Raw genomic sequence first — 56056 nt, 5'->3', positions numbered from 1 at the left:
GCGTTCCGCCGCCGCGATCGGAACTTCGGCACGACGAGCCCGCGTACGCTCTGCTCATGATCGTTCCTCGGGTGGCCGTCGGCACCGACGTGCACGCGTTCGCGGCCGGGAGGCCCTGCTGGGTGGCGGGCCTGCACTGGCCGGAACAGGACGGCCTGGCCGGTCACTCCGACGCCGACGTGGCCGCGCACGCCGCCTGCAACGCGCTGCTCTCCGCCGCCGGTCTCGGTGACCTGGGCGCGAACTTCGGCGTCGACCAGCCCGAGTGGGCGGGTGCCTCCGGGGTGGCGCTGCTGACCGAGAGTGCGCGTCGGGTCCGCGCGGCGGGCTTCCGGATCGGCAACGTGTCGGTGCAGGTGGTCGGCAACCGGCCCAAGATCGGGCCGCGCCGGGAGGAGGCGCAACGGGTGCTCTCCGACGCGGTCGGCGCACCCGTGACGATCTCCGCGGCCACCACGGACGGCCTGGGCTTCACCGGGCGCGGGGAAGGCCTGGCCGGCATCGCGGTCGCCCTGGTCTACGAGGCGCCCGCGGACTGACGCGGTGACCGGCCACGCCGGCCACCGCGCACCCCCGGATCAGTCCACGTCGGTGCAGAGGTTGTGGGTCGTCCCGTGGAGCATCGTGATGGTCTTGTCGTAGGTGGGGGAGAACTCCACCCGGAACTGGCCGTCGACGATCCACAACCGTGCGGCGCCGCGCCGGGCACGTCCTGCCGGAGTGCCTGACACCCGTCGGCATCCGGTGCACCGGCCGGATACGCTCGCCGGGATGCCGAGTGACGCCGCCCCCGACCAGTCCGCCGCCGACGGCTACCTGCAACGCGCGCACCTCCTCGCCGAGCTGGGCCGCTACGACGAGGGGATTGCCGAGCTGGCCGCGCTGATCGCGGCCCAGCCCGCGCACCTGCCCGCGTTGACGATGCTGGCCCGGATGCACCTCGCCGCGGACCGGCCGGCCGAGGCGCTCGCCGCGACCGGGACGCCCGCTGCCGGGGCCGCCGTGGCCGAGCGGGCCGCAGCGGCCGTACCGGTGCTCGTGGCGCGCGGGTTCGCGCTGCTGGACCTGGAACGCTGGCCGGCCGCCGCGGCCACCGCGGAGCAGATCCTGGCGGCGGGAGCCACCGACGCGTACGCGCAGCGCAGCGCCGCGGCCATCCTCTCCGCCTCCCGCAACGGGCAGGCGGCGCTGGACGCGGCGTGGCGGGGCGTCGAGCTGAGCCCGGACGAGCCGGAGGCGCACCTGGTGCTCGGCCTGGTCGCGGTCCGGCTGGGGTTGTTCGACCTGGCGGAGCGCGCCTACCGGGAGGCGCTGCGGCTGGACCCCGAACTGGCCGAGGCGGGTCGGGACGTGGGCGTGGCCCGGTTGGAGCGGCGCCGCTACGCCGAGACGCTGGAACACCTGACCGCGGTGGCCGACCTGCCCACGGCCCGGGTCGACCCGGCCCGGGCGGTGGACGCCGGGCTGCGCCGGCTGGTGCTGTCCGTCGCCGGCTGGTCGTTGTTCGCCGCCGTGCTGGCCGCCGTCCTGGCGCCGGCCGCGTCGGGTGCGTCGCGGCTGCTCGCGGCGCTGGCGGCGGTCGGTGTGGTGGTGCTCGCCTGGCGGCCGGCGTCGCGACTTGTCGGTCCGCGTGACGGCCGGCCCGGCCTGTTGACCCCGGCGGCGTACGCGGCGGGCGCCGCACCGGTGCTGCTCCTGGTGTACGCGCTGGTCGGCAGCCCGTGGCCGCTGGCCGGTGCGGTCTCCGCCGCGGTGGTGGCCGGATTCACCGGCCTCACTCGTCGTTGAGTGGGTAGGAAGACGGGCACCACCGTCTGCTTCAGGAAGCGGGAATCCGTGTTCACCGTCAATGCCTACGCGGCCACGTCCGCGACCGGACCACTCGTCCCGACCACGATCGAGCGGCGGGACCTCGGACCGGACGACGTCGCGATCGACATCAGGTTCTGCGGCATCTGCCACTCCGACATCCACACCGCACGCAGCGAGTGGGGTCCGACGAGATATCCGCTCGTGGTCGGCCATGAGATCACCGGCGTGGTGCGGGAGGTCGGTTCCGCGGTGACGAAGTTCGCCGTCGGTGACCGGGTCGGCGTCGGTTGCATGGTCGACTCCTGCCGGGAGTGCGACAACTGCCGCAACGGCCTGGAGCAGTACTGCCTGAAGGGCAACGTCGGTACGTACGGCGGGGTGGGCCGGGACGGCGAACCCACCCAGGGCGGTTACGCGCAGGCCATTGTGGTCGCCGAGGACTTCGTGCTGCGCATCCCCGACGGCATCGAGTTGGATGCCGCCGCGCCGCTGCTCTGCGCGGGCGTCACCACCTACTCGCCGCTGCGGCACTGGAACGCCAGGCCGGGCCGCCGGGTGGCCGTGGTCGGCATGGGCGGCCTGGGGCACATGGCGGTGAAGCTGGCCCACGCCATGGGCGCCGAGGTGACGGTGCTGTCCCAGTCGTTGAAGAAGCGGGAGGACGGGCTGCGGCTCGGCGCCGACCACTACCACGCCACCTCGGACGAGGACACGTTCACCACGTTGGCCGGCTCGTTCGACCTGATCATCAACACGGTCAGCGCCACCGTGGACGTAAACGCGTACCTGGGATTGCTGGCCGTGGACGGCACGCTTGTCAACGTGGGGGCGCCGGAGGAGCCGCTGTCGGTGCGCGCGTTCTCGCTGATCCCGGCCCGGCGGTCGCTGGCCGGCTCGGTGATCGGTGGCATCGCCGAGACCCAGGAGATGCTCGACTTCTGCGCCGAGCACGGGCTGGGCGCCGAGGTCGAGGTGGTGCCCGCCGAGAAGATCAACGAGGCGTACGAGCGGGTGCTCGCCTCCGACGTGCGCTACCGCTTCGTCATCGACGCCTCGACGTTCTGACCGCCGCGGAAGGGGTCGCGTCCGTGCCGGCGCGGCCCCTTCCGGCGTACGTCAGGGCTTGCGCGCCCAGGTCCAGGCGTAGCCGTCGTCCTCGCACGCGGTGGCCGCGTCGCAGAGGTCAAGCGGGCGGAACGTGTCCACCATGACCGCCAGCTCGTCGAAGAACTCCGCCCCGATCGACCGTTCGGCCGCGCCGGGCTGGGGGCCGTGGGTGAAGCCGGACGGGTGCAGCGAGATCGAGCCCTGCTCGATGCCGGAGCCGCGCCGCGCCTCGTAGCTGCCGCCGGTGTAGAACAGCATCTCGTCGGAGTCGACGTTGTGGTGGTTGTACGGCACCGGGATGGCTGCCGGGTGGTAGTCCACCTTGCGCGGCACGAACGAGCAGATCACGAAGTTCGGGCCCTGGAACGTCTGGTGCACCGGCGGCGGCTGGTGGATGCGGCCGGTGATCGGCTCGAAGTCGTGGATGGAGAACGCCCAGGGGTACATGTGTCCGTCCCAGCCCACGACGTCGAACGGGTGGTTGGCGTAGACGTACTTCGTCCAACCGCGCCGGTGCCGGACCAGCACCTCCACCTCCTCGCCGTCGACGAGCAGCGGGGTGTCGGGTCCGCGGACGTCACGCTCGCAGTAGGGGGAGTGCTCCAGGAACTGTCCGCGTACGGAGAGGTAGCGCTTGGGCGGGCCGATGTGCCCGGTGGCCTCGACGGCGAGCAGCCGGGTCGGTTCGTCGCCGGTGGGCACGAGCCGGTGGATGGTCGAGGTGGGGATGACGACGTAGTCGCCGGCCACCGCGTCGAGCGCACCGAACGGCGACTCGACCCGCAGTGAGCCGGCTTCCAGGTAGAGGCAGTGGTCGCCGGTGGCGTCGCGGAACAGCGGTGACGGCCGGTCGGCCAGCACGTACGCGATCCGCACGTCGTCGTTTGCGAGCAGGTACTGCCGGCCGAGGACCGGGTCCGCGCCGGTGCCGTCGAGTTTGTGTGTGCGCAGGTGGCGCGGCTTGAGTGGCAGGTTCGGCACGCGGGTGGCGGCGGGTGGGGCGTACTCCTGCGCGGCGAGGATCGCGGTCGGCGCGTGCCGGTGGTAGAGCAGCGACGAGTCGGAGGAGAAGCCCTCCTGACCGACCAGTTCCTCGGCGTAGAGCGTGCCGTCGGGTTGCCGGAACTGGGTGTGGCGCTTGCGGGGCACGTCGCCGACGCGGCGGTAGTACGGCATCTCGCCTCCCGATATGTCGCGTTCTCCGGCCGATCGCGTCCGATAATCGGACGCTGTTGTCCGTTCCTCGTAGCGTCCCGTACATTCTTGTCTCGTGTCAACGCAGGTTCCCCGCCTCCTCGACGGCCTGGTGGACGACGCCGCGGTCTTCCCGCCCGGCAACGCCGCGCTGCCCGACGCGGTGACCGCGCACCGCCGGCACCGCGACACCTGGTACGCCAACCTGGTCGGCCCGCTGCTGCTGCCCGCCTCGGAGATCCAGCGCGGCTCGCTGCGCGGCCTGACCGACCCGGCCGAGGGCTACGTCGTCGGGCTGATCGGCGACACCGGAATCGACCAGCTGCCGGCCGCGCGGGAACTGCTCGCCGCCGACGGGGTGACCGTGCGACAGATCGAGGCGCCGGTCGCCAAGCGTGGCCAGGACCCGCAACCCGGGCTCACCGAGCTGCTCACGCTCGCCGACCGGCTCGGCGGCGTCCTCCTCTACGCCGAGATCCCGCTGACCTTCGGGCTGATGGGCGCGCTGGACGCGCTCGCGCAGGCGCGGGCCGGCGGACTCCCGGTGGCGGCCAAGTTCCGCACCGGCGGGCTCGCCGCCGAACTGTTCCCGACCCCTGCCGAGCTGGCCGCGGTGATCTGCGCCTGCCGGGACCGGGAACTGCCGTTCAAGCTCACCGCCGGCCTGCACCAGGCGATCCGGCACCGCGACCCGGAGACCGGCTTCACCCACCACGGTTTCGTCAACGTGCTGGGCGCGACGCTGGCCGCGGTCGGGGGCGCCGAGGTCGGCGGGGTGGCCGAACTGCTCGCCGCCACCGACCCGGTACGCGTCATCGAGCTGACCCGGGCGCACCGCGACGCCGAGCGTCCGCTCTGGGTCGGGTACGGCTCGTGCAGCATCTCCGAACCACTTACCGATCTGATCCGGCTGGGGCTGGTGAACGGAGGCTACGAGGCATGAGCGAACGCACCGAGCGGAGCGAGGGCCGTGAGGGCATGCCCGGTCGGCACGGCATGAGCGAACGCACCGAGCGGAGCGAGGGCCGTGAGGGCATGCCCGGTCGGCACCTCATGAGCTGGGTTCCAGGTGTGGCGGGGTCGCCGTACGGGGTGACGAACCTGCCGTACGGCGTGTTCCGGCACGGTGACCACGAGCCGCGCATCGGCGTCCGCATCGGCGAGGCGGTGCTGGACCTGGCCGCCGCCGAGGCGGCCGGTCTGGTACTGGCCGGCGGCGCGTTGGGCGAGCCCGCCCTGAACGCCTTCATGGCGCTCGGCCGCCCGCAGTGGACGGCCGTCCGGCAGCGGATCACCGAACTGCTCACCGACCCGGCGCACCGGGCGGCGGTCGAGCCGCTGCTGGTGCCGCTGCGCGAGGTGGAGATGGCGCTTCCGTTCGAGGTGGCCGACTACGTCGACTTCTACTCCTCCGAGCACCACGCCTCGAACGTCGGGCAGATCTTCCGCCCCGGCCAGCCGCCGCTGCTGCCGAACTGGAAGCACGTGCCGATCGGCTACCACGGCCGGGCCGGCACGGTGGTGGTCTCCGGCACGCCCGTGGTCCGCCCCACCGGGCAGCGGGCCAGCGCGCAGGGCCCCACCACCGGTGCCTCGGTACGCCTGGACATCGAGGCCGAGGTGGGCTTCGTGGTCGGGGTGCCGAGCCGGCTCGGCGAGCGGGTGCCGGTGACGGACTTCGCCGACCACGTCTTCGGCGTGGTGCTTGTCAACGACTGGTCGGCCCGGGACATCCAGGCCTGGGAGTACCAGCCGCTCGGGCCGTTCCTCGGCAAGTCGTTCGCCACCTCGGTCTCGGCCTGGATCACCCCGCTGGAGGCGCTCGCCGACGCGTTCGTCCCCGCCCCCCACCAGGACCCGCCGGTGCAGGGCTACCTGCACGACACGCCGCACCTGGGATTGGACCTGAGGCTGTCCGTGCGGTGGAACGGCGAGCGGGTGGCCGAGCCACCGTTCGCCACCATGTACTGGACGCCCGCGCAGCAACTCGCCCATCTCACCGTCAACGGCGCGTCGCTGCGCACCGGCGACCTGTACGCCTCCGGCACCGTCTCCGGCCCGGACCGTGGCCAGGTCGGCTCGTTCCTGGAGCTCACCTGGGGCGGGTCCGAGCCGGTGAAGTTCCCGGACGGCAGCGAGCGGACCTTCCTGGAGGACGGCGACACCGTGACGATCACCGCCACCGCGCCCGGCCCGGACGGCACCACCGTCGCGCTGGGCGAGGTCACCGGAACGGTCCTGCCGGCCCGCTGACCCCGACCTCCCCGACCGGCCCCCGTCGCACCCGATGTGCGACGGTGGCCGGTTCGTTGGTTCGTTGACCGCTCCGGATCGCGTGTCGCCCGAACGGGTGGACGCCCGCGGGAGCAAGACGAACAGGAAGGACCGGGCATGACCGAGCTGACCGGCGCCGTCTGGCGTACCAGCAGCCGCTCCAACGACCAGGGCCTGTGCGTGCAGGTGGCCACGAACGTGGTCGCCGCGCACGGAGTGGTGGGCGTACGCGACTCGAAGGACCCGGGCGGTCCCGCGCTCGCGGTGAGCCCGCCGGGCTGGTCGGCGTTCGTCGGCGCGGTGCGCGGGGGCGCCCTGCGGGGCTGAACCCGGCCGAATCCGGTGCCCGGGCGCACGGGGCTGCCGGGTGGAAATGTCGCCGCGGGGCTCCCCCTCGACCGTTACGGCCCGTACGGTGGACGCCACGGGAGGTGCCTATGTCCACGGTGACGGTTTCCGCATTCGTCGAAGCGCGGGACGCGGACCTGTGGCGGCTGCTCACCGACCTGCCGACCCGTGCCGAGTGGCTCACCGCGGTCGGCACGATCGAGGTGCTCACCCGGGGCGACGTCGGTCCGGGCACCACCTGGCGGGAGACCCGGGGCCGACCCGACGGCGGGACGGCCGTGGAGGAGTTCGAGGTCGTCGAAGCGGTCCGGCCGGGCCGCCTGGTGCTCGCCTCCCGCGGGGCCGGCGTGGACTACCGGATCACCTGGACGCTGCGCACCGTCGAGCGGCGGCGGCGCGGCTGCACCGAGGTCACCGTCGAGCAGAAGGCGATGCCGACCCGGCCGTACGGCCGGGTCCTGGCGCTGATCCTCGGCGGCCTGGCCGCCCGGGCGGTGGAGGGCGCGCTCCGGCGTGACCTGGCCGACCTGGCCCGGGCCGCCGGCCCGGCCCCTTCCGCCGAGGCCGCCTGAGCCGAGCCGGCCGCTCGCCGCACCCGACGCCGGTCCGGCCGGTAGGGTGCCGGGGCGGAGGTGGCGGATGGCGAAGGCCGCGATGCGGCAGGTGGTGGCGGCCGCGAGGCGGCGCCCCCTGGTGGCGCTGGTGGCGGTGCTCGCCGTCGTGGCGTCGGTCGTCGTGGTCGTCCGGGTGCTGAAGCCGGCCGACGTCGACACCGTCGCCCGGGATCCGTACCCGGCGGCGCCCGCGCCGACCGCCGGGGTGATCGCGCGGCTGCCGGTCGCGCCGCTTGTCGTCGACGGCCGGCTCCGCGTCTACGCCGGCACCCGACAGGTGTACGCGGACCAGCCGGTCACCGGCCGGCACCGGGTCACCCCGTTCTGGTCCTACCGGCGCTGGCCGGCGAAGCTGGTCGGGGTGCTGGCCCAGGACACCACGGTGGTCAGCCGCTGGTCCGACGGGAAGCTCGTGGCGTTGGACGCGCGTACCGGCCGGGTGACATGGCAGGCCGACGGCCCGGAACCGGGCGCGGTGCAGCAGCCCCGCCGCACCTACGCCACCACCGTCTGGGACCCCGCGGGCCTGCACGTCGCCCGCACCGCCGACGGTCGCACCGTGCTGCTCGCCGCCGGGCCGGCCGGGATCGGCGGGTACGCCCTCACCGACGGTCGCCGGCTGTGGCGGGCCGAGGTACGTCGGGACTGTCGGGCCGACGTGGGCACGACGGCCAGCGGCGAACTCGTCGGGGTGGACCGCTGCGACGGGACGGCGGCGATCGAGCTACGGAACGCGGCGACCGGTGCGGTACGCACCCGCTGGCGTCCGCCGGACGCACCCGCCCAGCTCACGGTCACCCCGGTCGGCTGCCGGTACGGGCACTCCGGATGCCGGGGCCTGCGTACCGCCGGACCGGGCGGTGAGGGCAGCCGGGGCTGGCTGGTGGCCGACCCGGGCGATCCGACGGCCGCCTCCGGCCTGGACGGGCCGGACACGGCGCTTGACGGCGAGCGGGTGGTGGACACCTCCGGTGGGGTGGTGACCGGCCGCTCACCGCGCAGCGGCGAGGAGCTGTGGCGTCGGTCCGACCTCCACCCGGCCCGGGTGCTCGCCACCGAGCCGGGCCGGGTGCACCTGCTGACCGACAGGCGGGAGCTGGTCACCGTCGACCCGATCACCGGCGCCACCCGGTCCCGTTTCGTGCTGGACCTCGGCCGCGACGGCATCGGGTGGCTTCCGGGCCGGGCGTTCGCGGTCGACGGCTACGTGACGGTGGAGCGGCTGCGGGAGGACGCCCGCCCGGCCGACGACGACCAGGGCTACTTCCTGATGGCCGAGCCGGTGCTGCTCGCCGCCACCTGAGCGGGGCGGCGGGCAGCGGTCGGACCGGCGGGGTCGGAGGACCCGGTCAGGCCAGCGCCGCCTCGGCGGCGGCCAGGAACGCGTCGTTCTCCGTCGGGGTGCCGATGGTGACGCGCACACCGTCGCCGGGGAACGGCCGGACGATCACGCCACGCGCCTCGCAGGCCCGGCCGAAGCCGACCGCCCGCTCACCCAGCGGCAGCCAGACGAAGTTGGCCTGGCTCTCCGGCACGTCCGGGACGAACTTGCGCAGCGCCTCGGTGACCCGATCCCGCTCGGCCACCACCAGCGCGCAGCGCCGGCGCACCTCGTCGGCCTGCGCCAGCGCGGCCAGCGCGCCGGCCTGGGCCGCCGTGCTCGTGGAGAACGGGGTGACCACCTTGCGTACCGCGGCGGCCACGGTCGGCTCCGCGACGAGCCAGCCGATCCGCAGGCCGGCCAGGCCCCACGCCTTGGACAGGGTGCGCAGCACCGCCACGTTCGGCCGGTCCAGGTAGGTGAGGCCGTCCGGCACTTCCGGGTCCGTGACGAACTCCCGGTACGCCTCGTCGATCACCACAAGCACGTCGTCCGGTACGGCGTCGAGGAAGCGGTCCAGCTCGGCCCGGCGCACCGACGTGCCGGTCGGGTTGTTCGGGTTGCAGACGAGGATCATCCGGGTCCGGTCGGTCACCGCCGCCGCCATGGCGTCCAGGTCGTGCCCGTGGCCGGCGTCGTTCGGCACCCGCACGCTCGTCGCGCCGCTGGTCGCCGCGATGATCGGGTACGCCTCGAAGGAGCGCCACGAGTAGAGCAACTCGTCACCGGGCAGGCAGGTGGCGCGGACCAGGTGCTCGGCCAGCGCCACCGAGCCGCAGCCGGTGGCGATCCGGTCAGCGTCCACGCCGTAGCGCTCGGCGAGGGCCTGACGCAGCGCCACCACGCCCATGTCCGGGTAGCGGTGCGAGCCGGCGACCGCCTCGGCGACCGCCTCCACCACGCCGGGCAGCGGGCCGTACGGGACCTCGTTGCTGGCCAGCTTGATCGCCTCGGACAGCCCCAACTCGCGGGCCAGGTCGGCCGGGCTGCGGCCGGGCACGTAGTTGGGCAGCGCGTCCAGGTCGGCGCGGGTGAGCCGCAACGGCGGCTGGTGACGTCCGGTGTCGGTCATGAGGTGTCTCCCGGGGGGTCGGCGGGGTCGCGCGGGGTGGTACGGGGGTCGGACCGGTTGCGGGGCAGCTGGACCACCACCGTCTGCGCCCGCTTGTCGTGCAGCGCCTGGCGCAGCGGCTGGTCGAACAGGGGCGATACCGCGTCGACGAGTTGCAGCAGCAGGCCCAGCCCGCAGCAGTACCAGAGCAGCGTGGGCAGGCCGAGCGTGCTCCAGCGCCGGGTGGCCCGGCCGAAGCCGAGCGGCTGGTCCGCCTCCACCGGCACCGCGCGGACGCCCATCAGCCGCTTGCCGAAGGTCTGCCCGCGCGCCGCCATCGACGGCACCTCGTACGCGTACCAGAGCGCCGTGGCGAGCAGCAGGATCGCGAGTTGGAGGCCGCCGGCCTGCTGGTCGATCTGGGGCAGTCCCTCGGTGGAGGTGTCCCCGTTCATCGCCCGGCGCATCGACTCCCGCAGGTAGGGCCAGACCGCCTCGACGTAGCGCCACACGAACCAGCCGTTGACCACGGCGTTGAGCAGGAACACCACACCGAAGTCGATCAGCCGGGCGGCGAGGCGCGCCCCGTACGAGGCGAGCGGCAGCCCGTGCGGCTCCGGCGTCGGCGGGCGGCCCGGCCAGTGCGGGTACGGCCAGCCCGGCGGGGGGCCCTGCTGCGCCGACCCGACCTTGCCCTGTCGCCCGGGTTCCGCCGGCCACGGTCCACCCGGCCCGGCTTGTCCGGGCTGTCCGGGCCACGGGCCGCCGTGTCCGGGCGCGCCCGGCTGACCGGGTCTGTCCGGTGACGAGCTGGGGGCGGCCACGTCCGGGGTGCCGCCCGTGGCGGTCCCGGGTGTCGCGACGGCCGGCGCCGGCTCGGGCTCGGCCGGCGGAGGGCCGTCGGGTGGCGTGACGTCGACCGGGATCGGCGCACCGATCCAACCCTCGCCGTCCCACCAGCGGCGGGTCTGGGGGTCAGCGGGGTCGACGTACCAGCCGGGCTGCACACTCACCGACTCGTCCTCGCCCTCGTCCTCGACTGCGGGGCTCGCAGGCCCGGCTCACTCCTCGCGCTCACGGTGCCTACCTCAAGTTCCCGCTGCGGGGCTCGCAGGCCCGGCTCACTCCTCGCGCTCACGGTGCAACCTTAACGACGACGGTTCCGGCGAACTTGTCGTGTAGGCACTGCTGCCAGGGCTTGTCCCAGAGCTGCCAGAAACCGTCCAGGTAGCTGAGGAACGGCACGAACGACCCGGCGGCGAACTCGACGAGCCAGCGCTTGCCCATCATGCCCCGGGTCAACGGCGCGCCCGGCTGCGTCGGGACGACCCGCAGCTTCATCGCCTTCTTGCCGAGCGTCTGCCCCGTCCGGCGGGCGTACTCCACGTGGTAGAGCCAGTAGAAGGCCAACAGCAGCAGCAGGATCCCCGCCTCGGCGGCGAGCAGCGGCAGGAACACGTCCGTCCAGAGCTGATCCGGGTCGGGGCCGTACGGACCGGACTGCTCCAGCGTGTCGAAGACCTGGAGGAAGACCAGGAAGAACATCGGCACGAAGAGCACCATGGTGAACGCCATGGCGACGGCGGTGTCGATCAGGTAGGCCAGCAGTCGGTCGCCGAAGCTCGCCAACGGTCGGCCGTCGGGTGCCACCGGGGGTGGGGCGTACCCCGGGCCGTACCCGGCCGGGGGGTAGCCGGGTGCGGCGGCGAACGTCGGTGGGGTGTGCTGCATGGGTGGCCCGCCGGGCGGCGAGAAGCCGCCGCCCGCGGGCTGGTGCCCGGCAGGCGGCGGCGTCGTGTGCAAGGGAGGTTGGGTCACGCCGACAGTGTTACAGGTTGCCGCGCTTCTCCTGCTCACGCTCGATCGCCTCGAACAGGGCCTTGAAGTTGCCCTTGCCGAAACCGAGCGAGCCGTGGCGCTCGATCAACTCGAAGAAGACCGTGGGACGGTCCTGCACCGGCTTGGTGAAGATCTGGAGCAGGTAGCCGTCCTCGTCCCGGTCCACCAGGATCTTGCGGGACTTCAGCTCCTCGATCGGCACCCGGACGTTGCCGATGCGGGCACGCAGCTCCGGGTCCTCGTAGTAGGAGTCGGGCGTGTCCAGGAAGTCCACGCCGGCCGCCCGCATGGCGTCCACGCTGGCCAGGATGTCGTTGGTGGCCACCGCGATGTGCTGGGCGCCGGGGCCCTGGTAGAACTCCAGGTACTCGTCGATCTGCGACTTCTTGCGGGCCACGGCCGGCTCGTTGAGCGGGAACTTCACCTTGCGGGTGCCGTTGGCGACCACCTTGCTCATCAACGCCGAGTAGTCGGTGGCGATGTCGTCGCCGATGAACTCGGCCATGTTGGAGAAGCCCATCACCCGCTTGTAGAACTCGACCCACTCGTCCATCCGGCCCAGCTCCACGTTGCCGACCACGTGGTCGACGGCCTGGAAGAAGCGCTTCGGCTGGAGGCCGGCGGCGATCATCGGCTGCCGGTCCACGATCGGGCCGCGGGCCACGAAACCGGGCAGGAACGGGCCGGTGTAGCGGGACCTGTCGACCAGGCTGTGCCGGGTGTCGCCGTACGCGGCGATGGACGCCATGCGCACGGTGCCGTGCTCGTCGCTGACGTCGTGCGGCTCGACCAGACCGGTGGCGCCCTGCGCGACGGCGTGCGCGTACGCCGCGTCCACGTCCGGGACCTCCAGCGCGATGTCGGAGACGCCGTCGCTGTGCTTCGCCACGTGCTGCGCGCCGTCGGCGTCCGGGCGTACCGCGCCGGTCAGCAGGAACCGGGCCGACCCGCTGGTCAGCACGTACTGGGCGTGGTCCCGGTAGCCCTGCTCCGGCCCCCGGTACGCCACGCAGGTCATGCCGAACGCGGTGGAGTAGTAGTGCGCGGCCTGCTTCGCGTTGCCCACCAGGAAGTGGACGTGGTCGAGGCCCCGGACCGGGAACGGGTCGCGGCTGATGTCGTGGTCGACGGCGCCGACGAGCGCGTCGACGTCGACGCCTTCCTCGGTGGACTGGGGTCGGTCGATCGCCTGGGTCATGGTGGCCTCCCTCGCGTACCGGCCGGCCTTGCGGGCCGCCGTGGATGTGCTGTTCCGGCGAGGATCCACGGGCGGCCGGTAGTTGGGCAACAGTTGGCCTTATTCCTGGTCAGGTTGTGCATTCGGTACGGTTGGGCACCATGAACACTGGTCAGGATGTACAGCTCGACGACCTGGACGCCCGCTTGATCGAACTGCTCGCCGAGGAGCCCCGGATCGGGGTGCTGGAGTGCTCCCGGCGCCTCGGCGTGGCCCGGGGCACGATCCAGGCGCGGCTCGACAAACTCGTCGACCGGGGTGTGGTGACCGGCTTCGGGCCGGACGTCACCCCCGCCGCGATCGGGTTCGGGGTGACCAGCTTCGTCACGCTGGAGATCAGCCAGCGGCACGGACACGACCAGGTCACCGCGCACCTGGCCGCCATCCCCGAGGTGCTGGAGGCGCATACCATCACCGGCTCCAGCGACCTGCTCTGCCGGATCGTGGCCCGCTCCAACACCGACCTGCAACGGGTCATCGACCAGATCGTCGCCTCGGAGGCCATCCGACGGGCCTCCACCATCATCGCGCTGGCCGAGCAGATCCCCTACCGCACGTTGCCGCTGGTCCGCTCCGCCGCCCGGCGGTGAGGGGAGGCCCCGCCGCGTCGGTGCCGGGCAAGAAGCGCCGCGACACGCGCCGCGCGGGACCCGCGGTGCGGTGATCGTCGCTACCGTGTGCGGTGTGAAGGGCCTAGGCGTACGCGGCTGGTTGCTGCTCGGGCTCGTCACCGTGGTCGTGCTCGCCGCCACCGGGGTCTGGAACCCCTTCCCCGCCCTCTGGGACTGGGTCGACCGGAGCAAGCCGATCTCCGAGCCGGACGTGGTCTGGCAGCAGCGCGTCGGCGGCACCCCGCGCAGCGTCACCATCGCCGGCGACACCGTGATCGTCGAGCAGCGGACCCGGATCGAGGCGCGCCGACTCACCGACGGCACCCAGCTCTGGGAGCGCAAGGCCGACTGGTCGGCGGTCGCCGGCTCCGGCCGGACTTCGGTCGTCGCCGTGGGCAAGCTGCTCGACAAGGGATACGAGGTGCTCGACCCGGTCAGCGGCGTGACCCGTCGCCGCGACGACCGGGCGGTCGCCGTCTGGACGTACCGGAACCTGCTGCTCGACGCGTACTGTGTGCGGGCGACCGACTGCACGTTGCGGGCCTGGGACCCGCGCGGCACCGCGCCGCTGTGGAGCGCGTTCCTGCCCGGCGTGCACAGCGGCGTGCTCGCCGACAACCCGGAACTGCTCGGCACGCGGCGGCTCGACGCGAACCGCATCGACGACGGGGTGGCCGGGCCGGAGCCGGTCCCGCCGCTGCTGGGCTTCCCGGTCGACGGCCGGGTGCACGTGGTGGACACCGCCACCGGCCGGGTGTTGCAGAACGTGGAGCCGGGCCGCGACGAGCGGCTGGCGGTGGTCGGCGGTCGGCTGCTGCGGATCGCGGCCACCTCCCAGGACGGGAACTGCTACTTCGTCATCACCGCGGTGGACCCGGCGACCGGGCAGCAGGTGTGGCGGCGCTCCGGAATCAACCTGCGCACCGCCGACAGCGCCGGCTGCGCGCAGCGGGAGGACCCGCAGGGCGCCCGCAACGTCCTCATCGGCGTCGCCCCGGACGGGCGCGAGGCGGTCCTCGACGGCTACGACGGGCGATCGCTCCAGGTCGGCGCGGCCGGCGAGAAACTGCTCGCCGTGGACGACCGCTACGCGGTGGTGCGCAGCGCCGACAAGGGTTCGCTGCTGGGCCGGGAGCTGTCGGCCGACCGGACCCGGTGGACCCGGCCGGCGGGCGGGCGCAGCGGCGCGGCGCTCACCCCGTACGCGACCGTGATCACCGAGGAGAAGCCGTCCCGGCTGATCGCCGTCGACCCGCGCGACGGCCGGGTGCTGGCCGAGCTGCGTACCCCCGCGAACGCGCTCGCGGTCGGCCCGAACGGCATGATCATCGGTGAGGGGCGGGAGATCGGGTACGTCCGTTGGGGCGCCGGTTCGGCCGGCGTACCGCCGCCGGCGGGCGGGGACGGCGGGCCGGTGCCGGACCCCGGCGACACCTGGCGACCGCCGAGTGACCAGGGCAGTTGCGGGCCCAAGCGGGAACTCTGCGTCAACGGGTCGTGACCACAGGTGACATAGGCCTCCCGCGGCACCGGCGGGTGTCGACGATCGACGGCTCTGCCCTAGGCTTTTCGGTCATGAGCAGTGCCGCCGCCTTCTCGTACGCACCCCTGCTGCCGACCGGCCCCGACCAGACGGAATACCGCCTGGTCACCGACGAGGGCGTGGACGTCGTCAACGGCCCCGGGGGCCGCCGGTTCCTGACCGTGGACCCGGCCGCGCTGACCGCGTTGACCGCCGAGGCGATGCACGACATCGCCCACTTCCTGCGCCCGGCGCACCTGGCCCAGCTCCGGGCGATCATCGACGACCCGGCGGCCTCGCCGAACGACCGGTTCGTCGCGCTCGACCTGCTGCGCAACGCCAACATCGCGGCCGGGGGTGTGCTGCCGATGTGTCAGGACACCGGCACCGCGATCGTGATGGGCAAGCGCGGCCGGCACGTGCTCACCGACGGCACCGACGCGGAGGCGGTCTCGCTGGGCGTCTTCCAGGCGTACACCCGGCTCAACCTGCGCTACTCGCAGCTCGCCCCGCTGACCATGTGGGAGGAGCGGAACACCGGCAGCAACCTGCCCGCCCAGGTGGAGATCTACGCCGAGGACCCGGACGGCCACCCCGACGCGTACAAGTTCCTCTTCATGGCCAAGGGCGGCGGTTCGGCCAACAAGTCCTACCTCTACCAGGAGACCAAGGCGCTGCTGAACCCGACGCGGATGATGCAGTTCCTGGAGGAGAAGCTGCGGCTCATCGGCACCGCGGCCTGCCCGCCGTACCACCTGGCCGTCGTCATCGGCGGCACCTCCGCCGAGTACGCGCTGAAGACCGCCAAGTACGCCTCGGCGAAATACCTGGACGCGTTGCCCGTCCAGGGTTCGATGAGCGCGCACGGTTTCCGTGACCTGGAACTGGAGGCCCAGGTGCTGGAGTTGACCCGGAACTTCGGCATCGGCGCGCAGTTCGGCGGGCGCTACTTCTGCCACGACGTCCGGGTGGTCCGGTTGCCCCGGCACGGCGCGTCCTGCCCGGTGGCGATCGCGGTGTCCTGCTCGGCGGACCGGCAGGCCGTTGCCAAGATCACCCCGTCGGGTGTCTGGCTGGAGCGGCTGGAAACCGACCCGGCGCGGTTCCTGCCCGACGTCACCGACGACACGCTGGACGCCGAGGAGGCCGTCCGGGTCGACCTGAACCGCCCGATGGCCGAGATCCGTGCCGAGTTGTCGAGATACCCGGTGAAGACCCGGCTGTCGCTCACCGGCCCGCTTGTCGTCGCGCGGGACATCGCCCACGCGAAGATCGCCGAGCGGCTGGACGCGGGCGAGCCGATGCCGCAGTACCTGCGCGACCACGCGGTCTACTACGCGGGCCCGGCGAAGACCCCCGAGGGGTACGCCTCCGGGTCGTTCGGTCCCACCACCGCCGGCCGGATGGACGCCTATGTGGAGAAGTTCCAGGCGGCCGGCGGCTCGATGGTGATGCTGGCCAAGGGCAACCGGTCCGCCCAGGTCACCCGCTCCTGCCAGGCCCACGGCGGCTTCTACCTCGGCTCGATCGGCGGCCCGGCGGCCCGCCTGGCGCAGGACTGCATCAAGCACGTCGAGGTGCTCGAATACGCCGAGCTGGGCATGGAGGCGGTCTGGCGGATCGAGGTGGAGGACTTCCCGGCCTTCGTCGTCGTCGACGACAAGGGCAACGACTTCTTCGCCGAGGTCACCAAGCCGGTGCTCACCGTCGGCCGGCGCTGACCACGGACGTGTGCGAAGGGCGCCCGGGGAGTTCCCCGGGCGCCCTTCGACATTCGCGCCGGGCGTCGAATCTCGGCACGCCGGTCGGCCTCGTGGCCGGGTGGCGTGCCGCCCCCTTTACTGTCGGCGCCGGCAAGCGGATCCAGTGTGGATGCCGGTGCTGTCGATCCACTATCGGATCGCTATTGCCTGGATGCGACTTCCCGTGACTGTCGGGCTACGCTGCTGGGCGGACGCACATGGCGGCGGGAGCATGAATGCGGTTCGAGATCCTCGGGCCCTTGCGGGTGGGTGACGGCGACACCGTCGTCAGCGCGGGTCGGGACCGGATCGTGCTCGCCGTGCTGCTGCTGCGCCCCGGCCGGGTGGTGCCGACCGAGGAGTTGGTCGACGCGGTCTGGGAGGAACGGCCCCCGGCCACCGCCCGGGCCCAGCTCCAGATCTGCGTGTCCCGCCTGCGGCAGCGCCTGGTCCAGATCGGGATGTCGGCGATGACCATCGTCACCGACCCGGCCGGGTACGGCATCCGGGTCGCACCGGACGACCTTGACGCCGAGGTCTTCACCCGCCAGGTCGAGCAGGCCCGTGCGGCGGCTGCCACATCCCGGACGGTCGACGCGTGCGCGCACTACCGGGCCGCCCTGGCACTGTGGCGTGGCCCGGCGCTGGCCGGCATCCCCGCCCGCAGCGTGCGACGGCGGGCGCAGACCCTCGACGAGCAGCGACTCGCCGTCCTGGAGGAGTGCGTCGACCTCGAGCTGCGGCTGCACCGGGCGGCCGACCTGGTCGACGAGCTGACCGAGACGGTCGAACAGCATCCGCTGCGGGAACGGCTGCGCGGACAGTTGATGCTGGCCCTGTCGGCGGTCGGCCGGCAGGCGGACGCGTTGGCCGTCTACCGGGAGGGTCGGCGGATCTACGCCGAGGAGCTGGGCATCGAACCCGGCCCGGCCCTGCAGGAGCTGCACCAACGGGTGCTCGCCGGTGACCTGGCGCGCAGCGGCCCGGAGGGCGCGGCCGCCGCCCCGGTCCGGGCGCTGCCCCGGGCGATCAGCGACTTCGTCGGGCGGCAGCAGACCGTTGCCCGGCTGCTCAAGGAGATCGAGGAAGGTGCCCGGGTCCATCTCATCGACGGCATGGCGGGCAGCGGCAAGACCACACTCGCCATCCAGGTGGCGGCCGTGGTCGCCGACCGGTTCCCCGATGCGCAGCTCTTCGTCGACCTGCACGGGCGCGGTGAACGCGCCCCGGTGGGCACCGGCACCGGGGTGGCCATGCTGCTGCGGCAGCTCGGTGTGCCGGCGGAGCGGATCCCGACCGACCTGGCGGACCGGCTGGCGATGTGGCGGTCGGAGCTGGCCGACCGGCGGGCGGTGGTGGTGCTCGACAACGCCGCTGATCCGGCGAAGGTCGCGGCGTTGCTGCCGAACGGCCGGAACTGCCTGGTGCTGATCACCAGCCGGCGTCGACTCATCGGGGTGGACGAGGCCCGGCCGTCCTCGCTGCCGGTGCTCGACGCCGACGAGGCGGTCGAGCTGTTGGCCCGGGTGGCCGGCCCGGAACGGGTCGCCGCCGAGCCCGAGGCGACCGCGGAGGTGGCCCGCCGCTGCGGGTACCTTCCGCTCGCCCTGCGGCTGGCCGGGGCCCGCCTCGCACACCGTCCCCGGTGGCGGATGGCGGACCTGGCGCAGCGGCTGGCCGGGGCGGTGGACCCGCTCGCCGAACTGGCCGCCGGGGAGCGCTCGGTGGCCGGGGCGTTCGCGCCGTCGTACGACCAGGTGTCGCCGACCGCCCAGCGGGTCTTCCGGCGGCTGGGTCTGCACCCGGACACCGTCGTCGACAACCGGGTGCCCGCCGCGCTGGCGGACCTGGGGCTGTCGGCGGCCCGGGACGCGCTCGACGAGCTTGTCGACGAGCACCTCATGGAGGAGGTCAAGCCGGGCCGTTACCGGCTGCACGAACTGATCCAGGCGTACGCGCGGATGCTCAGCACGGGAGGCGAGCCGGCCGAGGAGCGGCGCGCGGCGATCGCCCGCCTTCTCGACCATCACCTCCAGGTGGCCGCGGCCATCTCGGACTCGGTGGAGCGGAGTGCGCTGCTGGAGCAGTTGGACCTGCGGAAGCCGTTGCGCCCGGACCTGGTCGACGCCACCGTCGGGTTCGGGGTGCCGTGGTTGGAGGAGAACCGGTCGACGCTCGCCGCGTTGGTCCAGCTGGCGGAGGCGGAGGGGTTCCTGCGGCAGAGCTGGCAGTTGGCACGGGTGGGTTGGCTCACCAACTTCTACGGCGGCCACCTGGACGACCTGATCGAGACGCATCAGGTCGGCCTGCGTGCCGCCGAGCGGATGGGTGACGACACCGCGGTCGCATTGATGCTCCGCTACCTGGCCTCCGCGAACTATCGACGGGCGCGGTTCGCCGACGCCATCCGGTTGACGGAGAAGGCCGTCGAGATCTACCGGCGGCTGGAGCGGCCGACGGAGCTGCGTCACGCGCTCGGCAACCTCGGCACCCTCTATGCGGTGAACGGACAGCACACGCAGGCCATCGAGATGCTCACGGCGCTGTCCCGCGGGACGCGCGACCTGACGTCGCTCGTATACACGCTGAACAATCTCACGGCATCCATGATGTGGAGCGGGCGGTACGAGGAGGCCCTGCGCACGTGCCGCAACAATCTCGGGCTCGCCCGGCAGGCGGGTGACCTGCGTCAGCTCGGCAGCGCCGTGGGGCATCTCGGCATGGTGCGGCACCGGCGTGGCGAGCACGCGCCGGCCCGGCGGCTGCTGGCCGCCGGGCTGAGGTTGAAGCGCGAGATCGGCAATCGCTTCGGCGAGGGTGAGCTGCTCAACGAGTTGGGCATGATGGAGTGTGCGGAGGGCCGGCCGGAGGCGGCGGCCGAGCGGCACCGGGAAGCCCTCGTCGCCATGAACGACGCCGAGGACCTGATCGGCCAGTGCCACTCCCGGAACCTGCTGGCCCGGGCGGTGCTGGAGCAGGGCGACGTGACAGGCGCGCTGGATCTGTTCCGCGGCGTGCTCGCCGACGCCACCCGGCTCAGCGCCCGCTATGAGCAGGCCCAGGCGCTGGACGGCCTGGCCCGCTGCCTGCGGCACACCGACCTCGCGCAGGCCCGCCGGTACGCCAGCCGCGCGGTGACGCTGTTCCACCAAGTCGAGTCGCCGAACGAGCGGGAGAGCGCGGCGCTGCTGGCCGAGCTGGGCTGAGGGCCGCGCCACTTTCGCTGCGCACCGGCGGGCCGCGCGGCAGGATGGTATGCGTGACGACTCCAGAGGCGACCGGCTACCGGATCGAACGTGACTCGATGGGCGAGGTGGAGGTGCCCGCCGAGGCGCTGTGGCGGGCGCAGACCCAGCGGGCGGTGCAGAACTTCCCGATCTCCGGGCGCGGGCTCGAACCGGCCCAGATCAGGGCCTTGGCGCAGATCAAGGGGGCGGCGGCCCTGGTCAACGGCGAGTTGGGGGTGATCGACGCCGATGTGGCGGAGGCGATCGCCACCGCGGCCGCGCACGTCGCCGGGGGCGGCTACGACGACCAGTTCCCGGTGGACGTGTTCCAGACCGGCTCGGGCACCTCGTCCAACATGAACGCGAACGAGGTGGTCGCCACCCTGGCCAGCCGCGAGTTGGGTCGGGACGTGCACCCGAACGATCACGTCAACGCGTCCCAGTCCAGCAACGACGTCTTCCCGACCTCGATCCACCTGGCTGCGACGCAGTTCGTGGTGGAGGATCTGATCCCGTCGCTGAAGCGGCTCGCGGGCGCGCTGGAGGAGAAGGCGACCGAGTTCGAGACGGTGGTCAAGGCCGGACGCACCCACCTGATGGACGCCACCCCGGTCACCCTGGGGCAGGAGTTCGGCGGCTACGCCGCGCAGGTGCGCTACGGCGTCGAGCGGCTGGAGTCGGCCCTGCCGCGACTGGCCGAGCTGCCGCTCGGCGGCACCGCGGTGGGCACGGGCATCAACACTCCGCTCGGCTTCGCCGACAAGGTGATCGGAAGGCTGCGGGAGTCGACCGGCCTGCCGTTGACCGAGGCGCGCAACCACTTCGAGGCGCAGGGCGCCCGGGACGCGTTGGTGGAGACGTCCGGCCAGCTCCGTACCATCGCGGTCGGTCTCTACAAGATCGCCAACGACGTACGCTGGATGGGTTCCGGCCCTCGGGCCGGCCTGCGGGAGCTGCGCATCCCCGATCTCCAGCCCGGCTCGTCGATCATGCCGGGCAAGGTGAACCCGGTGGTCGCCGAGGCGATGCGGCAGGTCTGCGCCCAGGTGGTCGGCAACGATGCGGCGGTGGCTTTCGCCGGGTCGCAGGGCGACTTCGAGCTGAACGTCATGCTCCCGGTGATGGGCCGCAACCTGCTGGAGTCGATCAAGCTGATCGCCGCATCCAGTCGGCTGTTCGCCGAGCGGCTGGTGGCCGGCCTGGTGGCGGACGCCGAGGTCTGCCTGGCGTACGCGGAGGGCTCGCCGTCGATCGTCACCCCGCTCAACCGTCACCTCGGGTACGACGAGGCCGCGTCGATCGCCAAGGAGGCGCTGGCCAAGCAGGTGTCCATTCGCGAGGTGGTGCTGTCCCGGGGGCACGTCGAGTCGGGCAAGCTCACCGAGACCCAGTTGGACGAGGCGCTGGACCTGCTCCGGATGACACACCCCTGAGCCGGGGCCGGGCCGGCCCGGTGGGGATGAGGTCACTGTCGAGCTGAGTCGTCGGTGATGTCACCCGGGTCGCTGTGGGCCTGTCGGTACGTGCGTCTGACGGATTCGTCGCCGCGCCGGTAAATGCCTCGACCCGGTCACCGGGGCGCGGGATGATCCTGCCGTGCGTGACGACGACGGTGGGCCGCTGCTGGAGACCGCGAGGCTGAGCCTGCGCCGGTTCACCGTGGACGACGTGGACCGGCTGGTCGAGCTGGACGCGGACCCGGAGGTCATGCGGTTCCTGACCAACGGCGTACCGACCCCGCGCGCGACGATCCGGGACGAGGTGCTGCCCCGGCTGCTGGCCGACTACGACCGTCACCCGGGTCTGGGTCGCTGGGCGGCGTGCGACAGGTTCACCGGGGAGTTCCTGGGCTGGCTCGGCCTCGACCCGTCCGACGGCGGCGCCGAGGCGGAGCTGGGTTACCGGCTGCGCCGCGCCGCGTGGGGGCACGGGCTCGCCACTGAGGGCGCGCGGGCACTGGTGCGGCACGCGTTCGACACGGTCGGCGTCCGCCGCGTGTGGGCGCAGACGATGACGGTCAACGACCGTTCCCGCGCGGTCATGGCCCGCGCCGGTCTGCACTACGTGCACACCTTCCACCCGGTCTTCGACGACCCGATCCCGGGTACGGAACACGGCGAGGTGGAGTACGAGCTGCGCCGCGACGACTGGTCGGCAACCGCTCAGGAGCGGGCGGCCGCGGCCCTGCGGGCCCGGTAGGCGCTCACCGCGGCCCGGTTGCCGCAGCCGGCGTCGCAGAACCGGCGGGAGCGGTTCCGGGACAGGTCGACCAGCACGTTGTCGCAGTCCGGGTGACCGCAGTGTCGCAGCCGGCTCAGCTCGTCCATCCGGATCAGGTCGGCGACGCCCATCGCCGCCTCGACAGCCATCCGGGTCGCCAGTGGTGCATCCCGCGGCACGGCGTGCACGTGGTAGGGCTCGTCGTCGTGCCGGACGAGTTGGGGCAGGGCGTGCGACTCGCGGAGCAGCCCGTTGACGATCGCCACCACCTCGTCGGTGTCGCCGTGCCAGATGCGGCGCAGGCGGGGCCGCAGCGCGCGGACCTGGTGCAGCTCGGCGTCGGTGTGTTCGTGCCGGCCGCTCCAGCCGTGGGTGACGAAGAACATGTCGAGGGCGGCAACGTCGGGCATCCCCTCCCGGCCCGGGGCGGTCGTGTTCACAAGCGCCGCCGTGGCGATGAGCGCGCATTCGGTGTCATGGGCAAAAAGCAATTTGACTCCTGTCGGCGACGACGCCTAGCGTCATGAGCATAACGCCACTACGCCCATTACCAGGAGCTGTCGATGCGTGAACGGTCCGGTGTCGGGCTCGGTCTGGCGCTACTGTCCGCGATCACCTTCGCGACCTCCGGCACGTTCGCCCGCCCTCTGATCAGCGGCGAATGGTCCCCGGTCGCCGTGGTCGTCGCCCGGGTCGGCATCGCCGCGCTGGCGCTCGCCGTGCCCGCCCTGCTGGCGCTGCGCGGACGGTGGGCGGCGCTGCGGCGAAACACCTCCACGGTGGTGCTGTTCGGGCTGCTCGGCGTGGCCACGGCGCAGGCATGCTTCTTCAACGCGGTCAGCCGCCTGCCGGTCGGCGTGGCGCTGCTGCTGGAATACCTCGGCATCGTGCTGGTGGTCGGGTGGATGTGGCTGTTCCACGGACAGCGCCCGCGGCTGCTGACCGTGGCCGGCTCGGTCACCGCGCTGTGCGGGCTGGTGTTCGTCCTGGACCTCACCGGCACCAGCCGCCTCGACCCGGTGGGCGTGCTGTGGGGGCTCGGCGCCGGCGTCGGGCTGGCCGGCTACTTCGTCATCGCCGGCCGACTCGACCCCGGCCTGCCCTCGGTAGTGCTGGCCAGCGGGGGGATGGCCGTCGGGGCGGTGACCCTGCTCCTGCTCGGCGCCGTCGGGGTGCTGCCACTGGCCGCCGGCACCGCAGACGTCACCTTCGCCGGCCACCGGATGAGCTGGCTGGTGCCGATCGCCGGGCTGTCACTGATCGCCGCCGTCGTCGCCTACCTGACGGGCGTCGCCGGCACCCGGCTGCTCGGCGCCCGCCTGTCCTCCTTCGTGGGACTGACCGAGGTGATGTTCGCGGTCCTGATCGCCTGGCTGCTGCTCGCCGAACTGCCGAGCCCGATCCAGCTCGCCGGCGGGGCGTTCATCGTCGGTGGCGTCGCGCTGGTCCGGGTCGACGAACTGCGCGGCGCACCTCCACCCGCCCAGCCGGCCGCCCCGGCCGGGCCGGCGTTGACCGGGTCGCGATGAGCGGGCCGCGCACCGCCGTCGTCTTCGACGCCGACGAGACCCTCGTCGACCTGCGCCCGGCGGTCACCGGCGCGCTCGTCGCCGTACTCGAGGAGATGCGGCGCCGGACCCCGACGGCCGCCGGGGTGTCGCTGGCCGACCTGGAGGGGGACTGGCGTGCGGTCTTCGGGGCGCTCAGCGCGGCGCCGGTGCAGGAGATTCGGCGCGCCGCGCTGACCCGGTCGCTCGCGCGGGCCGGCCTGGAGTCGGACCTGGACGAGTTCGCGGTGCTGTTCTTCGCCCGCCGGTACGCCCTGAGCCGGCCGTTCCCCGACGTGCTGCCCGCGCTGGCGGCGCTTCGCCCGCACCACCTGCTCGGCTTCGCCACGAACGGCAACAGTCGCGCCGAACGCTGCGGCCTCGCCGGGCAGTTCGCCTTCGAGCTGTACGCGCACGAGGGTGGCCTGCCGAAGAAGCCGTCGCCGGAGTTCTTCGCGGCCGTGGTGGCGGCTACCGGGTTGCCCGCCGCCCGGATCGTGTACGTTGGCGACTCCCCGGAACACGACGTTGTCGCCGCCCAGCGGGCCGGACTGCGGGCCGTCTGGCTCAACCGGAACGGGTTGTCCCGCCCGCAGGGCCTGGAACCGGACGTCGAGGTGTCCACGCTGGCCGAGGTGCCGGCGGTGCTCCTCGCCCTGACGAAGGCGAGCGCCTGAACGCGTGCGGTGCCGGGCGGGTGAGCGGTGTCCCTGCCCGGATAGCGAAGTCGTAGCGGACGCATAGCCGGCCGACCCAGCCTGGTGGTGCCACGGTCATCAACAGTGATCGATCGCGGTTCCGCACCGAGGAGTCCCATGGGCTGGTTGTACGCATTCCCCCGCCGTCTGGGCGCCGCCGCGCTCGCGGCCGTCACCATCGGCACCGCCGTCGCTGCCGTACCGGCCACTCCGGCGCTTGCCGTCGGCCCCGCCGACCATGTCCTGTACTGGAACGATGTTCTGCTGCGCACCTTCCGTCAGGTTGGTGGCGCACCCGGCCCGCTGGCTCGGGCGGGCGCGATGGTGCACGGCGCGATCTACGACGCCGCGAACTCCGCGCTCTGCGCCTCCGGAGCCGCCCGCTGCATCGGGCAGGCCTACCGGGTCAAGGTGGCCCCGACCGCCGGGGTGACCCCCGACCTCGCCACCGCCATCGACTACGCGGCGTACGACGCGCTGCGCAACATCTATCCCGCGATCAACTTCACCGCCGATCTCACCGCCGCGCAGGAAGGCATCGCCAACTCGACCGCGCGCACCGACGGCCAGCGGATGGGCTCGGCGAGCGCACAGGCGATGATCACTTTCCGGGTGAACGACGGCTCGCCGGACAACTCCACCTACGCCGACGGCACCGTGCCGGGCCAGTGGCGGCGCACCGGCTCCGGTGAGCCGGCCACCCCCAGCTGGGGTCTGTTGAGGCCGTTCGCGATGACCTCCACGACCCAGTTCCGTCCCGGGCTACCGGCCGGCTATTCCAGTTACGCCACGCTCCTCGCCAGCCAGGCGTACGCAAACCAGGTCAACGAGGTGAAGGCGCTCGGTGCGTACAACAGCACCACCCGTACCGCTGACCAGACGCAGTTGGCCTGGTTCTGGGCCAACGACCTGGACGGCACCTACAAGCCACCGGGCCAACTCTTCGCGCACACCCGGATCGTGTCCGGGGCGGCCAAACTGACCCCGGCGGGCAACGCGCGGCTCTTCGCGCTGGTCGGCGTCGCCATGGCCGATGCCGCCGTGGTGGCCTGGGACGCCAAGTACCGGACCGACGTCGATCTCTGGCGTCCGGAGAGCGCGATCAGGCTGGCCGGCACCGACTCCCGCGCCGACACGATCGCGGACCCGAACTGGAAGCCGCTCTCCGCGGACCGCAACAACGTGAACTTCTCGCCGCCCTTCCCGGCGTACACCTCGGGGCACGCCAGCTTCGCCGCCGCCTGGGCGGGGGCGCTGAAGGGCTTCTTCGGCACCGACACGTTCCGTTTCGTGGGCACCACGGAAGACCCGCACGCCTCAGGCGTGCAACGGCTCTTCACCGGCTTCACCTCCGCCGCCACCGAGAATGCCCGTAGCCGGATCTACCTCGGCGTCCACTACCAGTTCGACGCGGACGCCGGGATGTCCTCCGGCGCCTCGCTGGCCAGCTACGTGTCGGGGAACTTCTTCCGGCCCAGCGTGCCCACGTACACGTTCGACGGCTTCTACGACGGGCAGGTGTACGTCGGCAGCAGCTATCCGGACGCGGTGGCGGGCGGAAGCCTCAACCTGGCCTTCCGGCTCGTCGCCAACGGCACCCCGGTCACCGATCCCGGCGCGGTCGTCGGGGTTTCCTGGAACGGCCACCCCGGCGCGAGCAGCGGCGCGGTCAGCGTCAGCGGCGATCGCTTTCAGATCACCGCTCTGCCCGGCAAGGCGTGTGGCCCCGGCGGCCAGACGCTCTCCGTCCTGCTGAGGGACGGATCAAGCCGCAATCTCCGCGTGGCCTGCACCACCGTCTGACGGCAGCAGCGGTGCAGACGGTGCGGCCGGCGACCCCGGCCGTACCGCCTGCACGTCGACGCCGAGCCGCGAGAGCTGCTGCCGGATCTCGCCCAGCATCCGCTCCGCCTCGGCGAGGCGGCTGAGCGTACGGGCGAGGTCGGGGCCGTCCGCGGCCACCGGGTCGATGCCCAACAGCGCGCGGTAGGCGGCGGTCAACTCCGGTCCGGGCTCCACCCCCAACTCCTCGCGGAGCAGAAGGCGAGCGCGGTGGTAGCAGCGGATCGCTTCGCTCCGGCGACCGGCGCGGTGCAACGCGGTCACCAGGTGACACCAGAGCGGCTCGTGCAGCGGATGTCGTTCCACAAGTGTGGAAACCACCGGGATCAGTTCGTGGTGGCGCCCTGCGGCCAGGTCCAGGCTCGTCAGCGCGCTCAGTGCGCTCAGTTGTTCGTCGGCCAGCCCCGCGGCCGCGGCCTGGACAAACGGCGCGTCGATGTCACCCAGAGGTGGACCCGTGTGCAGTTGGAGGGCCGCCCGGTATGACTCCGCCGCCGCCACCGGCTGCCTGGACGCGGCGAGTGTCCGCCCCTGCCGGACCAGCCGGCGGAACATCCCCACGTCGATGTCGGACGGGTCGACCTGCAGCGCGTAGCCGGTGGCATGGGTGACGATCCCGGCGCCCGGAAGCGCTCGCAACCACCGGCGGACCACAGATATCTGGACGTGCACCTGGGTCCGGACCGTGCGCGGTGGCGCGTCGCCCCACACGGCGTCGATGATCTGCTCCACCCGTACCAGCGCTCCGGCCTCCATGAGCAGGAGCGCAAGGACGGCGCGCGGTCTTTTCCCGTCGAGCCGCAAGGGCTGGCCCGGCCCGTCGACGACCAGCGGGCCAAGCAGCCGAAACCTCACGTCGACCCCGCCAGGGCGGGGTCGACGCCACGCGAACAGAAGCCCATCAGTCCTCCAGCCCCCGTATTCGAGGAGAACGCCAAGCTCCTGCAACCATAGAAGTTGCACGATGCGATGACAATGACACGCTCGGTTGGTCCGCCGCCTGACATCGCCACCTCCACCCTCCGGTGGGCTACGGGGCCGGCCGATCGCCGGCGGGAGGTTCACGGCCGCCACCCGCGCGCCACCAGGGTGGAGCGGATCTCGCGCACCAGAGCGGGAAACTCCTTCCGCAGGCGGCGGTCCGCGATGTGCAGCACCAGCCAGCCGGCCCGGGCGAGCTGGTCGAGGCGTCGTCGGTCCAGGTGCGTCCGCTCCGGGTCGGCGCGCCGCTCGTCGTCGTACTCCACCGCGACCCGGTACTGCGGCCAGGCCAGGCCCGGATGCAGGACGAGACCGGCCGACACGCGCACCGGATGCTGCGCCATCGGTCGGGGAAGCCCGGCGAACATCAGCCGCACCCGCAGATGGGACTCGCGCGGGGACTGCGCCAGGCCGTCGGCCAGGCCGAACACCCACGACGCCCGCCGGGCACCCGGACGGCAGGCGTTCCGGGCCGCCTCGGTGGCAAGCGTCGACCGGCTCACCGCACCTGTGCCCAGGAGCGTGTCGATGATGGCGACGGCCCGCACCGGGTCGGCCCAGACCGCTGTCTCCCACGCGCAGGCGGCCGGATCGGTGCAGGGTGGCGGCCCGCCGGGGTTCGGCGGCCCGCCCGGGTCCGATGCCCCGGCCGGAATTCTCGGTCGGGGGGTCGCCACCACAGACGGTCGGGTCGGAGCCGGTGGCCTGCTCCGGCCCGGAGCGCCGGGCGGGCGGTCCGCCGGGAAGGGGCCGCCCACCCGCGACGACCCGGCGGCATCCGACGCACCCGCGCCGGCCGGGACCAGGAGGCCGGCACGGGCGCCCGCCAGGGGAGCCTGGTGCACCCGGACGCCAGGTTGGGAATCGGCTCGGACCGCGGCCGGCACCAGCACGTGGACGTCATCGGTGAACTCGGCCGCGTGTGTCACGCCGTGCAGGTAGGCCGCCGACGGTCCGGCGATCACCGTGCCGGGTGGCATCCGGAGCAGCGCCGCGCGGCAGGCCAGGGCGTGGTCGCGGTCGAGGCGGGCGTCGGCGTAGACGTCCTGCCGGAGCCGGACCCAGGACGCCCCGCGGAGGTGGTGTCGGGACAGGAGCCCGCGCCGGATGGCGTCCGAGCCACGAAAGACCTGCCGGTCCAGCTCCGGCGGTCGGTGGGGGTGTGGGGGCATGCGACAAGCGTGGTGGCGGCCCGCCGGCCGCCGGAACCCCTGTGGACAACCGCCGCGGGCGTCGTCCGGCGCACCTGTGGACAACCGCCGCGCCGCGGCGCCGATGTGCTAGGGCTTCCGGCGTGCGTGCGTGCGTGCGGCGAGCCGGGCGGGCCGCTCAGGACAGGGCGGCGGCGACCGCCTCGGCGGCGGCGGTGACCCGGGCGCCGACGTCGGCCACGTCGAGCGGGGTCAGCGAGACCACACCTACGCTCCCCTCCAGGCCGGGCACGCCCAGCACCGGCGCGGCCACCCCGTACGCGCCGGACTGGAGCTCCCCGCTGGTGCTCACCGGCCCCGGGTCGCCGGCCCGCCCGGCCAGCACGGCCCGGCCCGCGGCCCCCCGCTCCAGCGGATGCCGGGAGCCGCTCCGGTAGGCCACGTGGAAGGCGGTCCAGCTCGGCTCGACCACGGCCAGCGCCACCCCCTCGCCGCCCTCGACCACGGTCAGGTGGGCGGTGGCGCCGGTGGCCTCGGCGAGCCGGCGGAGAGCGGGCAGCGCCCCCTCGGCGAGCAGGGGCTGGGCCCGGCGGGCCAGGTGCAGCACCCCCATGCCGATGCGCAGGCGGCCCTCGCCGTCGCGGCGGAGCATGCCGTGGCCGGTCAGCGCGCCGACCAGCCGGTAGACCGCCGCCCGGCCGATGCCCAGCCGGTGCGCCGCCTCGGTGACGGTGAGCCCGCCCGGCGCGTCCGCGACGAGGTGCAGCAGGCGCAGGCCGCGGTCCAGGGTCTGCGCCGTTTCTCCCGGTCGTGCCGCCGTGTCCACAGCACGCAGCGTACGACCAGGCTCCGGCCAACCTCGACATGCGCGGACGGCTACCCTTGGGAGGTGACGCTACGCCTGTACGACACCGCCACCCGATCGGTGCGGGACTTCGTCCCGCGGGAAGCCGGCAAGGTGGGGGTCTACCTGTGTGGTCTCACGCTGCAGGCCCCGCCGCACATCGGTCACCTTCGCTCCGGCGTCAACTACGACGTGTTGCGCCGCTGGCTGCTCGCCAACGGTTTCGAGGTCACGTTCATCCGCAACCTGACCGACATCGACGACAAGGTGCTGGCCAAGGCGGTGGAGCAGGGGCGGCCGTTCTGGTCGATCGCCTACGACAACGAGCAGATCCTGGCCGCCTCCTACCGGGCGTTGAACGTGCTCCCGCCGACCTACGAGCCGCGGGCCACCGGGCATGTCCCGGAGATGCACGAGCTGATCGCCCGGCTGATCGAGACCGGGCACGCCTACCCGGCCACCGACGGCTCCGGCGACGTCTACTTCGACGTGGCCTCCTGGCCGGCGTACGGCTCGCTGTCCGGCCAGTCCCCGGGGGACATGCAACCGGCCGGCGACGCCCCCGACCGGGGCAAGCGGGACCCGCGCGACTTCGCGCTCTGGAAGGGCGCCAAGCCGGACGAGCCGGCCGACGCCTACTGGCCGTCGCCGTGGGGCCGGGGCCGGCCCGGCTGGCACATCGAGTGCTCGGCCATGTGCTGGCGCTACCTGGGCCCCGAGTTCGACATCCACGGCGGCGGGCTCGACCTGACGTTCCCGCACCACGAGAACGAGATCGCCCAGTCGCAGGCCGCCGATCTGCCGTTCGCCCGCTACTGGGTGCACCACGGCCTGCTCGGCATCGGCGGCACCAAGATGGGCAAGTCGCTGGGCAACACGCTCGACCTCGACTACGTGGCCTCGCTCGGGGTCCGCCCGGTCGAGCTGCGCTACTACTACGCCGCCGCGCACTACCGCTCCCGCATCGACTACTCGGAGGACGCGCTGCGGGAGGCCGCGGTCGCGTACCGGCGGATCGAGGGTTTCGTGCAGCGGGCGGCCGAGCGGATCGGCGCCGGCCGGCCCGGTGACCTGCCGGCCGGTTTCGCGGCCGCGATGGACGACGACCTGAACACCTCGGCGGCGCTGGCGGTGCTGCACGAGGTGGTCCGTGACGGAAACTCGGCGCTGACCGCCGGTGACGATGTGACCGTCCGCACGACGCTCGCCGCCGTCCGGGGCATGCTGGATATCCTCGGCGTCGACCCCCTGGACCCGGCCTGGACCGGCGGCGGCAGTACCGACGACCTGCGCGGCGTGGTGGACTCCCTGGTCGCGCTCGCCCTGGAGCAGCGCGCGCAGGCCCGCAGCCGCAAGGACTGGGCCGCGGCCGACGCGGTACGCGACCAGCTCAAGCAGGCCGGCGTGGTCGTCGAGGACACCCCCCAGGGCCCGCGTTGGACTATTGGAGAGCAGGACTGATGGCCGGCAACTCGCAGCGCCGTGGCCGGCGACTGACGCCGAAGTCGGGTGCCCCCAAGGGCACCGGTGGCAAGAACAAGGATTCCCTCGCCGGGCGGGGCCGCACCCTGCCGGCGGACGAGCGGCCCTGGCACAAGGCGTACTCGGGCACCGAGAAGCTGCCCCAGCGCACCGCCTGGAAGCAGGACAAGGAGCGCCGCTCCGCCGCCGAGGAGGGACGCCCGCCCAAGATCGGCCAGCCGGGTACCAAGGACACCACCTGGGGCAAGGGCAGTCGGGCCGGCGTGCCGCTCAAGGGCGGCAAGGGCAAGCCCGGTGGGCGCGGCGGCCCGCGGGTCGCGCCGGGCCGCAAGGCGAACCCGGCGAAGGACAGCCCGGAACTGCTTGTCGGGCGCAACCCGGTGCTGGAGTCGCTGCGCACGCAGGTGCCGGCGACCGCGCTCTACACCGCGCAGGGCATCGACGTCGACGACCGGATCAAGGAGATCATCCGCACCGCCGCCGACCGGGGCATCGCGATCCTGGAGGTCAGCCGCGCCGAGCTGGACCGGATGACCGGCGGGGTGCTGCACCAGGGCGTCGGCCTCCAGGTGCCGCCGTTCGCCTACGAGCCGTTCGAGGACCTGGTCGCCGCCGCGCTGGAACAGGCCGCCCCGCTGCTCGTCGCGTTGGACGGGGTCACCGACCCGCGCAACCTCGGCGCGGTTATCCGATCGGCCGCCGCGTTCGGCGCGCAGGGTGTCTTCGTGCCCGAGCGGCGAGCCGCCGGGATCACCGCGACCGCCTGGCGGACCAGCGCCGGTGCGGCCGCACGCGTGCCGGTCGCCCAGGTCACCAACCTGACCCGGTCGTTGAAGGCGTGCAAGGAGGCCGGCTTCATCGTGGTCGGCCTGGACGCCGACGGGCAGACCGACCTGTACGACCTGGAGGCCGCGGTCGGCCCGTTGGTCGTGGTGGTCGGCTCGGAAGGGCGCGGGCTGTCCCGGCTGGTCGGGGAGACCTGCGACCTGACCGTCAGCATCCCGATGGTCTCCGACGTGGAGTCGCTCAACGCCAGCGTCGCCGCCGCGGTCACGCTCGCCGAGGTGGCCCGCCGCCGGGCCGTCGAGGCCTGACCGGAGGAAGCAACGGAAAAGGGGCGGTCCGCCACGGCGGACCGCCCCTTTTTCTCGCGTACGTCAGATTCGCTGGCCGGTGGCCGAGTGGAAGACGTGGCTGCTGCCGGTACGCGGCTTGACGAACACGGTGTCGCCCATGGTCGGCATGTTGCGGCGGTCGGTGCGGACCACGAACCGCTCGTTGTGGCCCTCAAGCGCGGCGTGGCCGTAGACGTTGGCGTCGGAGCCCAGGTCCTCGACCAGCTCGACCACGACCGGCATGCCGCCCTCGGACGGGCTGACCAGGTCGCAGTCCTCCGGCCGGAAGCCGACGGTGACCTTGCCGTCGCCGCCCTCGGCGCGGGCCGCCTCGACCTGCTCGCGGCTCAGCGGGATGATCATCTCGGCGAACGCGCCGCCCTGGTCGGTCAGCTTCACCGTCTTGATGTTCATGGCGGGGGAGCCCATGAAGCCGGCGACGAAGACGTTGGCCGGGGCGTCGTAGAGCGTACGCGGGGTGTCCACCTGCTGGAGCACGCCGTCGAGCATGACCGCCACCCGGTGGCCCATGGTCATGGCCTCGACCTGGTCGTGGGTGACGTAGACGGTGGTGACGCCCAGCTTCGCCTGCAACGAGGCGATCTGGGTACGGGTCTGCACACGCAGCTTCGCGTCGAGGTTCGACAGCGGCTCGTCCATGAGGAAGACCTGCGGCTCCCGGACGATCGCCCGGCCCATGGCGACACGCTGACGCTGACCGCCGGAGAGCGCCTTCGGCTTACGGCTGAGGAAGTCCTCCAGCTGGAGCAGCGCGGCCGCTTCCTTGACCCGCCGGTCGATCTCCGACTTCGAGGTCTTGCGCAGCTTGAGGGCGAACGCCATGTTCTCGTACACCGTCATGTGCGGGTAGAGGGCGTAGTTCTGGAAGACCATCGCGATGTCGCGGGCCTTCGGCGGGAGGTGGGTGACATCCCGGTCGTCGATGTAGATCGCGCCGTCGTCGACGTCCTCCAGGCCGGCGAGCATCCGCAGGCTGGTGGACTTGCCGCAGCCGGACGGGCCGACCAGGACGAGGAACTCCCCGTCACCGATCTCCAGGTCGAGCTGGTTGACGGCGGGACGCTCGGTGCCCGGATAGATCCGGGACGCCTTCGAGTAGGTGACCGTAGCCATGATGGAGCGCTTCCTTTCACCGGCAGGAACGTGCCGGACGATCCGAGTGAAGGAGCGACCGGCGCCCGAGGCGCCGGCCAACAGGTCGTCGCTCAGGGCAGCCGGGGCCGGCCGGAGTGTCGTCCGTGTCACTGCACGGTAAACGGCTTTCGCGATCGTGCCAAGACGTGGAGCGGTGGGTGGGACCGGCGGCATAGGCATAACGGACACCGAGGCACGGTCAGGCATCAATCTCCCTCACTCGGTGCGCGCTCGGCGACGATCCGGCATCGTCACCGGTCGGGAAGCTGACGTTTTCGGTGCTCGGAAACCCTGCCAGGCGGGATTTCCGGAGGCCAGTCGCTATGCTGGGCGCGGTTACACCCGCCCCTGTAGCTCAGCTGGCCAGAGCACTCGCCTTGTAAGCGAGATGTCGCCGGTTCGATCCCGGCCGGGGGCTCCAATTCCATCAGCCATTTCGCGGCGGCAGCCGCCGCGATCCGGCCGGATGACAGCAACGCTGACAGCAGCGACGGTCACGACAGCCGCCCGTCGAGCTTGCCGAGCGCCTGACGCATCGCGTCTAGGTTGGCGTGGGCGTAGACCTTCAGCGTGACCTCGACGTCGGCGTGCCGGGCGATGGCCTGCACGACGTGCGGAGGGACGCCCAGCTCCATCGGCAGCGACACCACCGTGTGCCGGAGGTCGTGCAGCCGGACACCGAGCAGGCCGGCGGTCTCACGCAGCCGGGCGAATGATCGGCTGAGGTTGGTGGGCTCCATCGGAGTGCCGCGCTCGGAGGGGAAGACCAGGTGGTGATCCTCCCAGACCTCGGCGAGACCGGCCCGCTCTGCCTGCTGACGCTCCTGGTGCTCCATCAGGCTCAGCCAGGTGACCTCGGGCAGCGGCAACACCGCCTCGGAATCCTCGGTCTTGGCGTCCAGCCCGCCCACAGGGCAAGCCATCTCAGATGTCACCTATCGGTGCAGCAGACCCGCCCTTGCTGGCGTACCTCTCTGCTTGACAGCGCCTGCAGCCACGGGTCATCTCGCCCGCTCGAAAGGTGCTGGACGTACCCAGGACCGAGGACGAGGTAATCGATGAACCCGGCAACGTCGTCGGCCAGCTTGGCGAAACTGGCGAGTTCGCTGTCGGTATACCAGACGATGTTCAGGTCGGAGAACCACCACACCTCGCCGGTTGTACGCTCAACGAAGACAGGATTCTCCAGGACGTCCGCGACCGCGCACCAGCGCGCATCACCGCCTGGCAGGTCATCAGCCATCCACGGCGTCTGGCGCACGGAGTGTGCGGACCACAGCCGGACGTCGCCGGTGCTCCCGCATGTAGCCCCGTCAGCGAGGCGGAGGAACTCGGCGTAACCGGGAGCGATGTCGTCGAGTGGCTCGTCTAGCGAGACCGGCGGTGGCAGCTCCAGCGGCCCGTACGGCGGCGCAAGGCGCCCCAGAACTGCGGCGATCTGACGGACGGAGTCGGTCAAGGGCATAGCCCTCATTCTCTAGCCACCGGTCTGGCGGGCGTCGGCGGCGGTTGTCACGTAAAGGTCACCGCCCTGAAAGATGTCCTCCCGGCGAAGCGAGTAGTGGCCCTTGTCAGGTGGGAGGCTGCTCATCCATCGAAGGACGGCCAGCCGCTGGCGAATGAGGCGCTGCCCGGTCGGTCAGCGGTGAGCATCCGATAGGCGTCGCGGGCGATGTAACGCTTCAGGCAGCGCATGATCTCGGTCTTAGAGCGCGTTTCACATTGCTGTTAGTCGGGTGTGTTGAAGGTGAGGCGTTGTTGGCGGGTGGCAGTTCCAGTTCTCGACCTCCGGCAACATCATCTACGTCGTCTGTGCGGACGTCACACCGTGATGTGTACGACGAAGGCGATCGACAGAAAGGGGATGACAGTGAAGATGCAACAGATGTTCGGCTCTCTCGCGTGTGGGGCGGTGCTGCTCGCGGGCACGGCGGCGTGCAGCGACGGTCCTAAGGAGCGCCCGGCGGCGTCCAACCCTTCCAAGGCCCCGGACAAGCAGTCGCAAGCGCCGCAGACGCCTGCGGAGTTGCTCCAGCAGGGTGTCCAGCAGGGGCAGGCGGGTCAGGCCGACGAGGCGAAGAAGACCTTCGAGAAAGTGCTGTCGCTACAGGCCGACAACAAGTTCGCCTGGTTCAACCTCGGCTACCTCGCCCAGTCCCGTGGTCTGGGGTCCGAGGCGGTCACCAACTACGACAAGGCCCTGGAGATCGACGGCTCCTACCGGCCGGCCATGTTCAACAAGGCCCTCCTGCTGGAGGCGGAGAAGCCGGACGAGGCGCTCGCGCTGTACCGGAAGATCGTCGACGCCGACAAGGCGGCCTCCACGGCTTACCTGCGGCTCGGGGTGATGCTCGACAGGCGGGAGGACCAGAAGGGGGCCCGGGCGGCGTTCACGTCGGCGGTCGCGGCCGACGGGAGCCTGGCCTCGGCGGTGCCCGCCAAGTACCGGCCACGGAAGCCGGCGAGGTGACTCGTTGGTGAAGGCGCCGCACGTCACTGTTTTCACGGGTAGTTACCGGACCCGTTTCCTGGACGAATGCCTGCGGTCGTTGTTGGCGCAGACCTATTCGGACTGGGAATGGGTGGTCCTTCTCAACCAGGGCAACCGGTGGCGCCCCGAGGTCAACGATCCGCGGATCCGCCTCGTGGTGCGGGACGGACTGACCGGCGTCGGTGCCGTGAAGCGGCATGCCTGCGCCGAGGCGTACGGGGACATCCTCGTCGAGTTCGACGACGACGATCTGCTCAGCAGTGACTGCCTGGCGGAGATCGTCGCGGCCTTCGAGGCGTACCCGGAAGTGGGTTTCGTCTACAGCGACACCGCCCAGATCGGCGAGGACGGCGGCCGGGACGACTCGCGCTTCGCCGTTTCCCACGGCTGGCGCTACCGGGACGAGCGGGTCGACGGCCGCGAGGTGCTGGCGTGCCACTCGCTGGCGCCGACTCCGCACAACGTGAGCTACATCTGGTACGCGCCGAACCACGTCCGGGCGTTCCGCCGGGACGTGTACGAGAAGGTCGGCGGATACGACGAGTCACTCGACGTGGCCGACGACCTGGATCTGATGTGCCGGCTGTACCAGGTGGCCGATTTCCACCACATCCCGAGGTGTCTCTACCTGCAGCGGATGCACTCTCGGAACACCCAGCGCGATCCGGAGGCCAACGCGCGCATCCAACGCCGGTCGGTGGAGATCTATGACCGGAACATCCAGTTCAACGCGCTGGCCTGGGCCAAGCGACGGGGCCTGCTGGCGCTGGACATGGGCTCGGCGCACAACAAGCCGGAGGGTTTCCTCGGGTTGGACCGCCGGGCCGGGGACGGCGTGGACATCGTCTGCGACGTCACCAACGGGATCGACCTGCCGGACGACAGCGTCGGTGTGATCCGGGCGGTCGACTTCCTGGAGCATGTGCCGGACAAGATCGCTGTCTTCAACGAGTTGTATCGCGTCCTCGCCCCGAACGGAATGCTGCTCTCCCTGACGCCGAGCACCGACGGCCGGGGTGCGTTCCAGGATCCGACACACGTCGCGTTCTACAACGAGAACGCCTTCTGGTACTTCACCGATGAGGCTTACGCGCGCTTCGTCCCGGAGATCGAGTGCCGCTTCCAGGTGTCCCGCCTCGCCACGTACTTCCCGACCGATTTCCACCGGGCGCACAACATTCCCTACGTGGTGGCGAACCTGATCGCGGTCAAGGACGAGACCCGTAACGGGGGACTGTTGACGATGTGAGCCGAGGCACGCGGCGGGGCGAGCGTTGCCGGTCACGGCGGCAACCGAGGGACCTCGGGATCTGACGAGCAGCCTGACCGTGCGTCGTCCGCAGTAGGGTGACCGCGATGAGCCGCGCCGTCGAGGAGTCCAACCGGGCCATGCTGCGCGCCCGGGACGCGATGGACCGGGCGTACGCGCAGCCGCTGGACATCGCCGCGCTGGCCCGGATCGCGTACGTCTCCGAGGCGCACTTCATCCGAACCTTCCGGGCCACCTTCGGCGAGACGCCGCACCGCTACCTGCAACGCCGCCGGGTGGAACGGGCCATGCACCTGCTGGTGTGCACCGACGAGCCGGTCACCGAGATCTGCCACCTGGTCGGCTTCGGCAGTCTCGGCACGTTCAGCCGGACCTTCCGCGACATCGTGGGTGAGTCGCCCTCGGCCTACCGGCACCGCAAGGCCGCGCCGGCCGACGTCCCGAGCTGCTTCGCCAAGTCCTGGACCAGGCCGAGCAGTTTTGGATAAGCAGCAGGTCGGGCCGCTGCTCTAGCGTCGTCGGCATGACGATGACTTCGACTTCCCGCTCCCAGATCTATGTGCTCGACCAGGACGAGGCGCTCGACTTCTATGTCGGGAAGCTGGGCCTGGAGGTCAGCACCGACCAGGATCTCGGCTTCATGCGCTGGCTCACCGTCAACGTGCCGGGTGACCCGGGCCGGGAGATCCTGCTGGAGAAGCCGGGCCCGCCGGCCCTGGACCCGAAGACCGCCGAGCAGGTCCGGGAGCTGCTCACCAAGGGAGCCACCGGCGGCTTCCTCTTCTTCACCACCGACGACGCGCACAAGACGCACGCGGATCTGGTGGCGAAGGGCGTGGAGGTGACCGACGAGCCGACGGACCGGCCGTACGGGATCGACTTCGGCATCCGTGACCCGTTCGGCAACCGGATCCGGGTCGGCCAGATGCACCCCCGCCCCTGAGCGGCGGGCTATTCTCGCGGTTCCCGACCGTGGAGGTGCCCGTCGATGCCGAGCCGCCTGCTCTACCTGGTCCGTCACGGCGAGCAGGACCGTCCGGACCAGGAGGCGGACACCGGACTGTCGGAGCGTGGCCGGCGCCAGGCGACGCTGCTGGGCGAGCGGCTGCGCGGCACGCGCTTCGCAGCCGTACACCATGGGTCGGCCCGACGGGCCGCGCAGACCGCCGCGCTGGTCGCGGCGGCGTTGCCCGGTGTTCCGGTACGCGAGGACGACCGCGCGGGCGACCACATGCCGCACGACACCGACCCGGCCGGCCTACCCGAGCGGTACGCGGAGTTCCTGGCCGGGTTCACCGAGCGGGAGCGGCGCGACGGGCCGCGCGTGACGGCGGAGGCGGTGGCGCGGTTCGCCACCGTCCCCGCCGAGGGCGACGTACGCGAGTTGGTGGTCACCCACAACTTCCTGGTCGCGTGGCTGGTGCTGCACGCGCTGGAGGCGCCGGCGCACCGGTGGATCGGGCTGAACCAGCAGAACTGCGGGCTGACCGTGATCCGCTACAGCTCGGGCGGCCCGCCGGGGCTCATCGCGTTCAACGACGTGGCCCACCTGCCGCCGGAGCTGCGGGCGACCGGCCTGCCGGACGACTACCGGATCTGAGCACGCTCAGGCGAGCAGCTTCACCACGGCGTCGGCGACGGCGCGGGCGGACTGCGGGTTCTGGCCGGTGACGAGGCGGCCGTCGACCACCACGTGCTCGGTGAAGTCGGGGGCCGGTACGTGCTGCGCGCCGGCCTCGATGAGCTTGTCGGCGAGCAGGAATGGCACCTCGTCGGTGAGTCCGACGGAGGCTTCCTCGCTGTTGGTGAAGCCGGCGACCCGCTTGCCGGCGATCAGGCGGGAGCCGTCGGTGAGGGTGAGGTTCACCAGCGCCGCCGGGCCGTGGCAGACGGCGGCGACGACACCACCGCGCTCGTGGACGGAGCGGGCGATGCGCGCCAGGTCCGGATTGTCGGGAAAGTCCCACATGGTGCCGTGGCCGCCGGCGAAGAGGATCACGTCGTACCGGGACGGGTCGACGTCGGCGGCCTTCGCGGTGTCCGTCACGCCGGCGGTGGCGAGGAAGTCGTTCTGGGTGCGGTCGTCCGCGTCCCGGCCGTCGACCGGCGGCTCGCCGCCGGCCACGGACACCAGGTCGACGTCGTATCCGGCGGCCCGGAACACCTCCCACGGCTCGGCGGCCTCACCGACGTAGTAGCCGGTCGAGCGGCCGGTCCCGCCGAGCTGGGAGTGGCTGGTCAGGGCGATGAGTGCACGAGTCATGCCTTCCATGCTGGCCTGGCCGGCCGGTCCCGACCATAGGCCGATGTCACAGCGGCGACGGGTTTGAAAGCCGGGTCAGCTCGTGGCGCGTTCGAGCAGGTCGACCACCTCGGCGGTGGCGGGCGGCGGCGTGGCCCGCGGCGGGCAGTCCACGTACGTGACCGTTGTCGCTGCGACGGTGAGCCGGTAGGCGAACGCGTCGGCGCACATGGTGGCCGGGACGGTGACAGCGGCCTCGGCGGCCAGGCGCGGGTCGACGGCGAGCTGACGCAGCCGGGCGAACTCCGCCTCGGCGAGCCGTCCCTCCCGGGAGGCGCCGGCGCGGTCGGTCCTCGTCCATTGACCCTGCGGCTCGACCCGGACGGTGTCGGTAAGCCCGGCGATGCCGCCCGACTTCACGAGCACGACCTCGCCGGCGAGCGGCTGGGGTCCATCCGTCGTGTCGGGCGGCGCGTCGGTGCGGGCACAGCCGGCGAGCGGGACGAGGAGGGTGGCGGTGATCACGACGGCGAGGGCTGCTCTCATACCGGTTCGGACGCACGACAAGGCGACCCGGTTCCTGACCACGGTTGCCTCCTCATCCGTTCGGTCAGTGTCTCCGACAGGATGTCGCCATCCTCTTTCACGACCCTCGATGTATCGCTATATCTACATCAGTGACTACCCCCGTCACAACTTCCGCCTTCCAGGAGGGCCCGTGAAAAGATCCGTCGCCGCCGTCAGCGCAGCGCTGCTCACCAGCGGCGTGCTGGCCTGCGTCACCACTTCGGCGCAAGCGGCCGCGCCCAGTACGCCCAGCCCCGAGAGCGCCGCGGCACAGGCCGCCGGCCTGCTGCGGACCAACCCCGGCGCCGTCCAGGGCGTCAACGGTGAGGCGTACCAGGCTGTCCGCACCAAGGTCGACCCGTCCGGAGCGGCACACACCCGCTACAGCCGCACCTACCAGGGCCTCCGGGTGTACGGCGGTGACTTCGTCCTCCACACCACGGCTGACGGGGTGCTGACCGGCACGTCGGTCGGTCTCTCCGCCCCGCTCACCCTCGGCACCACCGCCAAGGTGACCGCGGACGCGGCCAAGGCCAGCGCCCGCAAGGCGTTCACCGGCGCGCTCACCTCGGTCGGCGCGCCCGAGCTGTTCGTCGACGCCAGCACCGGCAAGGGCCGGCTCGCCTGGGAGACCGTCGCCACCGGCTGGCAGGCGGACAAGCAGACGCCGTCGAAGCTGCACGTCGTCACCGACGCCACCACCGGCAAGGTGATCGGCTCGTACGACGAGATCGAGACCGTGGCCGGCACCGGCCAGGGCATCTACACCGGCTCGGTGAGCATCGACACGACGCTCAACGGCAGCACCTACCAGATGATCGACCCGGTGCGCGGCAACGGCCGCACGTGCGACATGAACAACGGCACCTCGACCTGCACCACGCTCACCGACGCGGACAACGCCTGGGGCAACGGCACCACCTCCAACCGGCAGTCCGCCGCCGTCGACGCCCACTTCGGCGCGGCCAAGACGTTCGACTACTTCAAGAACACCCACGGCCGCAACGGCATCTTCGGCAACGGCCAGGGCGTGCCGAGCCGGGTGCACTACGGCAACAACTACGTCAACGCGTTCTGGGACGGCGCCCAGATGACCTACGGCGACGGTTCGAGCAACTCCCGCCCGCTGGTCTCGCTGGACGTGGCCGGGCACGAGATGAGCCACGGCGTCACCGAGGCGCTGGCCGGGCTGGTCTACTCCGGTGAGTCCGGTGGCCTCAACGAGTCCACGAGCGACATCTTCGGCAACATGGTCGAGTTCTACGCCGCCGCGCCGAGCGACCCGGGTGACTACCAGGTCGGCGAGAAGATCAACATCAACGGCAACGGTACGCCGCTGCGCTACATGTACAACCCGTCGCTGGACGGCTCGTCCGACTCCTGCTGGTCCACCAGCACGAAGAACAAGGACGTGCACTACTCCTCCGGCGTCGGCAACCACTTCTTCTTCAACCTCGCCGAGGGCACCGGCGCCACCTCGTACGGCACCTCGCCGGTCTGCGGCTCGGCCCCGGCCGTCACCGGCATCGGCCGCGCCAAGGCGGAGAAGATCTGGTACCGGGCGCTCGACGTGTACTTCACCTCGAACACCTCGTACGTCAACACCAGCAACCCGGCGAACACCGCCCGCGCGTACACCCTGCGGGCCGCCACCGACCTGTACGGCAACTGCTCCACCGAGTACAAGACCGTCCAGGCGGCGTGGACCGCGGTGAACGTGGCCGGCAACGACGCGCCGTGCAGCTCCACCGGCAACAACTTCTCCGTCTCGCTCTCCCCGACCGCCGGTTCGGTGACCGCGGGCGGCTCGGTCTCCACCACCGTCGCCACCGCCACCACCAGCGGGGCCGCGCAGACCGTGACGTTCTCCGCGTCCGGCCTGCCGACCGGCGCCACCGCGTCGTTCAGCCCCACCTCGGTGACCTCGGGCGCCTCCGCCACCCTCACCATCGCCACCGGCTCCGGCACGCCCGCCGGCACCTACACGGTGACGGTCACCGGCAGCGCCGCGTCGGGCACCAAGACCGCCACGTACACGCTGACCGTCGGCAGCGTCGGCGGCGGCTGCACCGGCGCCGGCCAGAAGCTCGGCAACCCCGGCTTCGAATCCGGCAACACCGTCTGGTCCGCCACCTCCGGCGTGATCGGCCAGCACGGCAGCAGCCAGGCGACCCGCACCGGCACCTGGAACGCGTGGATGAACGGCTACGGCACCACCCGTACCGAGACGCTGTCCCAGTCGGTGAGCCTGCCGGCCGGCTGCTCCGCGTACACCTTCTCCTTCTGGCTGCACATCGACACGGCGGAGACCACCACCAGCGTCCAGTACGACAAGCTGAACGTGCAGGTGCTCAACTCCTCCGGCTCGGTGCTGGCCACGCTGGCGACCTACTCGAACCTGAACAAGGCGGCCGGCTACAGCCAGAAGTCGTTCTCCCTGGCCGCGTACGCCGGGCAGACCGTCACCCTGAAGTTCACCGGCACCGAGGACGTCTCGCTGCAGACCTCGTTCGTGCTCGACGACACCGCGGTCAACGTCTCCTGACCTGATCGCCCGACCCTGCGGGGCCCGGCGGCCACCCCACCCGGGTGGCCACCGGGCCCCGCCCGTTACGGTCGCAGGCATGTCCGACGCGGAACTGACCGTCACGGTGGACGGCCCGGTGGCGACCGTGGTCATCCACAACCCGGCCCGGCGCAACGCCATGACCCCGGCCATGTGGCGGCAGCTCCCGGTGCTGCTCGACGGCCTGGAGGCCGACCCGGCGGTACGGGTGCTGGTGCTCACCGGCGCGGGCGGCACGTTCTGCGCCGGCGCCGACCTCGGGGACCTGGACGAGCTGCTGGCCGCGGGCGACGGCAGCATCGCGGTGGCCGCCGAGGAACGGCTCGCCACGTTCGGCCGGCCCACCGTCGCCGCGATCGAAGGCGCCTGCGTGGGCGGCGGCTGCCAGCTCGCCGTCGCCTGCGACCTGCGCCTGGCCGCGGCGGACGCCCGCTTCGGCGTACCCCCGGCCCGGCTCGGCCTGGTCTATCCGGCGCCGACCACCCGCCGGCTGGTCGGGCTGGTCGGGCCGTCCGCGGCCAAGCACCTGCTGTTCACCGGTGAGCTGGTCGACGCCGAGCGGGCGCTGCGGATCGGACTTGTCGACGAGGTGCTGCCGACCGGCGGGCTGGCCCCCCGGGTGGCGGCGTTGACCGCCACCATCGCCGAGCGTTCCCGGCTGACCGTGACCGCCGCCAAGGAGATCGTCGACGGGCGTGCCGACGCCGACCGGCTCGCCTGGTGGCACGGCCAGGTGCGGGACAGCGGCGAGGCCCGCGAGGGGGTGGCGGCGGTCAACGAGCGCCGGCCGCCGCGCTTCGGCTGGACCCCGCCGGCTACCCGCTGACCGCTGGTTACCCGACCCGCCCCACCGGGTACGTCGATGCCTGGGACGGGGAACGGGGGTCCGGGATGGACGGTCGCGGGGACGGTCAGGAGCACGCGATCCGGCGGGGACGCCGTCGGTTCCGTGCGGCCATGGTCGGAGTGCCGCTGGTGGGCGCCGTGGTCGGTGCGCTCGTCGTCGAGCTGGCGATCGACCAGGACTGGTCGTTCCGCACCGGGGGACGCCCGCCGCAGTGGGCGCAGGTCACCGGCATCGTCCTCACCGTCCTCGGGCTGGTGATCGAGGTGGCCGCCATCGTCCGGGCCGCGCGGCGAGGACTGTTGCGATCCCAACGACGGTCCCCGATGTGGGCGATGGGTATGCGCCACCGGTCCCGGCTGACCCGGCAGGTACGGCGGGGCACCCCGGGCCCGGAGACCGACCTGTCGGCGCTCACCGTCGCCGCGCGCGCGATGGCCGAGGGTGGCTGGTGGGCGTCCGTGGCGGTCGGCCTGGTGGTGCTCAACGTGGGCCAGGCGTTGGTGCGGGTCACCACGCCGCTGTTCCTGGCGGTCTTCGGTGGCGGGGCGGTGTTGTTCGCGCTCGTCGGCTGGCAGGTCCACCGCGACGCCCACCGGGGTGCCGCGTTCCTGCGGCGACACGCGTCCGAACCGGCCGCCGACAGCCACGCCGCCGGATAGGGGGTGGGGCCGGCGGGCGCCGCGCCGGGGCGTACCCCGGCACCGCCCCCTGTGCCCGCCGGCCGTCCGTCACCGTGCCAGCGCGACCCAGCTCGGCGTCACCGGCTCCCGGCGCAGCGGCATACCCGCCTCGGCCGGGGTCCGGTCGCCCTTGCGCTGGTTGCACGCGTAGCAGGCGGCGATGGTGTTCCCCCAGGTGTTCCGGCCACCGCGGGAGCGGGGCAGGACGTGGTCGATGGTGCTGGCCGGGCCGTCGCAGTAGGCGCACCGGCGACGGTCACGCGCCAGCACCCCGCCCCGGGACCAGGCCGGGCCGGTGGTGAACCGCCAGCGGGTCACCACGTACCGGACGAGGCGGACCACCCGCGGCAGCGGGAAGACGCCGATCACCCGGTCCGGCTCGGCCTCGTGGATCTCGGCGACCCGGCGGCAGAGCATCCGGACCGCGTGTTTGACGGTGACCCGGTGCAGCGGGCCGAGGTCGGCGTTGACGACGAGGACGGCGTCCACCGGGCTCTCCTCTCACGATCGGTGGTACGGGACGACAAAGCCGCCCGGTCCGTGCGGACCGGGCGGCGTCGACGTGGCGCGCGGGGCGCGTCAGTCGGGCCTCGCGGTCCGTGGTCCGGCCACCCGGCAGCCGTCGCCGAGCAGCCACGACACCGACGTGGTGACGTGTCGCAGCGACATGGACGGCTCCCGGAGCGGTGGTTGACCTTGCGCGCTCACGGTAGGTCGATACGGGAAACGCCGGCAACGTATTTCGATCCGCCCTCCGACGGTGGGCGCTGCCGTCCGGCCCGCCCGGCACGCCGGGCGGCGGTGAGCGGCCGGTTGATCCGGGCGGTCATCTGCACCACCAGCTCGCTGTCCAGCAGGGGGCGGTTCACCTCGGCGGCCACCGACAGCGTCGGGGTGGAGATCGACCGCCACAGCGCGGTCAGCCCGGCGCCGAGACCGACGAGCGCCACCGCCGCCCGGGTGGCGGGGGAGCCGGCCGCCGCGGCGGCGCTGACCCCGACCACGGCCAGCAGGACCACCAGCAGGGGTGCGAGCACCGGCCAGAAGACGCCCCGGGCGGCCTGCGCCACCAGTTTGCGGTCCCGGATGATGACGTTGCGGGCCACGACCGCCCAGTTCTCCTCGTCCAGCAGGTCACGCGGGTGCAGGCCGCCGGTGAGCACGTCCTGCCACAGGTCGCCCTGGTTACGCAGCTCGCGGGTCAGTTCGGCGAGCCCGGCCTCGCCCGGGTCGCCGACCGTGGCGCGGCCCACCGCCGCCGCCCAGGTGGCCAGCGAGCGGCGCACCACCGGAGCCGAGTACGGCGGCAGCACGCTCGCCAACTCGTCGAGCCACCGACTGATCTGGACGTGCCGGCCGCCGAACCGCCCGACGAGCTGGTCCGCGTCGCCGCGGCGGACCGTGTCGGCGAGCGACCGGCCGAGCCGGTACGCCACCCCGACCCGGTGGTTGGTGGCCATGGTCCAGCGCAGCACCTCGATGTTGAGGTCGTCGAGTGCGTGCAGCAGCGGCTCCCGGTCGACGTCGCCGGCGTTCCGGGCGGCGGCGGTGGACGGCAGCGTGCGGCCGGCCGCGGTGAGCGGGGCGATCTGGGTGAGCGCCACGTCCACGCCGTCGAGGTACATGCCGAGCCGGTGCCGGCCGGCCAGCTCGGTCAGGTTGGACAGCTTCGCCGGGGCGGCTGCCGGGCGGTCGGGGGTGGCGGCCAGGTCGACGTGCTGAGCGTGGTGGTAGGCGTCCGCCATGGACCAGCCGAGGCGCAGCGCGATGACCACCGCGGCCCGTTCGTCCCGCGGCGTGCCGTGCCCGTCGTCGCGCCGATCCTCGGCACGTGTCGCGGTCTCCACCGCCCGACCTCCCGTATCACCGGATCAGTCGAGCGTAAAGGCGCTTTTGTCGGATTAAGGGCGTTTCGGTGGGGTTCGACCGGCGAGCAGGCCACGGGGCCGGATGGACCGCACCGGCTCCGCCGCCGCGCCCTCCGCCCGCAGGATGTGGTTCGCGGCGATGATCCCGGTAGCCGCCGACCGCTCCATCAACGCGCTCGGGAACTCCGTGCGGATCCCGTCCCCGGCCAGATAGAGCCCCGCCGCGTCGGTGCGTACCCCCGGACGGCCGGCGTGGCTACCCGGCGTGAACGCCGGAGCCTGCGCCTCGACCCGGGCCCGCAACTCGCGTACCCGCAGCTCCGCCACCTCCGGCCAGAGCATGGTCAACTCCCGTAGCATCCGCGCGGCCAACTCGTCGGCCGGCACGTCCGGCTCGCAGGCGTACGCGTGCAACTCCACCACCGAACCGCCGGTGCGCTCCGCCCACCGGCGCGGCTCCGACTCCAACCGGTGGTAGAGCGTCACCGAATCCAGCGTCGGCTGACGGGAGACACCGCTGAACACCGCCCGGTCCGGGCGCACGTCCCCGTCCATCCAGTAACGCGCCACCGCGTACGGCGGGCCGGGCCGACCGAACGCGGGCATCCGCGCCACCAGCTCCGGCGCCGCCGCGCCCAGGCCCGGCGAGGCGTCGACCAGCGCGGCCAGGGCCGGCGGGTCCACCGCGAGCACCACGTGCGGGGCCTCCCAGACGTCACCGTCCGCGCCGGTCACCCGCCACCCCGCCGGGGTACGGTCCAGCCGGGCCGCCGGGGTGCCGGTCAGCACCCGGCCGCCGTGCTTCTCCACGTGCCCGGTCAGCGGCTCCCAGATCGCCGTCGCGTAGTCCTCGTCCGGACAGTCGAACGCCAGCCCTTCCGGGTTGCCCAGCAGATAGAAGTGGAACTGCGCGATCATCTCGGCCGCCGACATCTCCGCCTCGTGGTTGAAGAACGAGTGCGAGAAGACCTCGAACAGCATCGCCCGCGCCCGGTCCGGCAGCCGCAGCGAGGTGAGCAACTCGTCGGCCGTGCGCCCGTCGAACTCCGCATAGGTGCGTACCGGGTCGTAGGTGAGCAACGGCAGCGCGGCGTCCCGGTCCATCGACCGCAGATCCGCAAGACGCAGGCTGGGACTGCGCAGCAGCAACGCCAGCAGGTTGGCCGGCGGCGCCGGCGGCAGCTTGCCGAACTCCTCGGTCGGCCACTGCGTCGACAGGATCGGATAGCCCGGGATCGGCTTGAGGAAACCCAGCGACGGGTCCACCCGACGCAGGATCGACCGCCAGTTCCAGTACTGCCGGAAGAACGCGTGGAAGCCGTGCTCGTTGCGCTGGACGCCGTCGGACAGTTCCTCCGGCCACGCGCCGAGCCGGCCACCGAGGTGCGGCGCGGCCTCCAGCACGGTCACCGCCACCCCGCGCTCGGCCAGCACCACCGCCGCCGACATGCCGGCGATCCCGCCGCCCACCACGAGCGCCGGCACCTGGCGCGGCACGCGGTCGGTGCCACCGCCGCCGGGGTCCACCACATGCTCGCGTACGCCGATGAGCCGACCCACCATCTGCGACAGTCCCACGCCCACACCTTCCGCCGACCCGTCCCCCCCCAGTGTGCCCGAGGTGAAAGGAAGGGCCCCTTATTAACGCCTACGGATGTGGAAGGGCCCCTTCTTGACACTCTGTCGCCGCGAGGTGCCGCGTGCCCGGCCGCCGCGTGCCCACGCGTGCCCGGCGCGAGGGTGCGTGTACCCGCGCGCCCGGCGCGCGTAGCCGCGCGTGCCCGGCGCGGGGGCGGGTAGCGCGCGGCGGGAGGTGCGGGAGGTGCGGTGTTAAAAGGGGTCCCCTCCTCTACCGCAGGTTAATAAGGGGCCCTTCCTTTCAGCTCAGGCAGCGGCGGGGGCGGTCGGAGGGGGGCCAGACGTACTCCAGGGTGGGCGGGACGTCGGAGAAGAGCGGGCCGTAGTGGACCGGATCCTTGCGCAGCAGCGACGAGCGGTGGCTGCGGTGCAGGTCGTCGCGGCCCAGCCAGGGTGGGAGGTCGCCGGTGGCGGCCAGCTCGTCCCGGGTGCGGATCAGCGTGATGCCGCAGGCGGTGGCGAGGTCGGTGGCGAGCGTGCCGGCGCAGGTGTCCGCCCGGCCGGGCTCGCACCACACCGCGCACATGTCCAGTCCGTACCGGGTCAGCGCCTCCTCGTAGCCGGCCCACATCTTCACGGCGGGATGGTTGCGCCAGCCGTAGTCGGGCCGGGTCAACCCGCGCAGCACCTGGATCGTCTCGACGCGCTGCTTGCCCAGTCGTCTCTGGTCCAGGGCGCGGGCGCTGGCCAGGAAGTCCGGGTAGGGCAGGAACGTCTGCATGGCGCTGCTCTACCCGCCTCCGACGGCACCATGCGTTGATGATCGAGGGGGGCTGCGCGTACGGCGAGCGCCTGACTACGATCCGGGCATGAGCGAGCCCCTGCGTGATCGTGCACGCCGCGCGGCCGGGTGGCGGCTCCGGGCGAACGGTGACGATCGCCCCCACTACGTGGTCTGCGGTTCCGACCCGCTGGCGTACTGGGTGGTCCGGTCGCTGCTCGCCACCGACCCGGCGAACGGCCAGGTGCGGGTCACGCTCGTGGTGCCGGAACGCCGACGGACGGACGGCCCGGACGGGCGGGACGTGCCCGGGGTACGCGTGGTCACGGCGGACCGGCTCGACGAGGCGACGTTCCACCGGGCCGGGTTGGCCGGCGCGGCCGGGTTGGCCCTGCTGAACCAGGACGACGTGGGCAACATGCACGCCGTGCTCTGCGCCCAGGAGGTCGAGCCCCGGCTGCGACTCGTGGTGCGGATGTTCAACACCAACCTGGCCGACGGGTTGCGTCAGCTCTTTCCCGACTCGGCGGTGCTGTCCGACGCGTCGATGGCGGCGCCCGCGTTCGTGGCCGCCGCGTTGGGCGAGGTGGCTCCGACGCACTTCCGGCACGCCGGTCGCACGCTCTACGTGGCCCGCCGCGCCGACGTCCCGGCCCAGGACGTGGTCTGCGGGCTGGCCGTGACCACCGATCCGGATCTGGTCCGGGTGTTGCCCGCCGACGAGGCGGCGGCCGACGTGGTGCTGGCGGAGGCGACCGGCCGGCCGCCTGGCACCGAGGTGGCGGCCCGCCGGCTGGTCCGGGCCCGGCGACGCCGCCAGCCGGTGGAGGTGACGCTGCGCGCGATCCGCAGTTTCGCCACCCGCAAGATCGGCATGGCGGTGCTGGTGCTGCTCGGGGTGATCGCGGTGCTGGGTTGGCTCAACGCCCGGGCGGCCCAGGTCAGTTGGAGCGAGGCGATCTATCTGACTCTGGTCACCACGCTCAGCGGCCAGGACCCGGACGTGAACAAGCCGGTCGCCGCCCAGGTCATGCAGGTGGTGTTGAACCTGGCGGGGTTGGCGTTGATCCCACTGATCACGGCCGCGGTGGTCGACGGCATCGTCAACGCCCGGTTGGCGTTGCACGCCGGGCGCGTCCAGCCGGATCGGTCCGGTCACGTGGTGGTGGTCGGGCTGGGCAACATCGGCACCCGGGTGATGGCGCAACTGCACGACTTCGGCGTCGAGGTGGTGGCCATCGACAGGAGTTCGGACGCGCGCGGCGCGGCGCTGGCGCACCGGCTCGGGGTGCCGTTGATCGTGGGCGACGCCGGCCGGGAGGAGACGTTGCGCTCGGCCTCGGTGGACACCTGCCAGGCGTTGGTGGTGGTCTCCACCGATGACGGGACGAACCTGCGGGCGGCGTTGATCGCCCGTTCGCTCGACCGCGATCTGCGGGTGGTGCTGCGGCTGTTCGACGGTGACTTCGCCGAGCGGATCCAACAGGCGTTCGGCATCGGCATCTCGCGCAGCGTCTCGTATCTGGCCGCGCCGTCGTTCGTGGCGGCCCTGCTGGACCGTGCGGTGATCGCCACCATTCCGGTGGACCGGCATGCGCTCCTGGTCACCGAGGTGCCGGTGGTGGCCGGCTCCTCGTTGGACGGGCGCCCGCTTGGCGCGGTGGCCCGGCCGGGCGAGGTGCGGCTGCTCGCGCACACCCGGGTCGGGCAGAAGGCCGACTGGTCGGCCGACCCGCGGATGGTGCTCCAGGCCGGGGACCGGTTGACCGTGGTGGCCCGGCGGGTCGGCCTGACCGCGCTGCTGCGGGAGACCACGGCTTCTGCGGCGTCGGCGGGGACGCCCGCGCCCCGCCGGTCGCCGGATGCGACGCCCGCACCGGGTCGGCCGCCGGATGCGACGCCGGTCGCGCCGCGCCCGACGGGGGAGTGACCGTACGGGTCAGGCCACCACGCGGTGCCGGACGGCGTATCCGAGCGCGCCGACGGTAAGCACGGCGAACCCGGCGAGCACGCTCGGCAGCGGCAGGTTCACCGCCAGCAGCAGGCAACCGGCCAGCCCGGTCGCGGCCAGCAGCCGCACCGGCAGCCGTCGGCCGGGTTCCGGGCGCAGCGTCAACGCCGCCGCGTTGGTGATCGCGTAGTAGACGAGCACCGTGCAGCTGGAGAAGCCGATCGCGGCGCGGATGTCGCCGAGCGCGACGACGGTCACCACCACGGCGGCCACGGCCAGTTCGGCGCGGTGCGGCACCCGGTGGCGCGGGTGCACGGCCGCGAGCGCCGCGGGCAGGTCGCGGCGGCGGGCCATCGCCAGCGTGGTGCGGCTGACGCCGGCGAGCAGGGACAGCAGGACCCCGGTCACGGCGACTGCGGCCCCGGCCCGGACGAGCCAGGCCAGCCCGGGCCGGCCGGCGGTGGTCACCACCTCGACAAGTGGGGCATGCGAGTCGGCGAGCCGGTCGGCGCCGAGCACGCCGAGCGTCACCACGGCAAGCGTCAGGTAGATCGCCAGCACCGCACCGAGTGCCAGCGGCACGGCCCGGGGGATGGTGCGTTCCGGGTCGCGTACCTCCTCGCCGAGCGTGGCGATCCGCGCGTAGCCGGCGAACGCGAAGAAGAGCAGGCCGGCGGCGGTCAGTACGCCGCGCGCGCCGAGGTCGGCCGGGGCGGTGAGCCGCTCGGCAGCCACCTGCGGGGCGCCGACGACGGCCACCACGGCGAGTACGGCGAGGACGACCCCGACCAGCACCCGGGTGGCGGTCGCGGTCTTTCCGACACCGCGCAGGTTCACCGCGGTCACCGCCATCACCGCGACGACGGCGACGAGCCGGGCCTGTCCGGGCCACAGGTACGCCCCGATGGTCAGCGCCATCGCCGCGCAGCTCGCGGTCTTGCCGACCACGAAGGCCCAGCCGGCGGCGAAGCCGGCGAACGGGTGCAGTCGCTCCCGGCCGTAGACGTAGGTGCCGCCGGACTCGGGGTGCCGGGCGGCGAGCCGGGCGGAGCTGGTGGCGTTGCAGAAGGCGACGAAGCCGGCCAGCGCCAGCGCGGCCAGGAGGCCGGTGCCGCCGGCCGCCGAGGCGGCGGGGGCGAAGACCACGAAGACGCCCGCGCCGAGCATCGAGCCCAGGCCGATGACGATCGCATCGGGTACGCCGAGTCGCCGCGCCAACCGTTCCACGCCCGCAGCGTAGGGCCCGCGGGAAGACCGTGGGTGCCGCCCTCCGGCGAACAATTGACGAAAATGATTTGCGTAATTGGTGGACGCCGGGGTGTGGTTTGTTGCCGCTCGGCTCGGTAGCATTATTTTTGCAGGTCAGCGCGGTGTTGTGCGGTGACCCCGCTTATCTGGTGAAGATGATCAAATTCCTTTTAGGTCGATCGGGCAAAGGTGCCTCCGCATCGACTCCATCCATTTTGGAAATGTCTTCTCAGCGAGCGCGGGAGGTGCCGCACGTGACGTTATTCGGCTGGGATGCCAGCGATTTCGACGTCGACCGGGGGCTGACGGTCGACCGGGTCCGGCAGGCCCGCTCCGCGGGCATCGACTTCATGACGTACAAGGGCACCGAGCAGTCCAGGGACGGCACGTTCCACAGCCAGTACTACGGGGTGATGCTCACTGCGGCCAAGGACGCCGGGATTCCCTTCCTCGGCATGTACGTGGTGGTGCACTCCGGTGTTCCCATCGGGGACCAGGTCACCACGGCCATCGACTACGCCGACAAGCACACCCCGTGGTGGCGCGACTACGACCGGTTCTTCTGGCAGATCGACCTGGAACGCTGGCCCACCGACGACGTACCCCCGCATGTCGGGGTCGACGTCGGCGAGGAGTTGGAAAAGCGCACCGGCAAGGTCGCGGTCATGTACGCCTCACGCGGGGAGTACGGCAACGACGACCTGGGTGACTTCCCGCGCTGGAACGCCGACTACCCGTACCGGGTGGCCGAGGACTTCAAGTCCGCGTACGCGCGGGCCGGCGGGGATTCCGGGCCGGGCTGGGCCCGCTACGGCAAACCGGAGCAGACGCCGCGCATCTGGCAGTACACCGATTCGGCGATCATCGGGCGGCAGCACACCTGTGACGCAGACGCGTTCCGGGGTACCGCGGACGACTTCGCCGAGATGATCGGAGAGAAGAAGCCGCCCACGACGCCTACGCGGGACGTGATCGCCACCTTCCACAGCACGGCCCACCGGGACGACACGCTGGAAACGACCGATGTCTTCCACGCCATCCGCTGGGCGACCGGCCTGTACCACTGGACCGTGCCGGAGACCGGGCTGGTGAGTGTGCAGGCGACGATCGACCTGCGCGGGTTGCGGCGCGACGACCTGGTCCGGATTCGCGCCGAGTTCACCAGGCCGGGGGATTCGGAGAGCGACACCCCGTTGCTGCGGCAGGAGCGGGTGTCGATCGACCCGGACACGACCGGCGGGGTGTTCGTGGTGAGCACCCCAGACGAGCGTGTCGAACTGCCCAAGGGCACCGAGGTCCGCATCCAGGTGGCCGTACGGCCCGCCGACGGCGACCGCCGCCGCAAGCTGACCTACAGCCCCCGGACCCGGATCAGCATCGTGGAGATCCGGCTGGTCGAGTGACTGTTTCGCGTCGCCGCCCGTCACCCGCGCCCGGGGGCGGGCGGCGGCGTGTCCCAACCGACCGGGTGCCGCCAGCGGCCCAGCCGGCGGGGCAGCGGCAGGGTGTCCCAGGGAATCCGGTGCAGCAGCCGGTCCAGCAGCAGGCCGAGCAGCAGGCCGGCGAGCGAGTCGGTCAGCCAGTGCCAGCCCAGATAGACGGTGGTGCAGAAGACCACCACCGGTGGCACCACCCGCACCACGGCGACCAGTCGGGCCGGTACGGCACGGCCGAGGCTGCGTGCCAGCGGGGCGAGCAGCAGGGCCAGCACGCCGTACCAGACGATCGCGTTGGCCACGTGCCCGGACGGGTACGACTGGGCGAACCGCACCGGCAGGTCGTCCTGGAACAGCGGCAGGGTCTGCTCGGGCGCCAGGAACGGCTCCTTCACCGCGGCGCTCGGCGCCGGCCGGGCGGTCCACACCTTCAGCGGCCCGATGGTGAACAAGGTCAACACGAACGCGACCACCGGCGGCAGCACCGGCCGTACCGAGCGCAGCCGCAGCGCCGCCAGCACACCCAGTCCGGCCGCCAGCAGCGTCAGCGGGCCGCCCTGCCCGAGCAGGTTCAGTGCCATCGCCGCCCACCGGGCGGCGGTCGGCCGGTGCTCGTCCGACCAGTCGGCGACCGCCCGGTCGAGCCCGAACAGGTGACCGGAGGCCAGTGCCACGGTCAGCGCCACCAGGGCCGCGAGGAGCAGCCCGTCGCACCACCACCCGGCCGGTCGGACGGGCCGCGGGCGCAGGTCACGACGTACCCCTGAGGTCTGGCGCACGCGCACACGCTACCGGCCGGCGGCGGTGGCCGGGGCGGTGCGGGCGTCGGTGGTTGTGTGCCCAGCCACGAAGGGGAGCGCCGCGCCGGGGTCAGCGGTCACACTGGTGGCCGTGCGGATCACCTCGGCCCTCGTCGACCCGGCGCTGCTCGACCTCCCCTGGTCGACGCCGCTGGAGCAGTGGCCTGCCGAGCACCTGGTGGCGCTGCCCCAGGGCATCTCCCGGCACATCGTGCGGTTCGTCCGCCTCGGCGGGTACGTCTACGCGGTGAAGGAGACCGGTGAGCGGGTCGCCGAGCGCGAGTACGACCTGCTGCGGGCGTTGGAGCGGATCGACTTCCCGTCGGTCGAGGCGGTGGCGATCGTGGCGGACCGGCAGGGCGACGACGGTGAGCCGCTGGACCCGGTGCTGATCACCCGGCACCTCCAGTTCTCCCTGCCCTACCGGGCGTTGTTCTCCCGCACGCTGCGGCCGGAGACGATGAACCGGCTGCTCGACGCGCTCGCGGTGCTGCTGGTCCGGATGCACCTGACCGGCTTCTTCTGGGGCGACTGTTCGCTGTCCAACACCCTGTTCCGGCGGGACGCGGGCGCGTTCGCCGCCTACCTGGTGGACGCCGAGACCGGGGCGCTGCACCCGTCGCTGTCCAACGGCCAGCGTGGCGAGGACCTGGAGATCGCCCGGGTCAACATCTTCGGTGAGGCGCTCGACCTCCAGGCCGCCGGCCTGCTGCACGAGTCGATCGACCCGGAGGTGGTCTGCGAGGAGGTCGTCCGGCGCTACGAGCGGCTGTGGCACGAGATCACCTACGAGCAGCAGGTCGAGCGCGCCGCCCGGCACGACATCGAGCGCCGTATCCGGCGGCTCAACGAGTTGGGCTTCGACGTGGCCGAGGTGGCCATGTCGACGGTGGACAACGGGCGCTACCTGGTGCGGCCCAAGGTGGTCGACGTCGGCTACCACACCCGGCGGCTGCTGCGCCTCACCGGTCTGGACGCGGAGGAGAACCAGGCCCGCAAGCTCCTCAACGACCTGGACGCCTACCGGGTGGAGAGTGACCTGACCGACGAGCAGCAGGCCGCGCACCGCTGGCTCACCGAGGTCTTCGAGCCCGTGGTGCGGGCGGTGCCCGGGCACCTGCGGCGCAAACTGGAGCCGCAGGAGCTGTTCGCGCAGATCATCGAGCACAAGTGGCTGCTCTCCGAGCAGGCCGGCCGGGACGTCGGGATGCGCCGGGCGGTGCAGTCATACCTGGCGGACGTGCTGGTGCACCGCCCCGACGAACAGGCCGTGCTCGGCGTCGAGGTGCCGACCGTCTGAGCCGGCGGCTCACTCCACCCAGTCGCCGCCGCGCATCACCCGCACCACGGTCAGGTCGTCGTCCAGCACGACCAGGTCGGCGCGCAGGCCGTTGCGCAGCGCACCGACCCGGTCGCCCAGGCCGAGCGCCCGGGCCGGGGTGGTGGCGACCATGCGGCAGGCGTCCGGCAGGGACACGCCCGCGCCGACCGCGTGCCGCAGCGCGGCGTCCATGGTGAGGGTGCTGCCGGCGATCGCGCCGTCCCGGCTGAGCCGGGCCACGCCGTCGGACACGGCGACCGCCTGACCGCCCAGCTCGTAGTCGCCGTCGGGCATGCCGGCGGCGGCCATCGCGTCGGTGATCAGCGCGGTCCGGTCGGGACCGGCCACCGACGCGGCGAAGGCGAGCATCCCGTCGTGCAGGTGCACCCCGTCGGCGACGAGTTCGCAGACCACGTTCGGGGCTTCCAGCAGCGCCACCACCGGGCCGGGCTCGCGGTGGTGGACCGGGCGCATCCCGTTGAACAGGTGGGTGCCGACGGTCGCCCCGGCGGCCACCGCGGCGCGGGTCTGCGCCCAGGTCGCGTCGGTGTGCCCGACCGCCGCGACGACGCCGTGCCGCACCAGCAGTTCGATCGCGGCGGTCGCGCCGTCGCGCTCCGGGGCCAGCGTGACCATCCGGACCGCTCCGCCGCCCACCTCGATCAGCTCGGTCAGCTCGGCGGTGGACGGGTCCCGGAGGAACTCGGGATTCTGCGCGCCGCAGCGGTCGGCCGACAGGTACGGACCTTCGAAGTGGATGCCGGCGAGCACACCTGAGGAGACCAGCGGCCGGTAGGCGGCGGTGGCGTCGCGCATCAGGTCGAACGGGGAACTGACCAGGCTGGCCAGCAGCGTGGTGGTGCCGTGTCCGAGGTGGAACGCGGCGGCCTGGCGGGCCGACTCGGCGTCGCCTGTGGTGAAACTGTGCCCGCCACCGCCGTGGGTGTGCATGTCCACGAAACCCGGCACGATCCAGTGCCCGTCGCGCACCGACGGGTACTCGGCGACCGCGGTGATCCGCCCGTCCGCGAACTCCACGCAACCCTGCCGGATCACGCCGGTCGGGGTCACCACCTTGCCGGTCACGCGCCGGGTCATCGACTCTCCTTCGCCAGGGTGTCCAGGGCCAGCAGGGCGGCGCCGAGGCAGCCGGCCCCGTCACCGAGGGCGGCCGCGACCAGGCGCGGCTCCCGGTGGAACGTCAGCCGCTCGCGCAGCGCCACCCGAAGCGGGTCGAACAGCCGGTCGCCGGCCTGGGCCAGCCCGCCACCGAGCACCACCGTGGCCACATCGTAGAGGGCCTGCCCGGTGGCGAGACCGTCGGCGAGGGCCTCGACCGCGTCCTGCCACACCGAGGCGGCGAGCGGCTCCTCGGCCGCCGCCCGGTCGGCGACCTCGGCCGCGGTGGCCGGCGCG

The 56056-nt window shown here is 72.4% G+C and carries 53 protein-coding genes and 1 tRNA gene (1 of these 54 cut by a window edge); 31 read left to right on the top strand and 23 right to left on the bottom strand.

Annotated elements, in window-relative coordinates:
* Window positions 1-56 precede the first annotated feature (56 nt).
* Entirely contained in the window at window positions 57-539 is a 483-nt protein-coding gene (gene ispF, locus ACLQ2X_RS14590; protein ID WP_425681544.1) for a 2-C-methyl-D-erythritol 2,4-cyclodiphosphate synthase, read from the top strand.
* 39 nt (window positions 540-578) lie between these two features.
* On the opposite strand, the gene ACLQ2X_RS14585 is transcribed toward ispF, so the two are convergent.
* A complete protein-coding gene (locus ACLQ2X_RS14585; protein WP_425681543.1) occupies window positions 579-731 on the bottom strand; it encodes a hypothetical protein in 153 nt (50 codons plus the stop codon).
* Window positions 732-771: 40 nt separating this feature from the next.
* Between ACLQ2X_RS14585 and ACLQ2X_RS14580 the strand changes: the two genes are divergently transcribed.
* Together ACLQ2X_RS14580 and ACLQ2X_RS14575 are read left to right on the top strand one after the other, a co-directional pair.
* The gene (locus ACLQ2X_RS14580) at window positions 772-1788 is read left to right on the top strand and encodes a tetratricopeptide repeat protein (protein WP_425681542.1); all 1017 of its coding nucleotides are present in this window, start codon (window positions 772-774) and stop codon (window positions 1786-1788) included.
* Between the two features lie 48 nt (window positions 1789-1836).
* On the top strand, window positions 1837-2877 hold the full coding sequence (locus ACLQ2X_RS14575; protein WP_425681541.1) for an NAD(P)-dependent alcohol dehydrogenase: 1041 nt from the start codon (window positions 1837-1839) through the stop codon (window positions 2875-2877).
* 51 nt (window positions 2878-2928) lie between these two features.
* On the opposite strand, the gene ACLQ2X_RS14570 is transcribed toward ACLQ2X_RS14575, so the two are convergent.
* On the bottom strand, window positions 2929-4095 hold the full coding sequence (locus tag ACLQ2X_RS14570) for a homogentisate 1,2-dioxygenase (RefSeq protein WP_425681540.1): 1167 nt from the start codon (window positions 4093-4095) through the stop codon (window positions 2929-2931).
* Window positions 4096-4189: 94 nt separating this feature from the next.
* Here ACLQ2X_RS14570 and ACLQ2X_RS14565 point away from each other — a divergent pair, with 94 nt between their 5' ends.
* From ACLQ2X_RS14565 to ACLQ2X_RS14545, 5 genes are all read left to right on the top strand, one after another.
* Window positions 4190-5056 (top strand): hypothetical protein, encoded by an 867-nt coding sequence (locus tag ACLQ2X_RS14565; RefSeq protein ID WP_425681539.1) that lies wholly within the window; start codon window positions 4190-4192, stop codon window positions 5054-5056.
* A 110-nt stretch (window positions 5057-5166) separates the two neighbouring features.
* The gene (gene fahA, locus ACLQ2X_RS14560) at window positions 5167-6366 is read left to right on the top strand and encodes a fumarylacetoacetase (protein ID WP_425681688.1); all 1200 of its coding nucleotides are present in this window, start codon (window positions 5167-5169) and stop codon (window positions 6364-6366) included.
* Between the two features lie 138 nt (window positions 6367-6504).
* A complete protein-coding gene (locus ACLQ2X_RS14555; protein WP_425681538.1) occupies window positions 6505-6714 on the top strand; it encodes a DUF397 domain-containing protein in 210 nt (69 codons plus the stop codon).
* 110 nt (window positions 6715-6824) lie between these two features.
* Window positions 6825-7307 (top strand): SRPBCC family protein, encoded by a 483-nt coding sequence (locus ACLQ2X_RS14550; protein WP_425681537.1) that lies wholly within the window; start codon window positions 6825-6827, stop codon window positions 7305-7307.
* Window positions 7308-7374: 67 nt separating this feature from the next.
* Window positions 7375-8652 carry a PQQ-binding-like beta-propeller repeat protein gene (locus ACLQ2X_RS14545; RefSeq protein ID WP_425681536.1) on the top strand — a complete coding sequence of 426 codons (1278 nt, stop codon included), beginning with the start codon at window positions 7375-7377 and terminating at the stop codon, window positions 8650-8652.
* Between the two features lie 46 nt (window positions 8653-8698).
* Here ACLQ2X_RS14545 and hisC read toward each other — a convergent pair whose 3' ends face one another.
* From hisC to hppD, 4 genes are all read right to left on the bottom strand, one after another.
* Window positions 8699-9802, bottom strand: coding sequence for a histidinol-phosphate transaminase (hisC, locus tag ACLQ2X_RS14540; RefSeq protein ID WP_425681535.1), 1104 nt, complete (start codon window positions 9800-9802; stop codon window positions 8699-8701).
* Window positions 9799-10794 (bottom strand): RDD family protein, encoded by a 996-nt coding sequence (locus ACLQ2X_RS14535; RefSeq protein WP_425681534.1) that lies wholly within the window; start codon window positions 10792-10794, stop codon window positions 9799-9801. The genes hisC and ACLQ2X_RS14535 overlap by 4 nt, the downstream gene beginning before the upstream one ends.
* Window positions 10795-10915: 121 nt before the next feature.
* On the bottom strand, window positions 10916-11599 hold the full coding sequence (locus ACLQ2X_RS14530; RefSeq protein ID WP_425681533.1) for an RDD family protein: 684 nt from the start codon (window positions 11597-11599) through the stop codon (window positions 10916-10918).
* A gap of 10 nt (window positions 11600-11609) precedes the next feature.
* A complete protein-coding gene (gene hppD / locus ACLQ2X_RS14525) occupies window positions 11610-12818 on the bottom strand; it encodes a 4-hydroxyphenylpyruvate dioxygenase (protein WP_425681532.1) in 1209 nt (402 codons plus the stop codon).
* A 140-nt stretch (window positions 12819-12958) separates the two neighbouring features.
* Between hppD and ACLQ2X_RS14520 the strand changes: the two genes are divergently transcribed.
* The 6 genes from ACLQ2X_RS14520 to ACLQ2X_RS14495 all read left to right on the top strand — a co-directional run bounded on the left by ACLQ2X_RS14520 (window position 12959) and on the right by ACLQ2X_RS14495 (window position 22158).
* A complete protein-coding gene (locus ACLQ2X_RS14520) occupies window positions 12959-13447 on the top strand; it encodes an Lrp/AsnC family transcriptional regulator (RefSeq protein ID WP_425681531.1) in 489 nt (162 codons plus the stop codon).
* Between the two features lie 85 nt (window positions 13448-13532).
* On the top strand, window positions 13533-14969 hold the full coding sequence (locus ACLQ2X_RS14515) for a PQQ-binding-like beta-propeller repeat protein (RefSeq protein ID WP_425681530.1): 1437 nt from the start codon (window positions 13533-13535) through the stop codon (window positions 14967-14969).
* A 74-nt stretch (window positions 14970-15043) separates the two neighbouring features.
* On the top strand, window positions 15044-16711 hold the full coding sequence (locus ACLQ2X_RS14510; RefSeq protein WP_425681529.1) for a fumarate hydratase: 1668 nt from the start codon (window positions 15044-15046) through the stop codon (window positions 16709-16711).
* Window positions 16712-16968: 257 nt separating this feature from the next.
* A complete protein-coding gene (locus ACLQ2X_RS14505) occupies window positions 16969-19938 on the top strand; it encodes a BTAD domain-containing putative transcriptional regulator (protein ID WP_425681528.1) in 2970 nt (989 codons plus the stop codon).
* 44 nt (window positions 19939-19982) lie between these two features.
* The gene (locus ACLQ2X_RS14500; RefSeq protein ID WP_425681527.1) at window positions 19983-21392 is read left to right on the top strand and encodes a class II fumarate hydratase; all 1410 of its coding nucleotides are present in this window, start codon (window positions 19983-19985) and stop codon (window positions 21390-21392) included.
* Between the two features lie 163 nt (window positions 21393-21555).
* Window positions 21556-22158 carry a GNAT family N-acetyltransferase gene (locus ACLQ2X_RS14495; protein ID WP_425681526.1) on the top strand — a complete coding sequence of 201 codons (603 nt, stop codon included), beginning with the start codon at window positions 21556-21558 and terminating at the stop codon, window positions 22156-22158.
* On the opposite strand, the gene ACLQ2X_RS14490 is transcribed toward ACLQ2X_RS14495, so the two are convergent.
* Window positions 22122-22670, bottom strand: a complete 549-nt coding sequence (locus ACLQ2X_RS14490; protein ID WP_425681525.1) for a CGNR zinc finger domain-containing protein — start codon at window positions 22668-22670, stop codon at window positions 22122-22124. The two genes, ACLQ2X_RS14495 and ACLQ2X_RS14490, sit on opposite strands and share 37 nt — an antisense overlap.
* A gap of 72 nt (window positions 22671-22742) precedes the next feature.
* On the opposite strand from ACLQ2X_RS14490, the gene ACLQ2X_RS14485 reads away from it, so the two are divergent.
* The 3 genes from ACLQ2X_RS14485 to ACLQ2X_RS14475 all read left to right on the top strand — a co-directional run bounded on the left by ACLQ2X_RS14485 (window position 22743) and on the right by ACLQ2X_RS14475 (window position 26227).
* The gene (locus tag ACLQ2X_RS14485; RefSeq protein ID WP_425681524.1) at window positions 22743-23708 is read left to right on the top strand and encodes an EamA family transporter; all 966 of its coding nucleotides are present in this window, start codon (window positions 22743-22745) and stop codon (window positions 23706-23708) included.
* On the top strand, window positions 23705-24403 hold the full coding sequence (locus ACLQ2X_RS14480; protein WP_425681523.1) for an HAD family hydrolase: 699 nt from the start codon (window positions 23705-23707) through the stop codon (window positions 24401-24403). The genes ACLQ2X_RS14485 and ACLQ2X_RS14480 overlap by 4 nt, the downstream gene beginning before the upstream one ends.
* 138 nt (window positions 24404-24541) lie before the next feature.
* Window positions 24542-26227: a vanadium-dependent haloperoxidase gene (locus tag ACLQ2X_RS14475; RefSeq protein ID WP_425681522.1), complete on the top strand. Its 1686-nt coding sequence runs from the start codon at window positions 24542-24544 to the stop codon at window positions 26225-26227.
* Here the strand turns inward: ACLQ2X_RS14475 and ACLQ2X_RS14470 are convergent.
* From ACLQ2X_RS14470 to ACLQ2X_RS14460, 3 genes are all read right to left on the bottom strand, one after another.
* Window positions 26189-27121, bottom strand: a complete 933-nt coding sequence (locus ACLQ2X_RS14470) for an AfsR/SARP family transcriptional regulator (RefSeq protein ID WP_425681521.1) — start codon at window positions 27119-27121, stop codon at window positions 26189-26191. The two genes, ACLQ2X_RS14475 and ACLQ2X_RS14470, sit on opposite strands and share 39 nt — an antisense overlap.
* Window positions 27122-27327: 206 nt before the next feature.
* Window positions 27328-28419, bottom strand: a complete 1092-nt coding sequence (locus tag ACLQ2X_RS14465) for a hypothetical protein (protein ID WP_425681520.1) — start codon at window positions 28417-28419, stop codon at window positions 27328-27330.
* 157 nt (window positions 28420-28576) lie between these two features.
* Window positions 28577-29224, bottom strand: coding sequence for an IclR family transcriptional regulator (locus ACLQ2X_RS14460; protein ID WP_425681519.1), 648 nt, complete (start codon window positions 29222-29224; stop codon window positions 28577-28579).
* A gap of 63 nt (window positions 29225-29287) precedes the next feature.
* Between ACLQ2X_RS14460 and cysS the strand changes: the two genes are divergently transcribed.
* Together cysS and rlmB are read left to right on the top strand one after the other, a co-directional pair.
* Window positions 29288-30703: a cysteine--tRNA ligase gene (gene cysS / locus ACLQ2X_RS14455; RefSeq protein ID WP_425681518.1), complete on the top strand. Its 1416-nt coding sequence runs from the start codon at window positions 29288-29290 to the stop codon at window positions 30701-30703.
* A complete protein-coding gene (rlmB, locus tag ACLQ2X_RS14450) occupies window positions 30703-31818 on the top strand; it encodes a 23S rRNA (guanosine(2251)-2'-O)-methyltransferase RlmB (protein ID WP_425681517.1) in 1116 nt (371 codons plus the stop codon). The genes cysS and rlmB overlap by 1 nt, the downstream gene beginning before the upstream one ends.
* A 63-nt stretch (window positions 31819-31881) precedes the next feature.
* Here the strand turns inward: rlmB and ACLQ2X_RS14445 are convergent, their stop codons facing one another.
* Window positions 31882-32973: an ABC transporter ATP-binding protein gene (locus tag ACLQ2X_RS14445; protein WP_425681516.1), complete on the bottom strand. Its 1092-nt coding sequence runs from the start codon at window positions 32971-32973 to the stop codon at window positions 31882-31884.
* A gap of 365 nt (window positions 32974-33338) precedes the next feature.
* Between ACLQ2X_RS14445 and ACLQ2X_RS14440 the strand changes: the two genes are divergently transcribed.
* Window positions 33339-33415, top strand: a tRNA-Thr gene (locus ACLQ2X_RS14440).
* A gap of 73 nt (window positions 33416-33488) precedes the next feature.
* Here ACLQ2X_RS14440 and ACLQ2X_RS14435 read toward each other — a convergent pair.
* Window positions 33489-33917: a tyrosine-type recombinase/integrase gene (locus ACLQ2X_RS14435; protein WP_425681515.1), complete on the bottom strand. Its 429-nt coding sequence runs from the start codon at window positions 33915-33917 to the stop codon at window positions 33489-33491.
* Between the two features lie 8 nt (window positions 33918-33925).
* Window positions 33926-34459: a hypothetical protein gene (locus tag ACLQ2X_RS14430; RefSeq protein WP_425681514.1), complete on the bottom strand. Its 534-nt coding sequence runs from the start codon at window positions 34457-34459 to the stop codon at window positions 33926-33928.
* Between the two features lie 420 nt (window positions 34460-34879).
* Between ACLQ2X_RS14430 and ACLQ2X_RS14425 the strand changes: the two genes are divergently transcribed.
* From ACLQ2X_RS14425 to ACLQ2X_RS14405, 5 genes are all read left to right on the top strand, one after another.
* Entirely contained in the window at window positions 34880-35464 is a 585-nt protein-coding gene (locus ACLQ2X_RS14425; RefSeq protein WP_425681513.1) for a tetratricopeptide repeat protein, read from the top strand.
* 7 nt (window positions 35465-35471) lie between these two features.
* A complete protein-coding gene (locus ACLQ2X_RS14420) occupies window positions 35472-36734 on the top strand; it encodes a glycosyltransferase (RefSeq protein WP_425681512.1) in 1263 nt (420 codons plus the stop codon).
* Window positions 36735-36841: 107 nt separating this feature from the next.
* Window positions 36842-37243, top strand: a complete 402-nt coding sequence (locus ACLQ2X_RS14415; RefSeq protein ID WP_425681511.1) for a helix-turn-helix domain-containing protein — start codon at window positions 36842-36844, stop codon at window positions 37241-37243.
* 35 nt (window positions 37244-37278) lie between these two features.
* Window positions 37279-37698 carry a VOC family protein gene (locus tag ACLQ2X_RS14410; protein ID WP_425681510.1) on the top strand — a complete coding sequence of 140 codons (420 nt, stop codon included), beginning with the start codon at window positions 37279-37281 and terminating at the stop codon, window positions 37696-37698.
* Between the two features lie 45 nt (window positions 37699-37743).
* Window positions 37744-38355 carry a histidine phosphatase family protein gene (locus tag ACLQ2X_RS14405; RefSeq protein WP_425681509.1) on the top strand — a complete coding sequence of 204 codons (612 nt, stop codon included), beginning with the start codon at window positions 37744-37746 and terminating at the stop codon, window positions 38353-38355.
* A 6-nt stretch (window positions 38356-38361) separates the two neighbouring features.
* Here the strand turns inward: ACLQ2X_RS14405 and ACLQ2X_RS14400 are convergent, their stop codons facing one another.
* Together ACLQ2X_RS14400 and ACLQ2X_RS14395 are read right to left on the bottom strand one after the other, a co-directional pair.
* Window positions 38362-39018, bottom strand: a complete 657-nt coding sequence (locus ACLQ2X_RS14400) for a type 1 glutamine amidotransferase domain-containing protein (protein ID WP_425681508.1) — start codon at window positions 39016-39018, stop codon at window positions 38362-38364.
* Window positions 39019-39093: 75 nt separating this feature from the next.
* Window positions 39094-39543 (bottom strand): hypothetical protein, encoded by a 450-nt coding sequence (locus ACLQ2X_RS14395; RefSeq protein ID WP_425681507.1) that lies wholly within the window; start codon window positions 39541-39543, stop codon window positions 39094-39096.
* A 172-nt stretch (window positions 39544-39715) separates the two neighbouring features.
* Here ACLQ2X_RS14395 and ACLQ2X_RS14390 point away from each other — a divergent pair, with 172 nt between their 5' ends.
* The 3 genes from ACLQ2X_RS14390 (at window position 39716) to ACLQ2X_RS14380 (ending at window position 43636) form a co-directional block, all read left to right on the top strand.
* A complete protein-coding gene (locus tag ACLQ2X_RS14390) occupies window positions 39716-42109 on the top strand; it encodes a M4 family metallopeptidase (protein ID WP_425681506.1) in 2394 nt (797 codons plus the stop codon).
* Between the two features lie 79 nt (window positions 42110-42188).
* Entirely contained in the window at window positions 42189-42956 is a 768-nt protein-coding gene (locus ACLQ2X_RS14385; protein WP_425681505.1) for an enoyl-CoA hydratase/isomerase family protein, read from the top strand.
* Window positions 42957-43087: 131 nt separating this feature from the next.
* Window positions 43088-43636, top strand: a complete 549-nt coding sequence (locus ACLQ2X_RS14380) for a hypothetical protein (protein WP_425681504.1) — start codon at window positions 43088-43090, stop codon at window positions 43634-43636.
* A 69-nt stretch (window positions 43637-43705) separates the two neighbouring features.
* Here ACLQ2X_RS14380 and ACLQ2X_RS14375 read toward each other — a convergent pair whose 3' ends face one another.
* From ACLQ2X_RS14375 to ACLQ2X_RS14360, 4 genes are all read right to left on the bottom strand, one after another.
* On the bottom strand, window positions 43706-44146 hold the full coding sequence (locus tag ACLQ2X_RS14375) for an HNH endonuclease (RefSeq protein ID WP_425681503.1): 441 nt from the start codon (window positions 44144-44146) through the stop codon (window positions 43706-43708).
* 215 nt (window positions 44147-44361) lie between these two features.
* Complete coding sequence (locus tag ACLQ2X_RS14370; RefSeq protein ID WP_425681502.1) at window positions 44362-45504, bottom strand: hypothetical protein; 1143 nt, start codon at window positions 45502-45504, stop codon at window positions 44362-44364.
* A 54-nt stretch (window positions 45505-45558) separates the two neighbouring features.
* The gene (locus tag ACLQ2X_RS14365) at window positions 45559-47103 is read right to left on the bottom strand and encodes an FAD-dependent oxidoreductase (RefSeq protein WP_425681501.1); all 1545 of its coding nucleotides are present in this window, start codon (window positions 47101-47103) and stop codon (window positions 45559-45561) included.
* Window positions 47104-47404: 301 nt separating this feature from the next.
* Window positions 47405-47884 carry an MSMEG_6728 family protein gene (locus tag ACLQ2X_RS14360; RefSeq protein WP_425681500.1) on the bottom strand — a complete coding sequence of 160 codons (480 nt, stop codon included), beginning with the start codon at window positions 47882-47884 and terminating at the stop codon, window positions 47405-47407.
* A gap of 88 nt (window positions 47885-47972) precedes the next feature.
* On the opposite strand from ACLQ2X_RS14360, the gene ACLQ2X_RS14355 reads away from it, so the two are divergent.
* The gene (locus tag ACLQ2X_RS14355) at window positions 47973-49814 is read left to right on the top strand and encodes a potassium channel family protein (protein WP_425681499.1); all 1842 of its coding nucleotides are present in this window, start codon (window positions 47973-47975) and stop codon (window positions 49812-49814) included.
* Between the two features lie 9 nt (window positions 49815-49823).
* Here the strand turns inward: ACLQ2X_RS14355 and ACLQ2X_RS14350 are convergent, their stop codons facing one another.
* A complete protein-coding gene (locus ACLQ2X_RS14350; protein ID WP_425681498.1) occupies window positions 49824-51062 on the bottom strand; it encodes an APC family permease in 1239 nt (412 codons plus the stop codon).
* A gap of 275 nt (window positions 51063-51337) precedes the next feature.
* Between ACLQ2X_RS14350 and ACLQ2X_RS14345 the strand changes: the two genes are divergently transcribed.
* Window positions 51338-52486 (top strand): hypothetical protein, encoded by a 1149-nt coding sequence (locus ACLQ2X_RS14345; protein WP_425681497.1) that lies wholly within the window; start codon window positions 51338-51340, stop codon window positions 52484-52486.
* 20 nt (window positions 52487-52506) lie between these two features.
* On the opposite strand, the gene ACLQ2X_RS14340 is transcribed toward ACLQ2X_RS14345, so the two are convergent.
* The gene (locus ACLQ2X_RS14340) at window positions 52507-53298 is read right to left on the bottom strand and encodes a phosphatase PAP2 family protein (RefSeq protein ID WP_425681496.1); all 792 of its coding nucleotides are present in this window, start codon (window positions 53296-53298) and stop codon (window positions 52507-52509) included.
* Window positions 53299-53410: 112 nt separating this feature from the next.
* On the opposite strand from ACLQ2X_RS14340, the gene ACLQ2X_RS14335 reads away from it, so the two are divergent.
* Entirely contained in the window at window positions 53411-54619 is a 1209-nt protein-coding gene (locus ACLQ2X_RS14335; protein ID WP_425681495.1) for a DUF4032 domain-containing protein, read from the top strand.
* A 9-nt stretch (window positions 54620-54628) separates the two neighbouring features.
* Here the strand turns inward: ACLQ2X_RS14335 and nagA are convergent, their stop codons facing one another.
* Window positions 54629-55738, bottom strand: a complete 1110-nt coding sequence (gene nagA, locus ACLQ2X_RS14330; RefSeq protein WP_425681494.1) for an N-acetylglucosamine-6-phosphate deacetylase — start codon at window positions 55736-55738, stop codon at window positions 54629-54631.
* Window positions 55735-56056 carry the 3' portion of an ROK family protein gene (locus ACLQ2X_RS14325; RefSeq protein WP_425681493.1) on the bottom strand. 611 nt of this gene lie beyond the right edge of the window, so the window shows 322 of its 933 coding nt (coding positions 612-933); its start codon lies beyond the right edge, outside the window; the stop codon is at window positions 55735-55737. The genes nagA and ACLQ2X_RS14325 overlap by 4 nt, the downstream gene beginning before the upstream one ends.

This window comes from Micromonospora sp. DT31 (assembly GCF_049841795.1).
In the GTDB taxonomy this organism is placed as follows: domain Bacteria; phylum Actinomycetota; class Actinomycetes; order Mycobacteriales; family Micromonosporaceae; genus Micromonospora.
This window is presented reverse-complemented; position numbering and strand designations above follow the sequence as displayed.

Coding starts and splice junctions, on each gene's coding strand:
- ispF (WP_425681544.1), top strand. CDS start 57: ATGATCGTTCCTCGGGTGGCCGTCGGCACCGACGTGCACGCGTTCGCG.
- ACLQ2X_RS14580 (WP_425681542.1), top strand. CDS start 772: ATGCCGAGTGACGCCGCCCCCGACCAGTCCGCCGCCGACGGCTACCTG.
- ACLQ2X_RS14570 (WP_425681540.1), bottom strand. CDS start 4,095: ATGCCGTACTACCGCCGCGTCGGCGACGTGCCCCGCAAGCGCCACACC.
- fahA (WP_425681688.1), top strand. CDS start 5,167: ATGAGCTGGGTTCCAGGTGTGGCGGGGTCGCCGTACGGGGTGACGAAC.
- ACLQ2X_RS14555 (WP_425681538.1), top strand. CDS start 6,505: ATGACCGAGCTGACCGGCGCCGTCTGGCGTACCAGCAGCCGCTCCAAC.
- ACLQ2X_RS14550 (WP_425681537.1), top strand. CDS start 6,825: ATGTCCACGGTGACGGTTTCCGCATTCGTCGAAGCGCGGGACGCGGAC.
- ACLQ2X_RS14545 (WP_425681536.1), top strand. CDS start 7,375: ATGGCGAAGGCCGCGATGCGGCAGGTGGTGGCGGCCGCGAGGCGGCGC.
- hisC (WP_425681535.1), bottom strand. CDS start 9,802: ATGACCGACACCGGACGTCACCAGCCGCCGTTGCGGCTCACCCGCGCC.
- hppD (WP_425681532.1), bottom strand. CDS start 12,818: ATGACCCAGGCGATCGACCGACCCCAGTCCACCGAGGAAGGCGTCGAC.
- ACLQ2X_RS14520 (WP_425681531.1), top strand. CDS start 12,959: ATGAACACTGGTCAGGATGTACAGCTCGACGACCTGGACGCCCGCTTG.
- ACLQ2X_RS14510 (WP_425681529.1), top strand. CDS start 15,044: ATGAGCAGTGCCGCCGCCTTCTCGTACGCACCCCTGCTGCCGACCGGC.
- ACLQ2X_RS14505 (WP_425681528.1), top strand. CDS start 16,969: ATGCGGTTCGAGATCCTCGGGCCCTTGCGGGTGGGTGACGGCGACACC.
- ACLQ2X_RS14500 (WP_425681527.1), top strand. CDS start 19,983: ATGGTATGCGTGACGACTCCAGAGGCGACCGGCTACCGGATCGAACGT.
- ACLQ2X_RS14485 (WP_425681524.1), top strand. CDS start 22,743: ATGCGTGAACGGTCCGGTGTCGGGCTCGGTCTGGCGCTACTGTCCGCG.
- ACLQ2X_RS14480 (WP_425681523.1), top strand. CDS start 23,705: ATGAGCGGGCCGCGCACCGCCGTCGTCTTCGACGCCGACGAGACCCTC.
- ACLQ2X_RS14475 (WP_425681522.1), top strand. CDS start 24,542: ATGGGCTGGTTGTACGCATTCCCCCGCCGTCTGGGCGCCGCCGCGCTC.
- ACLQ2X_RS14465 (WP_425681520.1), bottom strand. CDS start 28,419: ATGCCCCCACACCCCCACCGACCGCCGGAGCTGGACCGGCAGGTCTTT.
- rlmB (WP_425681517.1), top strand. CDS start 30,703: ATGGCCGGCAACTCGCAGCGCCGTGGCCGGCGACTGACGCCGAAGTCG.
- ACLQ2X_RS14445 (WP_425681516.1), bottom strand. CDS start 32,973: ATGGCTACGGTCACCTACTCGAAGGCGTCCCGGATCTATCCGGGCACC.
- ACLQ2X_RS14435 (WP_425681515.1), bottom strand. CDS start 33,917: ATGGCTTGCCCTGTGGGCGGGCTGGACGCCAAGACCGAGGATTCCGAG.
- ACLQ2X_RS14430 (WP_425681514.1), bottom strand. CDS start 34,459: ATGCCCTTGACCGACTCCGTCCGTCAGATCGCCGCAGTTCTGGGGCGC.
- ACLQ2X_RS14425 (WP_425681513.1), top strand. CDS start 34,880: ATGTTCGGCTCTCTCGCGTGTGGGGCGGTGCTGCTCGCGGGCACGGCG.
- ACLQ2X_RS14415 (WP_425681511.1), top strand. CDS start 36,842: ATGAGCCGCGCCGTCGAGGAGTCCAACCGGGCCATGCTGCGCGCCCGG.
- ACLQ2X_RS14410 (WP_425681510.1), top strand. CDS start 37,279: ATGACGATGACTTCGACTTCCCGCTCCCAGATCTATGTGCTCGACCAG.
- ACLQ2X_RS14405 (WP_425681509.1), top strand. CDS start 37,744: ATGCCGAGCCGCCTGCTCTACCTGGTCCGTCACGGCGAGCAGGACCGT.
- ACLQ2X_RS14400 (WP_425681508.1), bottom strand. CDS start 39,018: ATGACTCGTGCACTCATCGCCCTGACCAGCCACTCCCAGCTCGGCGGG.
- ACLQ2X_RS14395 (WP_425681507.1), bottom strand. CDS start 39,543: ATGAGAGCAGCCCTCGCCGTCGTGATCACCGCCACCCTCCTCGTCCCG.
- ACLQ2X_RS14385 (WP_425681505.1), top strand. CDS start 42,189: ATGTCCGACGCGGAACTGACCGTCACGGTGGACGGCCCGGTGGCGACC.
- ACLQ2X_RS14380 (WP_425681504.1), top strand. CDS start 43,088: ATGGTCGGAGTGCCGCTGGTGGGCGCCGTGGTCGGTGCGCTCGTCGTC.
- ACLQ2X_RS14360 (WP_425681500.1), bottom strand. CDS start 47,884: ATGCAGACGTTCCTGCCCTACCCGGACTTCCTGGCCAGCGCCCGCGCC.
- ACLQ2X_RS14355 (WP_425681499.1), top strand. CDS start 47,973: ATGAGCGAGCCCCTGCGTGATCGTGCACGCCGCGCGGCCGGGTGGCGG.
- nagA (WP_425681494.1), bottom strand. CDS start 55,738: ATGACCCGGCGCGTGACCGGCAAGGTGGTGACCCCGACCGGCGTGATC.